Consider the following 57,671-nt stretch of genomic DNA (forward strand, 5'->3'; position numbering starts at 1 on the left):
GGTATTTGCCATTCTAGAAGCTCCAGAGGAAACTGCCCATGAATAAGCAACATCCATCCTCACCATCGCGGGGGCGCTTCGATGGGCAGACATGGCTGCTGCTCATCGTGAACGCGCTGTTCGCGACGGCCCACGCGCTGTCCGGCACTTTTCTCGGCGTCTACCTGTGGAAGTCCAGCGGCAACTTCGCGCTGCTCGGCTGTTTCGCGCTGATCAACCATATTTGCATGGCGCTGACGTTCTGGCTCGCGGGCCACGAAGTGAAGCAAGGCCGCAAGATGACGGTGCTGCGGCTCGGAATCGCCGCTTCCGCCGTGTTCTACTCGCTGGTGCTTCTGTTCGGTTCCGGAGCGATTCGCTATATCTGGCTGCTCGGAATCGTGCAGGGCCTGGCCGCCGGGCTGTTCTGGCTGGCGTTCAACACCCTTTACTTCGAAGTGACAGATGCCGACAACCGGGACCGGTTCAACGGATTCTCGGGAGTGACCGGCGCGCTGGCCGGCATGATCGCCCCTTGGTGCTCCGGCTTCGTGATCTCCCGAATGCAGGCGGAGAGCGGGTACCGTCTCATCTTTATGATCTCCCTGGGGATTTTTATCGCCGGAGCCGTCATCAGCTTTTTCCTGCGCAACCGGAAGACGGAGGGGAGCTACGAATGGCTTCTTGCGCCGAGGGTCCTCCGGGAGGCGCACAACCCGTGGAGGCGCGTCGTCCTTGCCTTGGCGTCCCAAGGGCTTCGGGAGAGCGTCTTCGGCCTTATGATCGGCCTGCTCATTTATATCCAGACGAAGAGCGAGATGCAACTGGGCAACTTCACGCTGCTCACCTCCGGCATCAGCTTCGTCAGCTTCTACGTGGTGGGACGATGGCTGAAGCCGGCCTGGCGCGAAAAAGGATTGCTGGCGGGAGCGCTCGTCATGTCGGCGGTGGTGGCGCCCTTCTTCCTCGGCATCAAGCTCGGCGTCATGCTGACGTTCGGAATCGGCATCGGGCTGTTCATGCCGTTCTATTCGATCCCGATGACGTCCTCGGTCTTCGATCTGATCGGCCGCAATGAAGACAGCGCGAAGCAGAGGGTCGAATACATCGTGATGCGCGAGCTTGCCCTGAATGCGGGGCGAATTCTCGGGATGCTTGCCTTCATCGTTACCGTCAGCCTAAGCAAGTCTCCGTCGACGCTTACCGCGTTCCTGTTCGTCATCGGCTGTTCTCCGCTCCTAAGCTGGTTCTTTATGAGGCCGCTTCTGGCTCGCCACGCATCCGGAAGAGCGTCCGCCGATCCGGAGCCGGCCTAGAAACCGTATTCATCTCCCCCTTCTCTCTGATACAATGGATAAGATTGGAGGGGAGCTGCCCATGGGCACCTCGATTCAAGAACATCCTGAGGAGAGACGCAACCTGGAGCCGTCAACTTATTCGGAGCGACTCATCGCCAAGGTCTGCATGCTGGCCGGCAAAATCATGATGGAGAACGGAGCCGAAACCTACCGGGTCGAGGATACGATGACGCGCATCGCCGATTCGTTCGGGATGCCCCGTTCGCAGAGCTTCGTGACGCCGACGGGGATTATTTTCTCCATGGAAGGAATCGCGCCGGACACCCGGCTGACCCGAATCTCCGCGAGATCGACCGATCTGCGCAAAGTTACCGAAGTCAACGCGATATCGAGACGAATCAGCGCCGGCGAGCTTGCCCCCGAGAAGGCGCTGGAGCTGCTTCATGAGGTCGAGTCCTCCCGCGCGAGCATCGCCCCTTGGCTGCGGACGGTCGCGGCCGCGCTTAGCAGCGGATGCTTTCTTATCATGTACCAAGGACAATGGGGCGATTTTATCCCGGCGCTCGTGACGGGCGGGCTTGGTTATCTGGCCGTGACGACGCTCGACCGGATCTTCTCGGTCAAGCTGTTCGCGGAGTTCATGGCTTCCGTCGTCGTCGGGATCCTGGCTTGCCTGTTCGTGGCGACCGGTCTGGGACGGGAGTTGAACACGCTGATCGTCGGATCCGTCATGCCGCTCGTGCCCGGAGTTCTGATCACGAACGCCGTTCGCGATCTTATGGCGGGGCATTACGTGTCCGGGCTGTCGAAGGGGGCGGAAGCCTTCCTCACCGCGCTTGCCATCGGCACGGGGATCGCCGTCGTGCTTTCCTTCTATAAAGGGGAGGGGCTCGGCTTATGATGATCGGGGAGCAGATAGCGACCAGCTTCATCGCTTCGGCCGGCTTCGCCATCCTGTTTAACGTTCCGGCGAAGAACATTCTCTATTGCGGGGTCGCCGGCATGATCAGCTGGATGACGTACCGCTTCCTGCTGGAGGGCGGCGTCGATCCGATCGCGGCCACGCTGGTCGCTTCCTTCGTCGTGTCGGCGCTCAGCCAGATATTCGCCAGATCGTTCAAGACTCCCGTCATCGTCTTTCTGATCTCGGGAATCGTGCCGCTCGTGCCGGGGGGAGTGGCTTACGACGCGATGCGGAACGTCGTGCAGCACCAGTACGACGTCGCGGTTCAGCTGGCTTTTCAGGCGTTTATGCTGTCGGGCTCCATCGCTTTCGGCATTATGTTCTCGGAAGTGTTCAACCAAGTAATTCGCAAGCTGAGAGCTCCGTAAGAGAGGCTTTCTGCGATCTATAATCGGACAAGGGAGAGGAAAAATGGCATGACAGTGGGGATATTGGCGCATTTGGCAGGAAGCCGTCCATACCGGGAGCTGGCGAAGGAGATTGCCGCTCGCGGGTTTCCGTACGTTCAATTGGCTCTGTCCAAGGCGATCACCGACGTGGATTTCTCGCTGGGGAGACTAAGCCCGGGACTTGGCAACGAAGTGGGAGGCGCGCTGGCGGACGAAGGCGTGCGAATCGCGGTGCTCGGCTGCTATGCCAGCTTGATCGATCTGGACGATGAAATCTATCGGCACAACGTCGAGAGATTCAAAGAGCATCTTCGCAACGCCCGCCATTTCGGGGCTCCTACCGTCGCCACCGAGGTCGGGGTTCCTCCGGCGAAGGACCCGGCCTTGCTGGAGAAGCACTGGGACCGCCTGCATGCGGCGATGGACGAGCTGGTCGAGGAGGCGGAGCGCTGGGGAGTGACGATCGGGCTGGAGGCGGCGCAAAACCACCTGATCGATTCGCCGGAGACGATGGCGAGGACGATCGAGAGATATCCTTCCTCCTGCGTCGGAGTCGTGCTCGACCCTTGCAACTTGCTGGGGCGGCACAATATCGACCGCCAGGACGAAGTGATCCGCGAGGCGTTCCGCTTGCTGGGTCCTCGCATCGTCAGCGCTCACGCGAAGGATCTGAAGCGGGATGCGGACGGAGTGCCTCGCGAGACGGCGGCGGGAAGCGGGGAGCTCAACTACGGGCTCTTCCTAGATCTGCTGGAGAAGCAGAAGCCTCGCGGCTTCGTCACGCTGGAAGCGGTGACGGACGGGAACATGCAGGAAGCGGCAAGGTTTATCCGCGAAGGCAGGGCTGCGGCTCGCCGATAAAGCAATGAGGGGCTGTCCGAGGGGACAGCCCCTCAGGCTGTCGAGAAAGCCGGCCTTATGGGGAGATGGAGCAAGCTGCGGACTCCCTATCCCTTATCCATTCGCTTCGGACTGCCGGTATATAAAAGCCGTAGCATCCGGAACAGGATCAGGTTCAATCCATACACCAACGCGTATACCGGGATGGAATAAAGATGCCGCCAGCCCGAGAATTCAAATACATGGCAAAGCTCCGCTATCTCCTCCAGGCCGGTTGTCGCCAAAGCCCAACCTCCAAGGTACAGCGCGGCTTTGACGCCCATCGGTCTCCAGCGGTCGAACAAGTAGATAACCAAATAGGCGGTCGGGGCATACAGCATCACATAGATCAGCAGATCGAAGAGCTCGTAGTCCGGCCCGTCGTTGACTTGATATAAATCAAGCGGTTCGGTGGCGATCATAAAATCCACGAAGTTAGCGGTATACAGGTTGAACAGCCAAATGAAGATGCTTTGCGAGATAGGGAAGCGTTTGGGCAGAAAGAAGATCAGGGTATAGAGGAGGACGCTGGCAATGAGGATGAACCATTCGTTGACGTCGAACCGATGCGGTAAATTCATCGTAAATATCCTTCTTTGCTCAGCAGATTGCGATACAAATAAGCAAAGGCCAGCGCGACGATCAGCCTCGAGCCTACATCGGCCAACATCATCCCCTGGTTCCACCCGACATTCGTCGTCAGCCCTAGCGCATGGAGGGCATACTTCGCCCCCGACGCCAGAATGAACCACCAGGCCATCGCGATCGCCTTTTGGTATGCGCTTAGGCCGGGATGGAACCAGCCGAACAGCGCCCATACGAATAAACCGGGGAGCAGGACGACTTCCGTTAGAATAATATTCGACATGATGATCAGATTTTTATCGTAATAAATCCGTTTCCAGAGCAGCGCGATGACATAAAACCAGTGCTCGGACACGGCTCCGAACATAAGCCAATTGACGACGATCTCGGCGGGATGCAGGACGGTACGGGCATAACGCAGCGAATACAGCAACAGAGCGCAAATCAGGGCGACGGAGATCAGGATGGAGATCGGGTACAATCGCATATCAGTCCATTCTGCAAAACTTTGTGTTGCTATACTATGTAACAAATTGTCCCGTTTCATTCAGGGCTAATACATAAAGCGAAGCTTAGCGGATGCCAGACGGCAGCCGGGCAGAACATGAAAAACGGGGTTTCCCGACAAGCTGAAGGGGCTGTCCCATATGGACAGCCCCTTCTAGTCGCTACAGCACGCGGCGCGCCGTAACGTAACGCTTGGAGTAGTTGGCGGAATTGATGTCGCTCACGAGCAGGCCGTTCCAGTGCGGGCCGATCGTGTTGTGGATGAACTTGCCATTGCCGATGTAAATGCCGACATGGTTGATGGCTTTGGAAGAGCCGACGGTCAAGAAGATGAGGTCGCCCTTCTTCAGGTTGCTCTTCGAGACGTATTTGCCTTGAAGGCCTTGCTTCTTGGAGCTCCATGGAAGGCTGACTCCGTACTTGCCGAACACGTACTTCGTGAACGAGGAGCAGTCGAAGACCAGCTTGCTCGGATTGTTGACGTTGAATTTATAAGTGACCTTCCCGCGAAGGGATTGGGCTAACGCGATGATCTTGTCCGCTTTCTGGCTAGCCGTCAAAGCGGAAGTCGAAACGGCGGTTGCCGATACTGTCTTGGTTGCGGCGGAAGCTTGGTGGACTCCCGTTCCGGCAAGTCCGGAACCCGCGAATACCGCGAGGCAGGCAAAGGCGACGATCGATTTCTTCATTGCGTTCGGTTTATTCATGCAGTCCTCCTGGTGAAGTTAGATTTCGTTGACATCCAGGAGTATAGCATGGGGCTTGTCCCGGCATTGCGACTATGAGCCTATCTTAATTTTGCTAAATTTAGGACTATAGACTCACTTTAGGACAATTACACCTCCGGATAATGGGCCCGAATGAACTCGTCGCGGCCGGACTTCTCCCTATCTTCCTTGTAATGCTTAGGATTCTTCTTATGATAATCCTGGTGATACTCCTCCGCCGGATAGAAGACGCTTGCGGGTTCGACCGCGGTCACGATGGGCTTGTCGAACCGGCCGCTCCGGCCGAGCTGCCGCAAGTATTCTTCGGCCAGCTGTTTTTGCTTCTCGTTATGATAGAAGATCGCGGTCCGGTATTGGGAGCCCCGATCGTGGAATTGTCCGTCCGGATCGGTCGGATCGATCTGGACTCCGTACAGCTCCAGAAGCCGCTCGTAAGGGAACGTCTCCGGATCGAAGTCGATCTGAACGACCTCCGCGTGCCCTGTCGTTCCCGTCTTGACCTGCTCGTACGTCGGATTCGGGACGGTTCCCCCCATATAGCCGGACACGATGCCTCCGATGCCGGGCAATTCCTCGAACGGGGTGACCATGCACCAGAAGCAGCCTCCCGCGAACGTCGCTTTTTCCATAACAAAACCCCCTATTAAACTTAATATCTATGAAACAAAGTATCCTTAATATTTGTTTGTGTCCAGTAAACTTCCGTCGACAAAAGAGGTGGTTGTGGATTTTTATGGTGCGAGTTATATTAAAATTGTTAACTTGGCATAAAAATCTAAAAATTCCATGACAGTATTTAGGAGCCTATGTTATATTGTTTTACATTAAATCTCAAAAAAGAAAAGTGGAGGGGTTTACAAATGTTCAGCAAATTGTCCAAGTGGGCAGTACCCGCAGTCGCGTTGCTTATGCTCGCAACCGCATGCGGCAACAACAACAATAATAATGCGTCCCAAGGCTCTTCGGAAGCTCCGTCCAGCAGCCCGGCTGCTACGGAATCCGCATCGCCGAGCCCGAGCGAGAGCGCGAGCCCGGAAGCGACCGGCTACGTTCCGGAGAAGTTGACCGTTCAATTCGTTCCTTCCCAGAACGCGGACACGCTCGAAGCGAAGGCTAAGCCGCTGGAAGAGCTCCTTAGCGCGCGCATCGGCATTCCTGTCGAAGTCAGCGTATCGACCGACTACAACACGATTATCGAAGCCATGGCTTCCAAGAAAGTAGACGTAGGCTTCCTGCCTCCGACGGCTTACGTTCTTGCCAAGGAGAAGGGCGCCGCAGAGGTTATCCTGCAAGCTCAACGCTTCGGCGTCGACGACGCGACCGGCGCTCCGACGGAAGAGCTGGTCGACGGCTACAAGTCGATGATCATCGTTAAGAAGGATTCCCCGATCCAGAAGGTAGAAGACCTGAAGGGCAAGAAGATCGCTTACCAGAACGTGACTTCCTCCGCCGGCTTCGTATGGCCGGCCGCTACCCTGATGGAAGCGGGCCTGGATCCGCTGAAGGACGTCGAGCCGATTACGGTCAAGGGTCACGACCAAGGCGTTCTCGCCGTTCTGAACGGCGACACGGACGCGGCCGCTATCTTCCAAGACGCTCGCAACACGGTAGCGAAGGATTACCCGACGGTATTCGAAGATACCCGCGTTCTGGCGTTCACGGACTTCATTCCTAACGACACGATCTCCGTTCGTTCCGACATGAACGCGGAATGGATCAAGAAGCTGCAGGATGCGTTCATCGATATCGGCAAGAGCGAAGACGGACATGCGATCATCAAGGACATTTACACGCATGAAGGCTATGTCGTCTCCGACGACAGCAAGTTCGAAATCGTTCGCGAATACGGCGAGAAGGTCAAGACGGAGTAATCCGCGCCCTTCATTGCCCGATAACGCCACACAGCGCATTTCCGCTTCGCGGCGCGAGGCGGCCTGAATAGAACAGCCAGCCGAATGATTCGTTATTCGCTGGCTGTGCTTTTTATTAACTACGCCAAAGGACGGATGGACCGTGATCGAACTCCGCAACGTATCCAAGACTTACCCGAACGGGACCAAAGGTCTTAACCGGATCAACCTGACGATAGGCAAGGGAGAATTCGTCGTCATCGTCGGCCTGTCCGGCGCGGGCAAATCCACCATGCTTCGTTCTATTAACCGCCTTCACGAGATCACCGACGGAGAAATCCTGATCGAAGGCAAGTCGATTACCAAGGCGTCCGGAGCCGGGCTCCGCCGCATTCGCAGAGATATCGGAATGGTGTTCCAGAGCTTCAATCTCGTCAAGCGGTCCTCGGTCATGCGCAACGTGCTGGCCGGACGAGTGGGGTATCACTCTACCCTGAGGACGGTGCTCGGCTTGTTCCCTAAAGAGGATATCAACCTGGCTCTGAACGCGTTGGAGCGGGTTAACATATTGGAGAAAGCGTATATCAGGGCGGACCAGCTGTCCGGCGGCCAGCAGCAGCGGGTCGCGATCGCGCGCGTTCTGGCCCAGGAAGCGAAGATCATTCTGGCGGACGAACCGGTCGCCTCGCTCGATCCGCTTACGACGAAGCAGGTCATGGACGACCTGAAGAAAATCAACCAAGAGCTCGGCATCACGACGATCGTCAACCTTCACTATATCGACCTGGCGCGGGAGTACGCCACCCGCATCATCGGCCTGCGCGCGGGCGAGGTCGTGTTCGACGGTCCGGTCGCGGAGGCGACGGACGAGGTGTTCGCCGAAATTTACGGCCGTCCGATCAAGAAGGACGAGCTGCTCGGAGAGGCTGCGCTATGAACGGCACGGGAACCAACGGATTAAGCCGTTTGCCGAAGAAGCCGAGCCGAATCAAGCACTACTTGACCTTCGTTATCGTCCTGTGGATGGTATGGGGCAGCGCCGTTCAGACGGATTCCACCTTCAAGGAGCTCTTCACCGGCCTTCCGGAGATGTGGAAGCTGATCGAAGAGATGTTCCCGCCGAACTGGCAATACTTCGATAATATCGTTCCCGCCATGCTGGAGACGATCCGGATGGCCATCGCGGGTACGACCTTCGGAGCCATCATCGCCATTCCGTTCGCCGTCATCTCCGCGAGCAACATCGTGAAGACGCCTTGGATCATCTATCCGGCGCGATTCATTTTGAACCTGATCCGCACGATTCCGGACCTGCTGTTGGCCGCCCTCTTCGTCGCGATCTTCGGCCTGGGGCTCGTGCCCGGCATTCTGGCGCTCGCGGTGTTCTCCGTGGGGCTGATCGCCAAGCTGACCTACGAGGCCGCGGAGACGATCGATCCGGGTCCGCTGGAGGCGATGACGTCCGTCGGCGCGAACAAGATTCAATGGATCGTGTTCGGGGTCGTTCCGCAAGTGGCGGCTCACTACGTGTCCTACGTGCTTTATACGTTCGAGATCAATGTCCGCGCGGCGGCGGTGCTCGGTCTGGTCGGCGCTGGCGGGATCGGCCTGTATTACGAGAAGACGCTGGGCTTCCTTGAGTACGACAAGACGAACAGCATCATCCTGTTTACTCTCGCGGTCGTTCTCGTTATCGATTTTATCAGCACTAAGCTAAGGGAGAAGCTGCTATGAAGAGGCGCATCTGGCTTAGGTGGACGATCGTTGTCGCCCTCGTTCTTATTTATGTTTGGACGTTCGCGGGAATCGAATTTAACGGAATTAAACCGACCGCGGGGAAAATCACCCGTTCCATCTTCGAAGGGATTTTCTCGCCGGATTGGGATTACGTTTATTTGCCCGATGGGGAAGATCTGCTGAGAGGCCTGCTGGAGACGCTTCAGATCTCGATCCTGGGCTCCGTCATCTCCGCTATCGTCTGTATTCCGTTCGCTTTCTGGTCGGCTTCGCGCAAGGGCAAATCCAAAGCCGCGTCCGGGTCGGGCAAATTCGTGCTCAGCTTTATCCGCACGTTCCCCGAGCTCGTCATGGCCATCCTGTTCACGAAGGCCGTCGGCCCCGGCTCGTTCGCCGGCGCTCTCGCGCTCGGCCTGCACTCGATCGGGATGCTGGGCAAGCTCTTCGCCGAGGAAGTCGAGAACATGGATTCCGGGCCTACGGAAGCGTTGGTCGCGACGGGAGCCAATCGGCTCCAGGTGCTCTGGTTCGCGGTTATCCCTCAGGTTCTTCCCGGGTTCCTGTCGTACTCCTTGTATCGGTTCGAGATCAATGTCCGATCGGCCACCATCCTCGGCTTCGTCGGGGCGGGAGGCATCGGCACTCCGCTTATCTTTGCGTTGAGCTCCCGCAGCTGGGATCGCGTCGGCATTATTCTTCTGGGCATCATCGTCATGGTCACGATCATCGATTTGATCTCGGGTTATCTTCGCAGGAAATTGGCCTGATTCGAGTTTAGATATTCGAGATAGAGAGGTTATCCGATGCGGCTGCCGCCGCGGAGGATAGCCTCTTCTTTGCATACAGCGGCTTAGTATCGAGTTCGAACCGCGGGAAATAGTAAGAAGGAACGAGAGAAGACGCTAAGGTGGAAGGATGCGCCATAAATTTTTTTCCAAATAAACAGTCCTTGAGTGAAATGTGCAAGAAATCACAAAATTAAAGGCTCAAGACCGTATTTTACGGAGAAATACCCTTCATGTTTGGATTAAATGGGTGTAGAATAGACAAGAAAGGTTTAGTTTCGACCTGCTTATGCGGACGAGCTGGAACGATAACGGGCATGATGCTGACGTCTTTTATGTGAAGACCTTCTAGCGGTTTTTATGTGAAAAATGTTACAATGTATCCTGACGCGGTGTCGTGATGATTCGCTGCCTTCGCGGGCCGAACAACGTAACCGATTAGGATATTCACGCAAAGGAGGATGCAACTGCATGTCACAAGTGTCGCAAGAGACCATTGCAGCTGAGAAGCCACAGATCGACGTTCTCGATCAACTGATGAAGCCTGAAGTTCAGGAATCCCTTACCGTCCTGGTGGAGAACCTGCCCAAGCTGGCGGAGATGGTAACGTTCCTGACGAAGGCGTACGATTTCGCTCAGAACGTTGCAACGGACAAGGTGCTGATCAACGATTTCGCGAACGGGATTGGGGAAGTCGTTAAGCCTGTCGTGGAGAAGACGAAGGGCATCGCGGCCGCGGCTATCGAAGCCGGAGACCGCGCTCAAGCCGATACGGCGACGGTCGGCCTGTTCGGCCTGCTCAAGCTTCTGAAGGACCCGCAGCTGCAGAAGACGCTTCGTTTCACTCAAGCGTTCCTGACGGTGCTGGGCGAGAAACAGCAAGCTAAATAACGATTCGCGAAGAACGGAGGATGGAAAATGTCTAAACATATTCTAATTCTGGGCGGCGGATACGGCGGCTTGCTGTCCGCGCTGACGGCTCGCAAGCACCTGAACGCCAACGAAGCCCAGATTACGTTGATTAACCGTTACCCGACTCACCAAATCATTACGGAGCTTCACCGTCTGGCCGGCGGCACGATTAAGGAAGGCGCGGTAGCTCTTCCTCTGAACAAGCTGCTGAAGGGCAAGAACGTAAACCTGGTCGTCGATACGGTATCGGAGATCAAGCCTGACGACAAGAAGGTTCTTACGTCCAGCGGCACTTCCTATACCTACGATGCGCTCGTAGTCGCGTTGGGCAGCGAGACGGCGTTCTTCGGCATTCCGGGACTGCAAGAGAACAGCTTCACGCTGAAGTCCGCGGAAGAAGCCAACCGCATTCGCACCCACGTGCTCGCTCGCCTGGACGCTTACAAGCAATCCGGCGACAAGAAGGACGCGACGATCGTCGTCGGCGGCGGCGGCCTGACGGGCATCGAGCTCGTCGGCGAATTCGTCGACAAGCTTCCCGAGATCTGCAAGGAGAAGGGCATCGACTTCGGCGACATCAAGCTGTATGTCGTTGAAGCGGGTCCGAACATCCTTCCGATCTTCCCGCAAGAGCTTATCGACCGCGCGGTAGCTTCCCTCGAGAAGCGCGGCGTCGAAGTCATCACGGGCGTTGCGATCACGGAAGCGACGAAGGACACGGTTGCCCTCAAGGACGGCCGCGTGCTCGAGTCCAACACGATCATCTGGACCGGCGGCGTTCAAGGCCACCCTGTCGTCGCGAACTCCGGCATCGAAGTCAACCGCGGACGCGCTTCCGTGACGGACTTCCTGCAATCGACTTCGCATCCGGAAGTGTTCCTCGCGGGCGACTGCGCGGTCGTCATTCCGGGCGAAGGCGCTCGTCCTTATCCGCCGACCGCTCAATTGGCTTGGCAGATGGGCGAGACGGTCGGCGCTAACCTGGCTGTCTTCTTCAAGGGCGGCAAGATGGAGAAGTTCGAGCCTGTCTTCTCCGGCACGCTCGGAAGCCTGGGCCGCAAGGACGCGGTCGGCACGATCGGCGGCAACGGCACCCGCCTGAAGGGTACTGCCGCAACGCTGATGAAGGAAGCGAGCAACATCCGCTACCTGTCCCACATCCACGGCCTGTTCGCTCTGACTCACTGATTATCCGAATCATAAGCAATCGAGGAAGAATCCTCGCTCCGGCGCCTTGTTGGAGCGGGGGTTCTTTTTTGCGTAGTCGAAAAAGAAAGGCTTGATAAACGCCCGGCATCGCTTGACAAAACTAATATCATTAGCTAAATTGAAACTAATGTAATTAGTTAACAAGGAGGCGGCAAGATGGTCGTTTTGCAGGGAGTGATCCTGGCGGTGCTTTTTCTGGTGGAATTGGCCGCGTTGGCGGGCTTCGGCTATTGGGGATTCCAGGTTGGCCCCAACGCGGCTTTTGGCTGGTTGCTAGGGATCGGGACGCCGCTTGCAGCCGCTGTCTTCTGGGGGCTCTTCGTCGCTCCCAAGGCGAATTTTCCCGTGTCTATCCCGGTCAGGACTCTTCTTCAGGCGCTCGTATTCGCGTTGTCGGGATGGTCCCTGCATGCGGCGGGCAAATCCAATCTGGCCTTGATCTTTTTGATCGTCGCCTTCGTTGACCTCGTTCTTGTCCGAACCATGAAGCTTTGATAAAGGTGCAGACGTTAAATAAACGAAATCGCATCAAACGAAATCACATAAGGGGATAAGGTATCTTCGAGAGAAGATCGGCCTTATTCCTTGTGTGATTTTTTTTTGCGTTTCGGTTCGAAATGATGATGTTAGACAACATTACATGAATCTTTGCCCAGAGAAACGAAAGCGGGCGAGTGCAGACAGAGTGACCGAAAATGAGGGGCTCGATTTTACTATTTGTCTAATGCCTTAGGAAGGGTGGGGATGTAACATGTAAATAAATACGACATTAAAACTTGAAAAAGATAACATTTACATGACATTTATGTTGTGTAGGTTTAGAACAGCGGCAATGACCAAACCCGGGGAGGAATGAGCATGACGACGGCTGCCGAAGCTGCGGCGATGATGCCAGAGATCCAGATGGACCAGGTTAGCATGCGTTATCGGGCGAATTCCAACGAAGTGCTTGCGCTGCAGCAGGTCAGCCTGACTATCGGCAAGGGAGAGTTCGTCTCTCTGCTCGGCCCTTCCGGCTGCGGCAAGACGACGCTCCTTCGCATCATGGCCGACCTTCTGGAGCCGACGGGCGGGACGGTCACGGTGGCGGGGAAGACGGCCAAGGAGGCGCGGCTTGCGCAGAAGTACGGAATCGTCTTTCAGAGCCCGGTTCTCTACGATTGGCGCAAGGTGAAGGCGAATATCGCGATGCCTCTCGAGCTCATGGGACTCAAGAAGGCCGAACGCGAGAAGAAGGCGATGGAACTGCTCGAGCTGGTCGGGCTTCAAGCCTTCAAGGATAAGTATCCTTGGCAGCTGAGCGGCGGGATGCAGCAGCGGGTGGCCATCGCCAGGGCGCTGGCGATGGAGCCGGAGATCTTGCTCATGGACGAACCGTTCTCCGCGCTGGACGAATTCTCGCGCGAACGGTTAAACGAGGAGCTGCTATCGATCTGGAGCGCGGTTCGGAACACGGTCGTGTTCGTCACGCACAGCATTCCGGAGGCGATTTTTCTCTCCGATAGGGTATTTGTTCTCTCTCCTCATCCGGGCAGGCTGTCGGCCGTCGTCGAGATCGACCTCCCGCGGCCGCGAACGAAGGAGATGCGCAACAGCCCCGAGTTTTTCCGATTGATCGGGCGGATTCGAGACAGCTTCGAAGGGGTGTAGCCGATGAAGGGACGCAGCTTCCTCGCGAACGGGCGCTGGCAACCTGCGCTCGTGTGGGCGATTGCCCTTGTTGCTCTGTGGGAGGCATTCTCCTGGTACCTCCTGGAGGTCAGGGAAGTGCCGCTCGCTCAATCCAAGCTCCCTTATGTCCACGAAATTATCCAAACATTCGGAAATTACGGGGATACCCTATTCAAGGAAGGCAAAGTAACCTTCGGCAACGCGGGCCTGGGCTTCTTGCTTGGCGCCGCCGCGGGCGTGGTCCTCGCGATTCTGATGAGCGTATCGAAGCCGGTGGAGCAATTGACCTTCCCGTATGCGATCGCCTCGCAGATGATTCCGATTCTGGGGCTTGCCCCCATCATCTACGGGATCGTCCATGACGAGAAGCTCTCCCGTATTCTGATCGCGGGCTACATCACGTTCTTCCCGGTCTCGCTCAACATGCTTCGCGGCCTTCGAAGCGTGCAGCCGATCGCCTTGGAGCTGATGCGCTCCTACGCAGCCAAGCCGTGGAGCGTCTATTGGAAGCTTCGCTTTCCGGCGTCGCTGCCGAGCTTGTTCAGCGGACTCAAGATCGCCGCTCCGCTCGCGGTGACGGGCGCGATCCTCGTCGAACTGATGGGCGCGCAGCATGGAGTGGGCGTCATCATGCTCCGCAACTTGTATTATGGACCTTCCCATACCTATATGTTCTGGTCGACGGTCATCGTCGGCGCCGTACTGGGCGTTCTGAGCTACCTCTTGATCAGCGTCATCGAACGGATCGCGGCTCCTTGGCAGCCGGACCTCCGCGCGAAGCAAGGAGGCGAACGCTAATGGAAGGAGATTCTCTCGCGACGGGCGCGGCTCCGGCACTCGGAGCATCCGCAGGAACGCAGGTCGATCCGGCGCCTTCCAAACGGAAGTTCCCGATGGACAAAGCGAGGAAGACGGTTCTACCGCTTGCGGCCGGGCTCCTGTTCCTTCTCCTTTGGCAGAATCAAGTTTTCCACAAGCTGTTTAACCTTCAAGTGTACCAGCTGCCGCTTCCCTCGAAGATCTGGGAGGCGATCCGCCTCAACGTCGACCTGCTGCTGGAATACACGCGTTATACGATGACGGAGGCCGTTCTCGGCATGTTGGCCGGCTCGGCGGCCGGCTTCCTGATCGCGGTTGTCGCGACGCTATGGCCCAGATGGGGCTCGGGAGGCATCCTTCTCGTCGCCGCCTTGAACGCCGTTCCGATCGTGGCGCTCGCTCCGATCATGAATCTGTGGTTCGGCGACGGGATCGGCTCCCGCGTCGCGATCGTCATGGCGACCACCATGGCCGCGATGGCGATGAACGCTCATAAGGGCCTGAATAACGTGGATCCCTTGGCCCTCGATCTAATGCGCTCCTACGCGGCGAAGAAACGCGAAGTATTCATCTACCTGCGAATCGCGAACAGTCTTCCCTATGCGTTCACGGCTCTTAAGATCAACACGACGGCGAGCATGATCGGGGCGATCGTCGGCGAATTTTTCTTCTCCTCCCGGGGCCTCGGTTATCTGCTCTCGAATTCCATCAAGGTCGCGAAAATGCCGCTGGGCTGGGCATGCATCGTTCTCGCGGCCGTCGCCGGAGTGATCTTCTATCTCGCGATAGAGAGGCTCGAGAAGCTCTTCATTCGCTGGCATCCTTCTCAGAGAACGTAACGCTCCATTGCCGCACAGCCGGCGACCGCCTAGCCGCTGGCTAAGCTGGTTGCCGATCGCATATAACCCGCACCTTGCAGAACCATGCTGTGTTCCAATTACTCAAAAAACAAAGGGAGAGAGAACCGAATGAAAAGGAAAAGAGGGTTTTATCGCCGTTCCGGGGTCATGGCTTTCCTTCTGCTGTTCGCGATGACGGCGGCGGCTTGCGGCAACAACAACAATAACGATCCGGCGGCATCTCCGTCCGGGTCGGAATCCGCGTCGCCGTCCGCTTCCGCCCCGGCTTCGAGCCCGGCAGCCGGCGAAACGCCCGCCGCCGATCCGGTGAAGGTGAAGCTGCAGCTGAAGTGGGTGCCGCAAGCTCAGTTCGCCGGCTACTTCGTCGCCCAGGAGAAGGGCTATTACGCGGAAGAGGGACTTGAAGTCGAGATCCTTCCGGGCGGACCGGACATCGTCCCCGAACAGCAGGTCGCGAACGGCGCGGCCGACATCGGCATCGACTGGGTAGCGAGCTTGCTGGCCCATCAAGAGCAAGGCCTTCCCCTCGTCGAGATTTCCCAGATCTATCAGAAGAGCGGTCTCGTGCTCGTCTCCAAGAAGTCCGCCGGCATCGCCGGCCCGGCCGACCTGAAGGGCAAGAAGGTCGGCAACTGGATGGGCGGCAACGAATTCGAGCTGCTCGCCTTGTTCGACAAGTATAAGCTCGATCCGAACAAGGACCTGAGCTTCGCGAAGCAGGGCTTCACGATGGACCAATTCCTGTCGGGCGAGCTCGATGCGGCATCGGCGATGACGTACAACGAATACCAAGTCGTGCTGGAGCAAGGCATTCCGGCAACCGACCTGAACGTCATCGACATGAACGCGGAAGGCGTGGCCATGCTCGAAGACAATCTGTTCGCGAACAAGGATTGGCTGGCCAAGAACAAAGAGACGGCGGCCAAGTTCGTTCGGGCTTCGTTGAAGGGCTGGAAGGATGCGATCGCCGATCCGGCCGGCGCCGTCGACATCGTCATGAAGAGCGCGGAAGAAGGGAGCACGTCGAAGGATCACCAGCTGAAGATGATGGAGGAGGTCGCCAAGCTGGTCGCTCCGGAGGGCTTCGATCTCGCCAAGCTCGGCTATATCGACGAAGCGGCCTTTAAGCAGACGGCCGACATCGCGCTTCAATTCGGCGTTATTGCGAAGGCGGCCGATCTGACGACGGCGTATACGAACGAGATCGTGGAGATGGCTTCGAAATAACCTCAGGCAAGCAAGAACGGATGGCACCCGAACCGGGGCCATCCGTTCCCGCAAGCAGAATCGGCGAGAATGGCAGGAATGTCGGGACGAACCTTGAATATGGTAATAAAATATAGGATTCGCAGAGCTATGCTTCATTCCGCCGCGGCCCGTTTCTCCGCCAACTTGTCCGGATGAAGGAGTTGATAGGCTCTAAGCGCCACTTGAATGGAGATTCGATTCTCGGGAGACATGAAGTCTTCGCCCAGCAGCTCGGAAATTTTCTCAAGACGGTAGTACAGGGATTGGCGGACGATGAACAGCTTCTGAGCCGCGATTTGCTTGGAGCCATCGTGATCCAGATAGACTTTCAGAGTGAGCAGCAGCTCGCTGCCCTTCGCCTCGTCGTAGTCGAGAATGGGCCCCAGGTAGTTGCGAACGAAGCCCTGAAGCGTAGTGCCGTCATTCAGATTCAGCAGCAGTTGGAACACCCCGAGCTCCTCATAGAAGAGAACCGTTTTTTGGCAACAGGTATGAAGAGACAACGCTTGAATCGCTTCCTGGTAACCGGAGAAAGCATGCTTGAGATTCGAATGGGCTTTGCCGACCCCAACGATCAGCTTCAGGTCCTTCCGTTTATCGTCCGCCTGCAGGCTCCGGAGGGAATCGAGCGCTTGCTGCAGCCTTCTGTTCGCGGGAGCTTTGGCTTTCCGGTCCAGGGCGATGACGGCGAGCCGATTGTTCTTCAGCGTGATCAGAGGCCGGAAGGAGAATCTCTCGAAAGCGGATCTTAGGAGGAGCGACAGGTGAAATCGAAGCGCGTCCAGCTCGTTCTCCGAAGGATTCAGGTGCAGGTCGTACAGGTTCTCGATCTCGATCAGGCAGACCCGGTAGCTCATCTCGTTTAACGTTTTGAAGTCGGGACCGATCAACGCCTTTAACTTCTGCTCGTCCTCGTGCCGGCCGCTTAACAGCTCGTCGACCCAGATGTTCTCGGAGAACTGCTTGCGCTCCTCCATGTACCGGGTGCGAAGCAGTTCCTGCGCGATGGACATGGACGCCGAATCCAGCAGCAGGGTATCGAATTCCTCCGGTTTATGAAGGCAAATCAGGATGAGGAAAGCCCAGGTTTGATCCAGGGCTCCGACGGGCTTCAGAAGGAGGGTGCGATTCTCTTGCTCGAGAACGTAGGGGGCCGCATTCGGCTTCAGCTCCGCAAGCTCGTCCCAGTAGCCGTCGAGAAGGGTCAGCAGCCGCTCCTGTTCCTCGGGCGCCATGTTCGGGCAGAAGATCGCCTTGCCTTTAAGCGGACGGAAAACGATCTGGGAGGAAGTGCTGCGATGAAGCAGCCTGAGAACGCCGGGCGTCGCCTGAGAGGTGAGAGTCAGCCGCGAGAATTCCCGGGAGAGGCTCTCGAGCTCCTGCAGCATCCGATGGTGCCGATTGATGATCAGGGAATGAAGGTCTTGGGTGATGTCGACGAACCGTACCGTATGCGGAAACAGGACAAGCGGGAACGAATGGCGTTCGGCCAGCCGGATGAGCTCTTCGGGAACCGATTGAAAGTATTGGCCGAGTTCGATGCACAAGCAGGTTGCTTTCTGCCCGATGAGATTGCCCAGAAAGCTGACGGAGGATTGACTGTCCAGTTGGAAAGCCATTCCGGTCGTGAGAATCATCTCGTCGCCGTGAATGAGCATCTCGAAGTGGGGAGTCTCCAGGATATGCACCCATCGGATCGGACGGGCGAGGCCGTTCGCCCCGGCGACGACCTGAGCGTCGCGGAATAACGGACGTTGCAGCGCTTCTCTTACGGTTAGAAACCGTTCGGTGTCCATGCCAAGATCCTCCTCTTACCAAACAAATCGAGCTGTCTTGAATAAGATAATCCGATAAGACAGTCACGTTAATGTCACTTATCTTACCATATATTCCAGTTTGTTTTTCTGAAAATTTTAATAAATCTCGCTATTCATGCCAGAGAGAAAAACCAGGAGGGATGACAAGTGGAACGCACCCGATCGCTTAACACGCTGTCCGCCGAGAAGTTCGCGATTCAGTTCGCCGAAGCGGAGCCCGGTTTGACGTACAAGGCCGCATCCGAGGAAGCCAACCGCTGTTTGTATTGCTATGATGCGCCCTGCATCAAGGCTTGTCCGACGAGCATCAATATCCCGTCGTTCATCAAGAGAATCGCCACGGGCAACCTGAAGGGGGCCGCCGCGACGATCATGGATTCCAATCCGGTTGGGGCGAGCTGTTCGCGGGTATGTCCGACGGAGGAGCTGTGCGAAGGGGCTTGCGTCCTGAACCATGCCTCCGAGCCGATCCGAATCGGGCTGCTTCAGCGTTATGCGACCGACTGGGCAATTCAGAGGGGGAAGCCGTTGTTCCAAGCGGGTCCGTCCATCGGCAAAAAAGTCGCGGTGATCGGAGCGGGTCCGGCGGGGCTGTCGGCAGCGCGCGAGCTGGCGAGAGACGGCTTCAGCGTGGTGATTTACGAGGCTAGAGAGAAGGCGGGCGGGTTGGATACCTACGGGATCGTCTCCTTCCGGCTGCCGCAAGCGGTCTCGCTCTGGGAAGTCGAGCAAGTCGAGAAGCTGGGGGTCGAGATCAAGACGGGCGTGAAGGTCGGCGAGGACATTCCGGCCTCCGAGCTGCTGGAGCAGTACGACGCCGTCGTTCTGGCAGCCGGAATGGGCTACGTTCCTTCTCTCGGAATCGAAGGCGAGGAGCTGAGCGGCGTCTACGATGCCATCCGATTCGTCGAAGGAACGAAGGCGGGCGTTCCCGATCTCGCGCTCGAAGGGGCGAGAGTCGCCATCATCGGCGCCGGCAACACCGCGATCGACGCGGCGACCTGCTCGGTCCGGCTCGGCGCGGAGAACGTCAAGATGGTGTACCGCCGCACCAAGGACGAGATGACCGCTTACGATTTCGAGTACGAATTCGCGAAGCGGGAGGGCGTCGAGTTCAGCTGGCTGACCGCTCCGAAGCGGATCGTCGGCGACGAATCGGGCCGCGTCGCTTATCTCGAATGCGTAAGGATGGAGCTATCGGCGGAAAAGGGCAAGGACGGCAGAAGGGCGCCGGTTCCGGTTCCCGGATCGGAATTCTTGATGCCGGTCGATGCCGTCGTCGTCGCGATCGGGCAGAAACGCCATACCCCGCTCATTGAGCTGCTTGGCTTGGAGCACGACCGGGGCGTCGTGAAGATCGACGCGGGCACCCGGCTGACGTCGAATCCCAAGGTGTACGCGGCGGGCGATATTATTTTCGGCAATGGGCAAGGGGAAGTGATGGTCGTCTCCGCTGCCGAACAAGGCAAGCGAGCGGCTCATGCGATCAGCGAGCGGTTCTCGGTTAGAACGAACTCGGTGGCTATTTAATTTAGGAGGATGATGAAGATGGCAGACCTGAGCATCAATCTCGCGGGCATCAAGTCTCCGAATCCGTTCTGGCTGGCATCCGCGCCGCCTACGAATACGGGTTACCAGGTTCAGCGCGCTTTCGAGGCCGGCTGGGGCGGCGCCGTATGGAAGACGCTGGGGGACCCGATCATCAACACGTCCTCGCGGTTCGCCGCGGTCAACTTTAACGGGCAGCGGGTCGCCGGCTTCAACAACATCGAGCTGATTACCGACCGTCCGCTGGAAGTGAACCTGAAGGAGATCTACGAGACGAAGAAAAGATTCCCGGACCGCGCCGTCGTCGCCTCGCTCATGGTCGAGCCGAAGCGGGAGAAGTGGCACGAGATCGTGAAGCGCGTCGAAGCGATCGGAGTGGACGGCCTGGAGCTGAACTTCGGCTGTCCTCACGGGATGGCGGAGCGCGGCATGGGCGCGGCGTCCGGCCAGCAGCCCGATCTCGTCGAGATGCAGACGTACTTCGTCAAGGAAGTCGCCACGACGCCGGTCATCGTGAAGCTGACGCCGAACATCACGGACATTACCGTCGTCGCGCGGCATGCGGTCAAGGGCGGCGCCGACGCAATCAGCATGATCAACACGATCAACTCCCTCGCCGGAGTCGACATCTACTCCTGGAACACGATCCCTCATGTCGGGGGTAAGGGTGCTCACGGAGGCTATTGCGGCCCGGCCGTGAAGCCGATCGCGCTGAACATGGTGGCGGAGTGCGCGAGGAATGCGGAGGTCGGCGTTCCGATCTCGGGCATCGGCGGCATCTCGAACTGGCAGGACACGGTCGAGTTCCTGCTCATGGGAGCGACCGGCGTGCAGATCTGCACGGCCGCCATGCACCACGGCTTCCGCATCGTCGAGGACATGATCGACGGGCTGAACAATTACTTGGAAGAGATGGGCTTGTCGTCGGTGTCGGAGCTGGTGGGCAAGTCCGTCGCCAGATATTCGAACTGGGGCGATCTCGATCTGAACTACAAGGTCGTCGCCCGAATCGACACCGAGACTTGCATCAACTGCAACAAGTGCCACATCGCCTGCGAAGACACTTCCCACCAATGCATCGAGAGGAGGGTCGACGCTTCGGGCAAGGAGATCCTGGTCGTCCGCGAAGAGGATTGCGTCGGCTGCAACCTGTGCTCGATCGTCTGCCCGGTAGACGGCGCGATCGAGATGGTCGAGGTGGACGAAGGCCTGGCCCCGATGAGCTGGAACGATCGTCAGCGCGCGCTTTCTATTCTAAACACGGCAGAGATGGAGGTCGTATAAGATGAAGAAAATCATCAAGAACGGAACGATCGTCACGGCGGCGGACACCTTCTTCGGGGATGTGCTTATCGACGACGGCATCATCGTCATGATCGGCGTCGATCTGGAATCGGAGGGCGCGGAGCTCGTGGATGCGACGGGCTGTTATGTTTTCCCGGGCGGGATCGACCCACATACTCATCTCGACATGCCGTTCGGCGGCACGATGACGGCGGACGACTTCGAGACCGGAACGATCGCGGCGGCGTTCGGCGGCACGACGACGGTCATAGACTTCTGCATCACGAACAAGTCGAAGCCCCTCGGCGAATGGGTGAAGGTATGGCACGAGAAGGCAAAGGGCAAAGCGGTCATCGACTACGGCTTCCACCTGATGATCACGGACGCGAACGACGGCGTACTGGCGGAGCTCCCGGGCATTATCGAGAACGAAGGCATCACCTCTCTGAAGGTGTTTATGGCTTATAAGAATGTTTTCCAGGCGGATGACGGAACGTTGTTCAAGACTCTGCTTCTGGCGAAGGAGCAAGGCGCGCTCGTCATGGTTCACGCCGAGAACGGGGATGTCATCGATTATCTGGTGAACAAGGCGCTGGAGGAAGGCAATACCGATCCGATCTACCACGCGCTGACAAGACCGTCGGTGCTGGAAGGCGAGGCGACGGGAAGAGCGGCCGACCTGGCCGGCATGGCGGACTCCCAGCTGTACGTGGTGCACGTTACCTGCGAGGAAGCGGTGAACAAGATCGCCGAAGCGCGGAGCAAGGGGCTGAAGGTGTTCGGCGAGACCTGCCCGCAATATCTGGTGCTGGACGTGACGGAGCTGGAGAAGCCGAACTTCGAAGGCGCGAAGTACGTCTGGTCGCCGCCTCTTCGCGAGAAGCGCCACCAGCAGGCGCTGTGGGACGCGCTCTGGAACGGACAGCTGCAGACGGTCGGCTCCGACCAATGCTCCTTCAACTTCAAGGGGCAGAAGGACCTCGGGCTCGGCGACTTCTCGAAGATCCCGAACGGCGGGCCGACGATCGAGGATCGCTTCACGATTCTGTATTCCGAAGGGGTCGAGAAGGGCCGCCTCACTCTGAACAAGTTCGTGGACGTCATCTCCACGACGAGCGCGAAGCTGTTCGGCCTGTTCCCGCAGAAGGGCACGATCGCGATCGGCAGCGACGCGGACATCGTCATTTTCGACCCGTCCGTCGAGCGGACTTTGTCGGCGGAGACGCATCATATGAACGTCGACTACAACCCGTACGAAGGCATGAAAGTCAAAGGAGAGCCCGTCTCCGTGCTCGTTCGCGGCGAATTCGTCATCCGCGACAAGCAGTATGTCGGGGAAGCGGGCAGCGGCCAGTACTTGCAGCGCAAGCGGTTCGCGGCGGCGGACCGCATTCCGGTCAAGAAGCATCCGGTCGGAGGTGGTCTGGGGTGACGGCATACGACGAATATGCGGCGGAGAAGCAGACGATCGAGGGACTGGTGGCAAACGGCTATCTGATCGCCCGGGTGAACGAGCTGCTCGACGGCGCCGAGGCGATCTTCGTCAAGCAAGGAGCGGAGAAGGAGAAGGTCGTCCTGCGGACGGCCGATGCCCGGAAGCACTTGTCGTACTTGGTCATCGCTCAGCAGAACGCGGCTGGCAAGGCGCAATAGATTCGTTGAAGGCGAGGGGAGCTCCCTCGCTTTTTTTTGTTCTGGTTGTTGCGGATATAGGGCGATAACAGCCGCAGCGTCGGCCGGAAGAGCGTGGGAGATACACGGAAAAACCGTGTAACGGCGCCCATATGGAGCTGGAGGTGAAGGAGATACACGGAAAAACCGTGTAACGATGCCCTTATGGAGCTAGAGGCGAAGGAGATACACGGAAAAACCGTGTAACAGCACCCGTATGAAGAAGAAATCGCGGGAGATAAACGGAAAAACCGTGTAACGGCAGCCTATCCGGCTGCCGTTATCCGCTTATCTGGTTATCCCGTAGCGATTGCGAAGCATGGCGATCGTCTCCGTCAGTTCCGCCTCGCTCGGCATGCGCAGAGTAGCTGCGGCGGCTTGCATGCCGGCTTCCGTCTGGCGTTCGCGGATAATTCCCTTGATCTCCTCGGCGAATGCCTCGGCCGCTCCAATGCCAAGATCGATGATCTCGGCCAAGCTTGCGGTGCTGTCATCCGTAACGAGCGGGAAATTCGCCGGATCCGCCCCGGCCGCCGCGCGATCGTAGAACTGCCGCACTAACCGGGTGCGGGCTTGTCCGGAGCCTTCGACAATGACGAAGGCTTGAATGACGAATGCCTTCGTCTGGCGCCGTTGCGCGATCCCGCAGAACTTCAAGCCGTTGATGCTGAGGTCGAAGTCGCCGGGACAGTACGCTCCCTCGATCTCCCCTTTGTCTACCGCCCACCCCGTTCCGGCGACGGCCGTCGCGATGAGCGCGTACATTTTCTCGAAATCGCTATGAAAGTGGAAGGAATCGACCGAAGGCTTGGGCAGGATGAGCGAGACGTTCACCACGCCCGGGTCGAGCGGGACCGCCGCTCCGCCGGAGTTGCGAACCGCCACTTGGTAGCCTTTGGACTCCAGCCATCTGGCCGCGTCCGGAGCGCCCGGAAGCCGGCTGTCCCTCAGCCCCATGACGAACGATTGCGGCTGTCTCCACAGATGGCAGATGGCCGGTCCCCCTTCCCCCGTCCGGGCGCACAGCCATTCATCCAAGGCGAACGGCAGCAGCGGGTCCTCCTTTTCCAACCGGTTCATTCGATCCAGAATCACCATATTCTCCAGCCCGGCAAGCATATCTATGTTCACGATGGCATGTCCCCTTCCAATATACGATCATCATACCCTAGCGACGAGCGGAGGGGAAGGGCGGTGAAACGGAGCGTCGAAGGAGAGAGGCGGAGGCGAGATAGTCGAAAAAATCGACTAACGGAGCGTCGAAGGGGAGAGGCGAAGGCGAGATAGTCGAAAAAATCGACTAACGGAGCGTCGAAGGAGAGAGGCGGAGGCGAGATAGTCGAAAAAATCGACTAACGGAGCGTCGAAGGGGAGAGGCGGAGGCGAGATAGTCGAAAAAATCGACTAACGGAGCATCGAAAGGGAGTGGCGGAGGCGAGATAGTCGAAAAAATCGACTAACGGAGCGTCGAAGGAGAGAGGCGGAGGCGAGATAGTCGAAAAAATCGACTAACGGAGCATCGAAGGGGAGTGGCGGAGGCGAGATAGTCGAAAAAATCGACTAACGGAGCGTCGAAGGGGAGCGCTGAAGGCGAGATAGTCGAAAAAATCGACTAACGGAGCGTCGAAGAGGGGTCTTGTCGGGAGCCGCTGCCCCGTAACCAAATAACGCGAGAAGGCCGCCTCCCGAGGGAGACGGCCTTCTGAGCAATCGTTGCGATCAACCCTTAACGGCACCCGCAACAACGCCTTTGACGATGTACTTTTGCAAGAAGATAAACACGATGATCGATGGCAGAACGGCCAGCACCATGGCGGTCATCGCGTACTGCCAGTCGGACGTATACTGACCGACGAACGTGTAGGCGGCGAGCGTCAGCGTCTTGGTCGAAGGCGAGCCGTTGACCATAAGCAGCGGGAGCAGGAAGTCGTTCCAGATCCACATGACGTCGATGATGATGATCGTCGTCGTGACCGACTTCAGAAGCGGGAAGATGACGGAGAAGAACAGGCGGAAGCCGGAGGCTCCGTCGATCGTCGCGCTCTCGTCGATCTCGCGCGGGATGCCTTTCACGAAGCCGTGGTAGATGAACACCGCGAGCGGAGCGCCGAAGCCCCAGTAGAGCAGGCCGAGTCCCCACGTGCTGTCGGACAGGTGCAGGAAGCTTGCCGTCTTCATCACCGTCAGCATGATCGACTGGAACGGGATAAGCATCGGCATGATGCAGAGGAAATAGATGATCGCGCTAGCGCGGGACTTCGTTCTCGACAGCTTGTACGCGGCGATCGACGAGACCAGGATGATGCCGGCCAGGCCGAGAACCGTCACGACGAAGTTGTTGAGGAACAGGCGCGGATAATCGATGTATTTCCAGACGTACTCGTAGTTCGCGAAGCTCCAGCTTTTCGGAAGGGCGATGACGTCGGTCATGACCTCCTGGAAGCTTTTGAACGAGTTGATGATCATCAGGAACAGCGGGTACAGGAACAGCAGCGCGATCAGGATCAGGACGATTTCGCCGATCACTCGGGCAACGGGATTACTGCGCATTAGCTCTCAACCTCCCTGCGCTTGAAGATGGTCAATTGAATGACCGTAATGATCAGGACGGCGACGAACAGAACGAGCGCCTTGGCGGTGCCGTAGCCGTACAGGTTGTTCTGGAACGTATCGCGGTAGATGTCGTAAGCGACCGAATAAGTCGTTCCGCCGGGACCGCCTCCGGTCAGCGACAGGATCACGTCGAACACCTTGATCGAGTTGGTCAATGCCATGAACACCGAGATCGTGATCGAAGGCGCGAGCAGCGGAAGCGTGATGCTGAAGAACCGGCGGAAAGGACCGGCCCCGTCCATGACGGCGGCTTCTTTCATGTCGTCCGGAATCGATTGAAGACCGGCGATGTAGATGACCAGGTAGAACCCGACCGACTGCCAGATGGACACGAACAAGACGGAGATGAACGCGAGCCCCGGCTCGCCCAGCCAGCTTTTGCCGAAGAAGGCCCAGCCCGTGCTGTTGCCCAGCGATTCGAACCCTTGCATGAAAATAAATTTCCAGATAAAGCCGACAATAACCAAGCTGAGAATGTAAGGGATAAAGAACGCCGCCCGGAGGAACGACTTCGACTTCAGCTTGGAATCGAGGATGACCGCCAGGACGATCGCGATCACGTTGACCAGAATGATGTACAGGATCGCGTATTTGACGGTGAACCAAGAAGCGGCCGAGAAGTTGGCGTCACCCGTAAAGATCTGTTTAAAGTTATCGAGACCGATAAATTCCGGGTTCTTGGAGATCCCGTTCCACTTCGTAAGGGAATACCGGACCGTAAGTACGAACGGAATGTAGAAGGCAACGGCTACGCAAATCAGAACCGGCAGGGTGAAGAGGCCGAATTCGAATTTTTCGCTTAGCTTTCTGCTCCTGTTTTTCATATTCACACCTCTTTCTAGGGGTCGAAACCTGTCGACGGGGACGATTTATTCGCTGTACATCCCGACTTCGCTTAGGCTATATTGCATTATAAACAGGACACCGAGCCTCGAAAAATGGATTTAAGCAAACAGTTAAGGGTAAAAAGGTGAACGGTGTTCGCCCGAAGGAGGAACGATGCAGGTGCCGACGGATTGGTTCCGCAGATCGATACGAAGGCTTAGGGACGCGACGACCCGAAGGCTGGTAAACAAGCTTATTTTGCTCTTCAGTACCATTCTCATTCTGGTCGTCGCCTCGCTCACGCTGATCTCTTACCGCATTATCGAGAGGGAATCGGTCCAGCACAGCATATCCAGCAACTCGAACAACCTGCTCCTTGTGAACAAGAACTTCGAGAAGTATTTCGCGGAGATCGAGCAGTTCTCGCTGCCCCAGATCCGGTACGACGATATCATCAGAGCCATCGGCCGCGAAGCGACGGACTACTCTTCCAGGCAGTATCTGGAGAATTACTTGCGGGAGTTGTTCTACTCGCGCAGCGACATCGATCAGATCTACCTCTACCTGATCGACGAGGGCAAGTATCTTTATATCGCCAAAGAGAACTTTAACGTTCCCGTGCGGGCGGCCATGGACGCCGAGATCCCTCGGCAGGCTTGGTACCAAAGCGTTATGCAAAGCCCCAAGAATGCCGTGCTGCAGTCCTTGGTTCTGGACCGGGAGACCGGCTACCCCTCCGTGCCGGAGAGCAGCTTCATGGCCTACCACCGGGTTATTCGTTCCCTTGCGGACCGCGAGCCGAGGGCCGTGCTAAGCTTCTTTTTCAACGATTCGGAGAAGCAGAACATCATGAAGGACATCCCCTTCAACGAAGGGGAGCACCTGCTATTCCTGAATTCCCAAGGCGTTCCCTTCCATATCGACGACCCCGTTTTCTACGAACGGACGGCAGCGACCGGATTCCTGGACAAGCTTGAGAACGGCTCGGCCAGGTCTCGCTTCACCTGGAAGGAGGAAGACACCTCTTACCTGGTGATGTTCGATACGAGCGAGACCGACGGCTGGAAGCTGGTCAAGTCCGTGCCGTACGACCAGATCTACGAGACCGCGCAGCAAACCCGGAGAATCGGACTCCTTATCGGCCTAGGCTTCCTGCTTCTCTCCATCGTGCTGATCTCGTTGACCTCGAACGCGATTACGAGGCCGCTCAAGCGATTGTCGACGCAGATGAGGCGCTTCAGCGCCGGAGAATTCGACTCCGTCGTCGAGGTGAAGGGACGTGACGAGATCGCCTACCTGTCCAGGCACTTCAATCTCATGGTCAGCCGTACGAACGAGCTGATCAACGAGCGCTACAAGATGAAGCTGGTGGAGAAAAACGCGATTCTCAAAGCGCTCGAGGCGGAGATCAATCCGCACTTCCTGTATAACGCGCTGCAAGCTATCTCGACGAAAGCGCTCAAGAGCGGGGAAGAGGAGATTGCCGACATGGTGGACGCGCTGGCCATGACGCTAAGATATTGCATAAGCGGCAAAGACATGGTGCACGCTAGGGACGAATTGAAGCACATCGAGCGCTACATGGTGCTGCAAAAAGCGAGATTCGGAGAGCGGCTCCGGGTCGTGTACGACATCGAGGACTCCTTGATGCAGCTGCCGATCCCGAAGCTGTCGATCCAATCGCTCGTCGAGAATTCGATCAAGCACGCGCTCGAGCAGGTGTCCAGCTCCATTACGATCGTCATTCGAATCCGTTTGGAAGCTTCGTACGCGGTCCTCTCCGTCCGCGACAACGGTCCGGGAATCGCGCCGGACAGGCTGGAAGCGATCCTGGAGTCCTTCGAGAAGGAATGGGAGGAACGGGAGGGCGACAGCATCGGGCTTCGCAATCTTCATACTCGGCTCCAGCTTCTTTTTGGAGACAAGGCGGGTCTGGAGATCGAGACGGACGAGACGGGGACGGAGCTTCGAATGATGATTCCTCAGGGGGGAGATGACACTCATGCTTAAAGTGCTGATTATCGACGATGAAGAGCCGTCCCGCGAAGCCATCCGGATCCTCGGCGATTGGAAGGCGATCGAGGCGGGCGAGGTGCTCGAGGCGGGCAACGGCAAAGAAGGGCTGGACCTGCTGGAGCGGGAAAAGCCGGACCTGGTGCTCGTGGACATGAAAATGCCGGAAATGGACGGATTGGAGTTTCTGCGCCATGTCGAGCGAGACCATCCGAATCTGTTCACGATCGTCATCAGCGGCTACAACGACTTCGACTATACGAGGCAGGCGATTCGGTCCAGGGTGGTCGATTATCTGCTGAAGCCGATCAACCGCCAGGATCTTAACCAAGCGCTTCGCAACGCGGCCGAGGTGCTGAAGGCGCGCAAGCAGACGGAGAGCGAATTCATCGATCGCAACATCACGCTGAATTTGTCGGTGCCCAAGCTTAAAGAGAATATCTACCTGTCGATCATAGAGAGAAACGTGAAGGTCAAGAACAATGAAGCGTATCTTCGGCTGATCGGGGCGGACGACCCGGATAAGCGCTATTGCGCGACGGCCGTCCGAATCCTGAACATGGAGAGAATTACGGAGGCGCGCTTCAAGCAGGAGAGCGATCTTCTCCGGTTCGCCGTCACGAACGTGATCAACGAGTTCGCGGAAGAAGGCTTCCAGAGCTTCAGCTTCTCCAATCCGAAGATAGAAAAGGAGATTATCGTCGTCCATACCCTGTCGGGAGGGATCGTCGGAGACATCGGCTTCCGTTCGGTTCACTTCATGAAGAAGGTCGTGTCCGTCCTGAAGGATCTGTTCGGCATCCTGGCCGTCTCCGGCACCGGGATGCCCGTCCAGGAGATCTCGAAGCTGTCGGAGTCCTATGAAGAAGCGGAGAAGGTCGTGGATTCGATCGATCTTCTGAAGCTGGACGGAGTCAGCGGATTCGTAGCCGATGCTCGGGTCGACGGCCCGAAGGAGGAGCTCTCCTCGCCGAGCCGGTTCTCCCAGCTTCGCGCGGCGATCGAGGCGGGCAACGCGAACCAGGCCCGCGGCGTCGTCCAGGACTTCGCGAATACGCTGAGGGGATTGCCGTCGCTTCGCTTGAAGGACGCGAACCTGATCGCGAAGAAGCTGGTTCGCGAGCTGGGGGAGCTGGCGCAGGGGGGCGGCGATTCGAACGCGCCGCTTCTGCCGGAAGGAAGTCTCCGGGAGCTGGGAATCCGCGAGGAGTACGCTTCCTTCGAAGAATTCGAAGCTCTTCTTCTTAAGGCGGTCGATGCTTGCTTCCACCGGATCCGGTCTTCCGTTCAGGCGGACAAGTCGGTCGCGATCGGCGAGATCAAAGATTATATCGACCGGAATTACTTCGAGGATATCAAGGTTTCGATGTTTACCGAGAAGTATTTTCTCAGCCGCGAGTACCTGATGAAGCTGTTTAAGCAGCAGTATGGCTACGGAATTCACGAGTACGTGCAGAAAATCCGGATGGACAAGGCCAAGGAGCTGCTGGAGAATTCGGAGCTGAAGATCCAGGAGATCTCCGAGATGCTCGGCTACAAGGACAAGAACTATTTTAGCAAGGCGTTCAGGAATTATTTCTCCCTCTCTCCCACAGAATACCGAATGAAGCGATCGGATGGATAAAAGTGAACGGAGGGAGAACTACACTTTTTTACCCTCAAGTGATCACGAATCTACATTTTTATCGATTTCCGATTTCTTTAGAATGAACTTCGAAGATCAATCAACTTACCACGGAGTGGGGGCGTAGCAATGCTAAAGAGAATGACGGCGCTGTCCATGAGCGCGGTGCTGATGGTAGGCGCTCTGGCGGCATGCGGCAACAACAATAATAATGCGGGCAATACGGCTTCCCCGACGGCAAGCGGCGCGGCGAGCGGCGCAGCCAGCGACAAGCCGGTCACGATCAACATGTTTACGGCATCTCCGGAATATACCGACGCGTTCAATGCTTATATCGAGGAATACAAGAAGGTTAAGCCGAACGTCACGATCAACCTGGAGATCATGCAAGCCGACTATAACACGGTGCTCAAGTCCCGCATCGCTTCCGGCAACACGCCGGACGTATTCCAGACGACGGCGGGCGGAGACATCGACACGTTCGCGGAGTACAGCTACGACCTGACGAACGAGCCGCTCGCGGCGGCGATGACGGATGCGGTTCGCGCGAACATGACGTCCACGGACGGCAAGGTGCTCGGACTTCCGGTCAAGGGCAACCTGTTTACCCTGATCTACAACAAAAAGCTGTTCGCCGACGCGGGCATCACGGAAGTGCCTAAGACGACGGCTCAACTGGACGACGCGATCGCGAAGCTCGAAGCCAAGGGCATCACGCCGTTCGCGAACGCCTACAAGGAATGGTGGACCTGGAAGCACGTCTTCCAGCACTTCGTTGACGCGGCCGCGGAAGATGCGGGAACGGATGCGAAGACGCTGGTCGGCCAATTCATCAAGGGCGAGACGACGTTCGCGGATCATCCGGTCCTGAAGGACAACTTCTTCAACTTCGTCGACACGACCGTCAAGCACGGCACCGACAAGCCGCTCGAACGCGACAGCAACGCCGAAGTCAGCGACTTCGCTTCCGGCAAGGCGGCCATCATGACCGGCAAGGGCGCGTGGGACGAAGAAGCGATCAAGAAGATCTCCCCGGACATCGAGATCGGCATCATGGGTTACCCGGTCAGCGACAAGGCCGAGCAATCGGTTATCATCACCGGCGCCGACCAAGCTCTCCGCATCAACAAGGATTCCAAGAACGTAGCGGCGGTCGTCGAGTTCTTCAACTGGCTGTACACGTCCGACTACGGCAAGCAATGGTTCTCCAACGTAGCGAAGGTCATTCCTCCGATCAAGGACGCTCCGCTTCCGGATCTGGATATGCCTAAGCAAATGGACGAACTTCTGAAGACGGAGAAGTCCGGCGACCTGGCCGTCAACTACTCGCTCGACACGTTCCATCAGAAGTTCGGCGAGATCATGCAGGCTTATATCGGCGGCAGCAAGAAGAAGGACGCCGCGATCAAGGAGATCGAGCAAGCTTGGCAGCAGCTGGGCGCTTCCTAATCGGGCGTTACGGGCGGCAATTCGCATAACTGAGCTAAATAGGACAAGAACTGACAACTCAGCGCCTGTGGGCGCTGAGTTGAATGCTTTATAATTTCGGTAATGGCATGGAAGGAGGATGTTCTATCCCAATGGCACAAACGATCCAGCTTGAAGAGAATGGCCTATATCTGGTACTGAAAGTAACCGACGAACAGGACGTGCGCCTGCTCCACTTCGGCACGAGCCCTTTGGATGTTAAGGCGATTGGAGAGAAGCAGGAGGAAGGCTTCCGCTTGCTCGAGCTTCAGCTGTCGGGCGACGATCGCGCGGAATATCACGGGCGGACGCACCGGGCGACGTTCCCGGGTTTGCGGATGAGGTATGCCGGGCATACGGACACGCGCAACGGAATCGGGCGCAAGCTCGAGATCGCGATGACCGATCCGGAGACGAAGCTGAAGTCCGTCTCCCATCTTCAATTCTATACCGGGACTTCGGTCGTCCGCGCTTGGACCGTTCTTGTTAATGAAGGGGAAGAATCGGTCGGAGTCGAGTACGTCAGCTCGTTCGCGCTGACCGGCATCGACAAGGAGGGGAAGCTCGACCGGGACGAGAAGCTTCGCCTGTCCATCCCTCATACCGGATGGCAGAGCGAAATCCAGTGGCGGACGAACACGATTCCGGAGCTCGGCTTGTCCCACATGACGGACCGGAGCTCCAAGCGGATCTCCTGCAGCAACACCGGCTCCTGGGCGGCGGCGGAGCATATTCCGATGGCCGTCCTGGAGAATGCCGAAGCCGGGACGAGCCTGGTCTGGCAGATCGAGCACAACGGCTCCTGGCACTGGGAGATCATCGATCAATTCGATTATTTGACGCTGCTGATCAGCGGGCCGACCGAGCATGACAACCATTGGTGGAAGGAGCTTGCGCCCGGCGAGGAGTTCGTCTCGGTTCCGGTCGCCGTCGGGGCGGCGAAGGGCGGCTTCGAGGAAGCGATCGGCGAGTTGACGAAGTACCGTCGGCTGATCCGCCGCCCGAACGACGACAATCGCTTGCTGCGAGTCATCTTCAACGACTACATGAACTGTCTTTGGGGCAGCCCGACGACGGAGAAGCTTCTGCCTCTCATCGACGCGGCCGCCGAGATCGGCAGCGAATACTTCTGCATCGACGCCGGCTGGTACGCTCCGGGAGCCTGGTGGGACGGCGTCGGCGAATGGCTTCCTTCTCGCGAGCGATTCCCGGAAGGGATCGAATACGTGCTGGGCTACATTCGCGAGAAAGGCATGATCCCCGGCCTCTGGCTGGAGCTTGAGGTCATGGGCATTCGCAGTCCGAAGCTCGCCGAGGCGGACGACAGCTGGTTCTTCATGCGGCACGGCAAGCGCGTCAAGGACCGCAGCCGTTACCAGCTCGATTACCGGAACCCGGCGGTCATCGCCCACGCGAACGAGGTCATCCGCCGCCTGGTCGAGGACTACGGCGTCGGCTACATCAAGATGGACTACAACATCAATGCCGGCATCGGAACCGAGACCGATGCGGACAGCTTCGGCGACGGGCTGCTCCAGCACAACCGCGCTTACCTCGCTTGGCTGGACGGCATCTTCGCCAAGTATCCGGATCTCGTCATCGAGAACTGCTCCAGCGGCGGCATGCGCATGGACTACGCGATGCTGAGCCGCCACAGCATCCAGTCGACGAGCGACCAGGAGGATTACGTGAAGTACGCGCAGATCGCGGCCAGCTCCCCGTCCGCGCTCACTCCGGAGCAATCGGCGATCTGGTCGTATCCGCTGCGCGAGGGCGACGACGAAGAGGTCGTCTTCAACATGGTGAACGCGCTGCTGCTGCGGGTCCATCAGAGCGGCCACGTCGCCGAGCTGAGCCCTCGCCGGAGAGCGCTCGTCAAGGAAGCGCTCGACTACTACAAGACGATCCGCGACGACATCCGCGTATCGCTTCCGTTCTGGCCGATCGGCCTGCCGAAGTCGGAGGACGACTGGGTCAGCTTCGGGCTGCGCGCCGGAGACCGCTTGTACGTCGCGGTATGGCGTCTGGGCGGCGATGCGTCCGAGATCGCGCTGCCGCTTCCGAAGCTCGCGGGCAAGGAGCTGTCAGCGCGAATCACCTATCCGGCGGAGAACGACAGCGCGATCGCGTGGAGCCGCGAGACCGGCGAGCTCAAGGTGACGCTTCCTCGCGAGAAGACGGCTAGATTGATCGAGCTTCAGGTACGATAAGAAGCGGAATTTTGCCCCCGGACCGAATTGGGTCCGGGGGTTTTTGGGGTTTGGGGGCCGCTAGGGGCCTGAGGGGCGTGTAAGCCTGCGTTGTAGGCCCTGTAAGCCGACATTGTCGGGTTACAGCACCGAAAGTAGGCGCCAAGGGCCGTGTAAGCCGACATTGTCGGCTTACAGCTCTGAAAGCAGGCGCCGAAGGCCGTGCAAGCCGACATTATCGGCTTACAGCTCTGAAAGCGAGGCTCGGGGGCCCTGTAAGCCGACGTTGTCGGCTTACAGCCCCGAAAGCGGGTGCGAGGGCTGTGTAACCCGACATTATCGGGTTACGTTTCTGGTTCGGCTAACGGACACCAACGACTCTTAAACGCAGATTAATCGTCTTCTTGAACTATAACGGACATACAGTCCGTTAGGATTCCTTTTACGTTCCGAAATGGCATTTTAACGCTTCTAAGCGTTTCTTATGTCCGTTAGAATTCGAAAGAGACTATTTAGCCGATTTAACGGACTGTATGTCCTTTACAATTGCATAAGATCTGATACCTCCGAACGCATGCGGAATAATGGAGTACCTTAGAGCGGCGAATAGTCGGGGCAAAGTGCGAATGTATGGTATGGAGTACCATAGATCGGCGGACGGTCGGGGCAACGTGCGAATGTGCGGTATGGAGTGCCATAGATAGACGGACGGTTGGGACAACGTGCGAATGTGCGGTATGGAGTACCATAGATCGGCGGGCAGTCGGGACAACGTGCGAATGTATGGTATGGAGTACCATAGAACGGCGGGCAGCCGGGGCAGCGTGCGAGATCTTTTCATTCCCGTAAACTCGACGCTAGTCCCGAAAAATTACCTTTAGCTAATATCCAACTCTCTCGAACCAACGATATAATAGAAACATTCTTGTTAGGGATTGGATGAGGTTGCGGAGCCATGGATCTGAGTCGGATTGAGATGTTCAACGGATTGTCGAAGGTGGAGCTGGCCCGCATTCTCGGCATGATGGATCGGCAGGAGGAGCCGGCGGGTACGGTCCTGTTCCGGCAGGGGGATCCCGGCGACAGCATGTTCCTGATCGAGCAAGGGAAGGTGCAGCTCTATTCGGAGACGCCGGATGGGGACAGCCAGCCTCTTGCGCTGCTAAGCGAAGGCATCGCGTTCGGCGAGATGGCGCTTCTCACGGGAGAGCCCCGTTCGGCGACGGCGGTCGCCGCGAGCGACACCGTCCTCTATCGGATCGACTCGGAGATTTTCGGCAGGCTTATCGGCGAGAACGGCGCGCTATCGGCATACTTTATTCGGCTGCTCTCGCAGAGGCTTGTCCAGACGAACGACCGGCTCCAAGCCTCCAAGGAAGCGAAAGCCCGTCTCGTTCGGGAGTCGCTCGACCGGCTTCCCGAGCCGCTTCCCGAAGCGCTGTCCGCGTGCGCCATGCTGCCTTGTTTCGACGGAAGGCTGATGGAAGCTCTGTTCTCTATCGACTGGAGCGGGTTATGGGAGAAGCATCGCGAGACGCTGTCCGAATTCGTTCGCCCCATCGAGGCGTACGGGGAAGAAGGAGGCTTCGAGCTGCACGCTTCCGTGAAGCCGGTCCTGGCGGAACGGTATTTGGAGCGCCACTCGGAGAGGGAGGCGGCGCACTGGCTTCGCAAAGCCGCCGAGTATTGGATGGGGCAGGGCAGATGGGATGCCGCGGCGGCCGTCTACGCGGAGCGGGACGACTGGGACTCGGCGTTGAATATCGCCGAATGGAAGCTGCGGGCAGAGCGGGAAGCGCAGGAGCCGGAGATTGCGGCGACGGGGAGCGAGGCCGGCCCAATCCTTGCCGGACCCGCCGGCTCGGCGGGTTATGCCATGTTCGATCGCTGCCCGGCCGAGCGCTTGACATCCCGATTCGACGTGCTGAAGGCTTACCTCTCGCATTGCGCGGAACGGAGGCGGGAGGCGGGACTGCTCAAGCTCGAAGAGCTGTTGGACGATGGCGTCGCCTTCTCGACGGAGGAGACGATCGAGCTCTGCGAGCTTGGAGCGGAATTGTGCCGAGCTCTCGGCCACAAGCAGAAGGCGCTCGATTATCTTCAGCGCGCGGAGAGATTGGCGATGCATGCCGCTCAATCGGGCGGCGAAGGCGAGCTCTCCGAGAGGAGCTATCGCCTGGCGGAACAGAAGCTGAGACAGGAGAAGTCGAAGGAGCTGGCCGCGAAGGCGGGAAGCCTCTGGAAGAAGAGAGGCTGGAGCGGGGCGATCGCCGCCTGCGTGGCGCTCGGCAGCATGACCTTCTTCCACTTCGCGGACCCGATCGCGGGCTTGTCGCGGGACGGGATGGACTTCATCGGCATCGGGCTTGCGGCGGTCATTTTCTGGATGGTGAACGTCGTCGCCGACTACCTGGTCGCTCTGGTCATGGCGATGCTGTGGGTATTGGGAGGCTTGATGACGCCGGAGACCGCGCTGTCCGGCTTCGCTTCGACGACCTGGCTCTACATGCTGTTTATCCTGGCGGTCGGCGCGGCCATTACGAAGTCGGGCATTCTCTACCGATTGTCCCTTCACGCCTTGCGCAGATTCCCCTCGCATTACCGGGGGCAGCTATGGGGGCTGATCGCGGGCGGGATCGCGCTCAATCCTCTGATTCCGTCCTCGTCGGCCAAGGTGACGCTCGGCGTTCCGATCGCGAGAACGCTGTCCGAGTCGATGGGCTTCCGCGACCGCAGCGCCGGAACCGCGGGCTTAAGTCTCGCCGCGATGGTGTTCTACGGCTTCACGGCGCCGTTTATTCTGAGCGGCTCCTATACGAACGCGATGGCGTTCGGACTGGTTCCCGGCGCGAAGCTTCCGAGCTGGTTCCAATGGTTTCTTTATGCGTTGCCGGCATTCCTGATCTTCGCTTGCCTCATGCTGCTCCTGCTCAACCGAATGTTCCGCAACCCGCCGGCTTCGAGGCCGATCGTCAAGGAGACGGTGGACGAGCAGCTTCATCTTCTCGGCCGGTGGACGAAGGAGGAGCGCTGGACCGTCGGGACGGTCGTCGGCTGCATGATCCTTCTTATTCTTCAGCCTCTCCATGGCTTGGATAACGCTTGGGTCATGCTTCTCGGCTTCGGCGTCCTGCTCGTCGCGGGAGCGCTCGATACGCAAACCCTCAAGACGAGCGTGGACTGGCCGTTCCTGCTCTTCATCGGAATCGCCTTCAGCTTCGCGCAGGGGGCGGAGCAGTTGGGGATCGTCGAGGCGATGTCATCCGTATTAAGCGAGAAAATGGAGGTTTTCCTCTCTTCGCCGATGCTGTTCCTCGCGGCGGCGATGGCGCTCTCCTTCCTCGTCACCTTGGTCGTACGGGACGATCCGGCCGTCATTCTCCTCGTGATCGCTCTGCTTCCGCTTGCCGATCAGGCGGGAGTCCACCCTTGGGTGCTCATCTTCGCCATCCTGCTGGCGACCGATCCGTTCTTCTTTACCTTCCAATCGCCGACGTATCTATTGGCGTACTACAGCGCGGAGGGGAAGTCGTTCAGCCATCGCCAAGGGCAGAAGGTCGCGATCGGGTATGCCGCGGCCGTTATTGTCGCGGTTCTCGCGAGCGTTCCTTACTGGCGGTGGATCGGGTTGATTCAATAAAACGGCGCGCCTTCACGCAGCCAAAGCCGAGTCGTTCCTTCGCATAAAGGAGAGACTCGGCTTATTTTATTTCTTCGAATACGCCTTCCGCTGATGGAACGACAACGACCGATACTTGGCGGCATACTTCTTCAATTCCGGAGCGGTCAGGGACCGATAGCCGCGGTGAACGTGCTTGTTCCTGGCGGGCCGGAGCAGGCAGCTGTCCGGGTCGGCCGAATAGACATAGTTGCCGTACGTCTCGAATTCGGAGAAGGCGAACGAGCGCTTCTTGTCCATGGAGTTCAGGATCGCCGCATACCACTTGGAGCCGTGCTTGTTCTCGATCGTCCTTTTTAACCCGGCCAGCTTCTTCTTATTAAAGAGCATGTAGTGGGTGACGAAGGAAGCGGGGGCGGAGGCGCGGCGGCCGAGCAGCTTCTTGTAGGTGCGGAAGTATTCGGGCTGGCTCCAGTTGCGGGTGTAGAAAATCGTCCGTCCCCCCTTCAGGAAGCGGTGAGGGCGGATCAGGACGGTATCGGCATCGACCGTGAGGAAGTAAGCCTTCTTGCCGATCTTGTCTCCGCTCAGCTTCAGCAGCTGCTGGTACAGCCAGCCGGAGCGCTCCCAGGCGCTCGTTCCGTAACGGATATTGCTTTTCTTCAGTTTCAGCAGCGAGCTTTCCTCGATAAAAGAACAGTTTTTGCTCTTCGCGAGATTGCGGATTCTCCGGCTGTTGGGGGAAACGATGTAGATTCTTCCGATCGGGTGAGAGACGTGCTTGCGGACGCTGTCTATCGCGTGGGGCAAGGTCGCAAGGTCTTTCTCGATTGCGGGGATCAGCACGTCGATCGGGACGGCCGACCGATTCGATTCGATCCCTAGCACCGCCGGTTTGCTGGTCTCGGCCATGATAGAATCACTCTCTCCCTGGGAATAGCGTGTCGTTGGCTCATCCTATGTACCGACCGAATGGAAGGTGAGCGGAACGGGCAGGATACCTAGGAAACGAATGACAACCGGATACGCGGCGGGAGAGAGGGTGAACCTGGTGAATCCAGAGGAGCATAAGACCGAATCCGGTCCAAAAGGCGGCAAGGCGGAGCGTTTCACCAAGAGCGGCTTCATTCTATCGGCGATAGGAAGTTCGGTAGGCCTCGGCAACATGTGGAAGTTTCCTTACATAACCGGCAAACACGGAGGCGCGGCCTTCTTCGTTCTCTTCATCGGGTGTCTCCTTGTGGTGGGGCTGCCGCTGCTGCTTGCCGAGATGGCGATCGGACGGGGAGGCCGGGGAGACGCGGCAACGGCGTTCGTCCGGCTGAGCGGCAGCCGCTATTGGGCGGGGATGGGGCTGTTCACGGTCGTGACGGCTTTTGCGATCATGGCCTATTACGCCGTCGTGGCCGGGTGGACGATTCACTACACGATCGCCTCCTTCACCGGTTCGTTGTACCGCGGAGCCCCGAATTACGAGATCGTGTTCAACGACTTCGCGGGCGGTTATTGGCCGCTGTTCTGGCAAGCCGTCGTCATGCTGCTCTGCGGAGCGGTGATCGCCAGAGGGGTGTCCGGCGGGATCGAGAAGTTCAACAAAATCCTCATTCCCGGCTTTCTTATCCTGCTCCTCATCCTCATGCTCCGGTCGCTGTCCCTCTCGGGCTCATCCGCCGGAGTGAGCTTTTTCCTGGAGCCGGACTTCTCCAAGGTGGACGCCGAATCGGTGCTTATCGCGCTCGGCCATGCGTTCTTCTCGTTGTCGCTCGGAATGGGCTGCATGCTGACTTACGGTTCCTACGTGGAAAAAGAGCAATCGCTGGGGGGAGCGACGATGGCGATAGGAGGGGGAGACCTTCTGTACGCGTTCATCGCGGGACTCGTCATTTTCCCGACCGTGTTCTCCTTCGGGCTAGAGCCGGACGAAGGCGTCGGGCTTGCCTTCATGGCGCTGCCGGCGGCCTTCTCCAAGATGCCCGCGGGCTTCCTGTTCGGCGGCTTGTTCTTCCTGCTGCTCGCGATCGCGGCCCTCACGTCGGCAATCTCCATTCTGGAGGTGCCCGTCGCCTACGCGATGAACAAGTGGCGCTGGTCCCGGAGAAAGGCGGCGGTCGTCGTCTCCGTGTTGTGCTTCCTGGTCGGCATTCCGGCCGCTCTCTCCGTAGGCGGGCCGTTGACCGATGTCTCCCTGTTCGGCCGGTCCTTCTTCGATCTGTTCGATTTCGCGACGGCTTACATCATGATGCCGTTCGGGGGACTCATCGTGACGCTGTTCACGGGCTACGTGTGGAAATCCGTCGGGGAAGAGGCCGGCCTGCGAGGAGCTTTGTTCTCCGCGTGGCTTTTTCTCTTGCGGGTCGTTATCCCGGTCGTGATCGTGCTTATTTTCCTCTATTCGACGGGTCTGCTTAACCTATGATGCATGGAGGATCCGCGGGACGGACGGCGGTCGAATTCAAGCCTATTTGGCGGAACGGGCTCGAATTATGGTATGTTAGGATAAGAGTAGAGCTTATCCAAAGCCGGGGAGGAATCATGCTTGACTGTTAAACCGATTATTCTGGACGTAGATACCGGCGTGGACGACGCGCTCGCCATCGCATACGCGGTTCGATCTCCCGAGATCGAGGTGCTTGGCTTAACGACGACTTTCGGCAATATCACCGTGGAGGAAGCGACCCGCAACTCTCTTGTGGTGCTGGAGAAGCTCGGCCGCTCCGACGTTCCGGTGTACGAAGGCTCCAAGCAGCCGCTTAAACGTACGAAAAATGAATATCCGCGGCAAATCCACGGGGAGCACGGACTGGGAGAAGCCGTTTTCTCCGCGCCCGTTGCGAGCAAAGGGAACGCGCACGCCGTCGACTTCATTATCGAGACGGTCCGCGCCCGCAAGAACAAAGTGACGCTGGTGTTCGTGGGGCCGCTTACCAATCTGGCTCATGCCGTGCGGAAGGATCCCGAGATTGCCGGCCTGGTCGATCGCGTCGTCATCATGGGCGGCGCCGCCAGACGCCGGGGCAACGTGAGCGAATATGCGGAAGCGAACATCTACAGCGATCCGGAGGCGGCGGACGTCGTGTTCCGCTCCGGCCTGCCGATCACGCTGGTCGGGCTGGACGTCACGATGCAGACGCTGCTGCCGATGTCCCAGATGCCGGTATGGCGGGCCAAGGATGCCGAGCTCGGCGGCTTCTTCGCGGACATGACGGAATTCTATATTCGTTTCTACGAGTCGGCCTATCCGGGAATCGGCGGCTGCGGCCTGCACGATCCGCTGGCGATCGGCGCCGTCGTGAAGCCGGAGCTTCTGGAGACCGAGCCGATGCGGCTGGTCGTGGAGCTCTCCGGCGAGGAGCTGGCGAGAACGCGCGAGGTGCCGGGCGAGCACCCGAACGTCGACGTTTGCGTGAAGGTGGACGCGGAAGGCTTCCTGAAGCACTTTCTTAGTCGGGTAATCTAATCGAAGACAGAACCGGGGCGACCCGGTTCTGTTTTTTTTGTACCCATGTCACGTAATATGACCGCCCTTGCCCGCCGGATCGATTGTACGCCATCCTCGGCGACTTTTTTAACGTATTGTCTAAATGAAGGCCGAAATGCCGGTGCTATAATGGTCATCAAATCTAACATTGCCTGACGGACGGGCAGGCTCCCGACCGGTCTGCCGACGCTAAGAACAAGGAGATGAGCATTCCCGATGTCGATATCCTTGCCGAACGAGACGAACGGGACGATCCCCGGCTTGAAAAATTACGTGAACGGAGAATGGGTGCCCTCTTCCGCCGAGCGCTGGGAGGACGTTCCGAACCCGGCCACGGGAGAGCTGCTCGCGCGGGTGCCGCTCTCGCCGAAGGCGGACGTGGAGGCGGCGGTAGCGGCCGCGGCGGCCGCGTTCCCCGAGTGGAGCAAGACGGCGGTTCCGCGCAGGGCGAGAATTCTGTTCCGCTATCAGCAGCTTCTGGTCGAGCACTGGGAGGAGCTGGCCCGCATCGTGACGCTGGAGAACGGCAAGAGCTACTCCGAGGCCTATGGAGAGGTGCAGAGAGGCATCGAATGCGTGGAATTCGCGGCCGGGGCGCCCACCCTGATGATGGGCGGCCAGCTTCCCGACATAGCGACGGGCATCGAGTCGGGCATGTACCGCTATCCGCTCGGCGTCGTCGGCGGAATTACGCCGTTCAACTTCCCGATGATGGTGCCCTGCTGGATGTTCCCGCTGGCCATCGCCTGCGGCAACGCGTTCGTGCTTAAGCCGTCGGAGAGAACGCCGCTTCTGGCGGGAAGGCTGGCGGAGCTGTTCGCGGAAGCGGGACTTCCCGCCGGCGTGCTGAACATCGTTCACGGAGCGAAGGACGTGGTGAACGGCCTGCTCGAGAGCCCCGGGGTGAAGGCGATCTCGTTCGTCGGCTCGCAGCCTGTGGCGGAGCATGTCTATAGAACGGCAGCCGCGAACGGCAAAAGGGTGCAGGCCCTCGCCGGAGCGAAGAATCATTCGATCGTCATGCCGGACGCCGATCTCGATAACGCGGTGACGAACATCGTCGCGGCGGCCTTCGGATCGGCCGGGGAGCGCTGCATGGCGGCTTCGGTCGTCGTGGCGGTAGGGGATATCGCGGACGAGCTGGTCGGCCGCCTCGCGAAGGCGGCGGACGGGATCAGGATCGGCAACGGCTTGGACGAAGGCGTATTTCTTGGCCCCGTTATCCGCGAAGAGAACAAGAACCGGACAATCGGGTATATCGAGATTGGGGAAGCGGAAGGCGCCAAGCTCGTCCGCGACGGGAGAAAGGATGCCGAAGCCGCTTCTCAAGCGGGCTATTTCGTCGGTCCTACCATTTTCGACGAGGTGAAGCCGGGAATGAAGATTTGGAAGGACGAGATCTTCGCTCCGGTGCTCTCCGTCGTCCGGGCCAAGGATCTGGCCGAGGCGATCGCCATTTCCAACGAATCGGATTTCGCGAACGGCGCTTGCCTTTATACGGACAGCGCGAAGGCGGTTAGGCAGTTCCGCGACGAGATCGATGCCGGGATGCTGGGGATCAATCTCGGGGTGCCGGCGCCGATGGCTTTTTTTCCGTTCTCGGGGTACAAGAAGTCGTTCTACGGGGATCTCCACGCGAACGGCAGGGACGGCGTCGAATTCTACACCCGCAAAAAAATGCTCACCGCCCGCTATTAAGCGAAGGCGTACCAATAGGAACCTGAAGGAGAGGGATCCCATGATTACCGATATCGAGAATCTTGCGGCGAAGGATCGTCAATACTTGTGGCATGCGATGACTCCGTATAACGAGCAGAATCCTCCCATGATAATCGAGGAGGGCAAGGGCTCCTGGATCGCGGACGCATCCGGGAACCGGTATCTGGACGGAATGTCGGCGCTGTGGTGCGTCAATATCGGGTACGGGCGCGAGGAGCTGGCTAAGGCGGCCTACGATCAGCTTAAGAAGCTCAGCTTCGGTTCCATGCTTCAGAGCCACGAGCCCGCCATTCGGCTGGCGGAGAAGCTGAACGAATGGCTGGAAGGCGATTATGTCGTCTTCTTCTCCAACAGCGGCTCCGACGCGAACGAAGTCGCCTTCAAGATCGCCCGCCAATATCATGAACAGAACGGAGAGGGCAATCGCTACAAGATCGTCTCCCGGTATCGGGCTTATCACGGCAACTCCATGGGGGCCCTGTCCGCCACCGGGCAATCGCAGCGCAAGTTCAAGTACGAGCCGCTGGCTGCGGGCTTCCTGCACGTTCCGCCTCCCTACGGCTATCGCCGGCCGGACGGGATGAGCGTGGAGCAGTTCAATCTGCAGTGCGCCAAGGACCTGGAGCAAACCATCGTCTGGGAAGGCAAGGAGACGATCGCGGCCGTCATCATGGAGCCGGCGATTACCGGCGGCGGGGTCATCGTTCCCCATCCGGTCTACATGGAAGAAGTCGAACGCATCTGCCGCAAGCATGGGGTGCTCCTGATCATCGACGAGGTCATCTGCGGCTTCGGACGCTCCGGACGCAAGTTCGGCCACATGAACTTCGGCATCAAGCCGGATATCGTCACGATGGCCAAGGGACTGACGAGCGCTTATCTGCCTCTGTCGGCGACGGCCGTCCGCAAGGAGATCTACGAGGCGTTCAAGGGCAAGGACGACTACAGCCACTTCCGGCACGTGAACACCTTCGGCGGCAATCCGGCTTCCTGCGCGGTCGCTCTGGCCAACCTGGATATCATCGAGCGCGAAGGGCTGGTGGAACGGTCCCGGGTGCTTGGGGAGAGATTGGCTGAGAGTGCGAGAGGATGGCTGAAGCACGCGAACGTCGGAGACGTCCGCAGCTTCGGTTTTATTCTGGGCATCGAGCTCGTGGCCGACCGACGGACGAAGGAGCCGCTTCCTCTGGCGCAGGTCGCGAAGATCATCTCCGCCTGCAAGGCCAAGGGGCTTATCATCGGCAAGAACGGAGACACCGTGGACGGATTCAACAACGTTCTCACCATCGCGCCTCCGCTATCCTCGACCGACGACGATCTGGCTTTTATCGTAAGCACCTTAAGCGAAGTATTGGCGAGCATGTAAGAAGCAAGGAGGAATGAACGATGCTCATCGGTGTTCCCAAGGAGATCAAGAACAACGAGAATCGGGTAGGAATGACGCCGGGAGCCGTCGTGTCCTATAGGCAGGCCGGACATCGGGTGCTCGTGGAGACGAACGCCGGCATCGGCATCGGCTTCTCCGATCAGGACTACCGGGATGTCGGCGCCGACGTCGTGGGAACGGCCGAGGAGGCGTGGGCGGCCGAGATGGTCGTCAAGGTGAAGGAGCCTCTTCCGGAGGAATACGGGTTTTTCCGGGAGGGACTTATCCTCTATACCTATCTTCATCTCGCGCCGGAGCCGGAGCTGACGAAGGCGCTCGCGGAACGCAAGGTGACCGCGATCGCCTACGAGACGATCCAGCTCGACAACGGCAGCCTGCCGCTGCTGACCCCGATGAGCGAGGTGGCCGGCCGGATGTCCATTCAGATCGGCGCTCACTTCCTGGAGAAATCCCACGGAGGCAAAGGAGTGCTCATGAGCGGAGTGCCCGGAGTCGCGCCGGCGAAGGTCGCCGTGATCGGCGGCGGCATCGTCGGCACGAACGCCGCGCGGATCGCCCTCGGGCTCGGAGCGGACGTTGGAATCCTGGACATCAACGCGGATCGCCTCCGTCAGCTGGACGACTTGTTCCAGGGGAGGGTGAAGACGCTTATGTCCAGTCCGCACAACATCGCCGAGGCGGTTCGCGCGGCCGATCTGGTCGTCGGCGCGGTGCTCATCCCCGGGGCCAGGGCCCCTCGCCTGGTGACCGAAGAAATGGTGCGAAGCATGTCGCCGGGCTCCGTCATCGTCGACGTCGCTATCGATCAGGGCGGGTCGATCGAGACGATCGACCGGATCACGACGCACGACAATCCGACCTACGTGAAGCACGGCGTCGTTCATTACGCCGTCGCGAATATGCCGGGCGCGGTCGCCCGCACGTCGACGATCGCCCTGACGAACGTGACGACGCCATATGGGCTGCAGATCGCGTCCAAAGGCTACCGCCAAGCGGCGTTGGACAACCGGGCGCTTGCCCGGGGGATCAATGCGGCCGAAGGGAAGATCACCTTCCGCGCGGTAGCGGAGGCGCACGGTTACGCGCATACGGACGTGCAGGAGATCCTGGAAGGCCGGGCGATCTCGAATTGAAGAGGAAGCTCGCAAAAAGACTGCCTTAAGGTCATGAAACCCTAAAGGCAGTCTTTGACGTTTGCGCCTGATTTTCCTTAAGCAGTGGAAGGCTTGCCGAGGTCCGGCTCCAACACGATGGAGGCTCCGGAAGCGGGGAGCGTCACCTCCGCGACCGTTCCGCGGCCGACCTGGCTCATGAACTTCATGTAGCCTTTGTGCGTGGCGATGATCTGCTGGCTCACCATGAGGCCGAGCCCGTTGCCGGACGGCTTGGTCGAATAGAAGGGCTCGCCCAATCGGCCAAGCGCTTCTTCCGGAATGCCCTCGCCCTGGTCGATGACGCGAATCGAGACTCCCCGGTCATCGGGCAGCGATTCTCCTTCGACGCGCAGCGTGCCGCCTCCCGGCATGGCTTCCATGGCGTTCTTGATCAGGTTGATGAACACCTGCTTCAACTGGTTAGGCTCGCAGCGAACCGGCGGAAGCGCGTCCGCGCAACGAACCGAAATGTCGATGTTGTTCAGCTTAGCCTGGGACTCCAGCAGCATCACGACATCGCCGACGATGTCGGGCACGGCGGCTTCCTGGAAGCGAACCGCTTGCGGCTTGGAGAAGATCAACAGCTCGCTGACGATATGGTTGATGCGATCAAGCTCGGACACCATGATCTGCAGATAGGAAGGCTGAAGCGAGCCTTGCTCCTGCTGCAGCTGGACGAACCCGCGCAGCGTCGTCAGCGGATTGCGGATCTCGTGCGCGAACCCGGCCGCGAGCTGGCCGGCGACGGCCAGCTTCTCGGATCGCCTCAGCAGCTCCTCGGTTTTTTTCCTCTCCGTAATATTCCGCGAGATCGTCGCGATGGCGATAATCCGGTCGGCCTCGTCGCGGATGGAGGAGACGGTCAGGCTCACGTCGAGCAGCGTTCCGTCCTTCGCGTACCGCGCCGTCTCGAAGTCGGCGACCGCTCCGCCTTGCAGGACGATCTGCCGGATCCGTTCGAAATCCCGGACATGGTCGGGCGGGACGTTGTCCAATTGCCGGAGCAGGATCTCCCGCTCCTTCCACCCGTACATCGTCTCGAACGCCTTGTTCGTCTGGGTCACGTTGCCTTCCAGATCCGAGACGTGGATCGCATCGGAGGTATGGTTGACGAACGACTCCAAATACTGCTTCATGCTGCGCAGCTCTTCCGCGGATTCCTTCAGCCTGGAGGTGTGATGCTCCAGACTGTCTCCCATCGCGTTGATTCGGGAGGACAGCATTCCGAGCTCGTCCATCTTCCGGACTTCGAGCCGGCTGTTCAGCCGGCCGCGGGCCATCTCGTTGACCGTCTCGAGAATCCGGTTGATCGGCCTAAGCAGGAAGCCGGCGAGGAAGTAGCTGGCGAACAGCGCGAATGCCGCGAGGATCAAGGAGATCACGATCTGAACGAGAAGCTGGTGGTTCAGCTCCTGGCGGATCGTTTCCCCGTCGGAGACGATGCCGACGACCAGATGGTTGGCCACGTCCATCGGAATGAAGCTCTTGATCAGGCGGACTCCGCGGTCCGTATCGTGAACGGTGACGATTTTCTTCGATTCGGAAGCCTCGAGAATATGCTCGGCATCGTCCTCGTCTTGATAGAAGTAGTCCCCGAATGCGATATCCCGAACGTCGAGATTATAGACCGGGCTGCCCTTCTTGTACTTGATGATCTTCTCCTTGCCGAAAAACTGCGGGTTGAAGCCGGTGATATCCAGAACGTCGGGGTTGTCGCGAAGAATCTTGAGAATGACGGCTTCCGTGCCCGAGGAACGTTCGAAATCGAGAAACTGCTCGGCGTTGATAAAAGGATTGATAAGATAATTCGTCGTCCCGTCGTAGTAGTAGCCCCACTTGTCCACACGGTCCGGGTTCGTCGTCGAGAAGTTGATCGGGCCCGTCCAGTAATTTTTCAGCTTCTCCCCTTGCGGGATCGTCACTTCCCGATTCTCGAACAACTGGGTGAAGGCGGTGAACCAGTAGTCCCACGTCTTCGAGCTTTGCCCCAGCTCGTCCGGATCGGAGGAGCGGGCAACGACGATATCGCCGTCATCCTCGCGAACCCACAGGGTCAGATTGTCGATTCCGAGTTCCGCGCTAAGCTCGACGAGCTCTTCGTTCGTCACGCCCGCAATGTCCGGATCGAGCCTCTCCTTGGCGGCCAGTGCCGCATTCCGGAGCATGACGCCCGCGGAATCCTCCATATACTTGCGGGATTTCTGCGTCGCCTCCACGGTAGCGCTGATCTGCTTGGCGATGATGCCCATCTGATTCTCGGTGCGCCGCTCCAGATCGTTCTTCGTCGAATAATAATAGATCGATATATTAAGGATTAAGATGATCGCAACAAGCGCGCTGATGAAGGCTGCGATCTTCGCTTTAATGGTCAATGGGATGTGCCTCCGGCTGTGTGTACTATTATTCATTAGACAACGGCCGCTAAACAGCTGTCAATTAGAAGGATTTGAGCGCAAACCCAATAAACGAGGGCTAGGCAGGGGGAGTTTGTCTTTCTTCACGGGTAGACATAGGCCGGATGGGACAGCCTAAGACGATGGATTGACAATGCGATAAAATGTAACTATTATAGTTACAGGTAAATGCTAAAAATTCAGAGTGAATCGGGAGGAACCATAAATGGCTAAAATCGGAGTAATCGGCGCAAACGGCAAAGCGGGCAGCAACATCGTGAAGGAAGCGGCAAGCCGCGGGCATGAGGTGACGGCGATCGTCCGCGACGCCTCCAAGGCGCCGGCGGAAGCCGGGAACGTTCTCGCGAAGGAACTGTTCGAGCTGACGGCGGCCGATCTGAAGGCGTTCGACGTCGTCGTCAACGCGGTCGGCTTCTTCGAGAAGCCGGAGCTGAACGTGACGGGCGGCAAGCACCTGATCGACATCCTCGGCGGCAGCGACACGAGATTGATCGTCGTCGGCGGCGCGGGCAGCCTGTACGTCGATCCGGAAGAGAAGGTTCAGTTGTTCACGACGCCGGGATTCCCGGAGATGTTCCGCCCGCTAGCGACGAGCCAAGGGCAGAACCTGGCGGACCTGCAGGCCTCCAGCGGCGTGAAATGGACCTTCGTCAGCCCGTCCGCGGAATTCGCGCTGGGCCGCAGAACCGGTTCGTACAAGAAAGGCAAAAATCGCCTGCTCGTGAACTCCAAGGGCGACAGCTACGTCAGCTACGAGGACTATGCGATCGCCATCGTCGACGAGATCGAGAAGGCGGAGCACGTGAACGAACGGTTCACGGTCGTCTCGGAACGCTAAGTTCGGCAGTTCGCAATAGCTTAGGAATAGGGGCAGTCCCGCGGTCGGTTTTGGCCGTCGGACTGCCCTTTCTTTTCGCTTAAATTCGCCATTATTCGTCATCAACCGCTAGAAACGACTATTTTTCAACAGAAAATGGATTCATTAACCCTCGTTAATCGTCTATAATCGTTCCTATAGAGGATTATTATGGAATGGGGGTTCGTGATGGATCGAGAATGGAGAGCTAGCGCAAAGTTCCTGATTGTCGACGATCAAGAATACAACATCAGTCTGCTCAATCGGATATTGCGCCGCGCCCAGTACGAGCATCTTCATAGCACGACGAACCCCGGAGAGCTGATGTCGCTGTTCCAAGAGATTCAGCCGGATATTATTCTGCTGGACCTGCATATGCCGGAGGTTGACGGCTTTACTCTTCTCAAGCAGCTAAGCGAACGGATCGGCGACGGGGAGTATTTGCCCATCATCGTGCTGACGGCCGACGCCACTCCGGAGGCGAGGGCGGAGGCTCTTCGCCTGGGAGCGAACGATTTCGTCACGAAGCCGCTCGATAGGCTGGAAGTCGTGCTGCGAATCAACAATCTGCTTAAGACGAGGTTCTACCATCTTCAGCTGCAGGATCAGAATCAGCGGCTGGAAGACCGGATCAGCGAGCGGACCAAGGCGCTGGAGCACGCGAAGCACGAGATTCTGGAGCTGCTCGGCCGTACGTCCGAGTACAGGGACGACGAGACGGGCCAGCATACGCAGCGCGTCGGCCAGATGGCGTTCGAGATCGCGGCGGAGCTCGGGCTGCCCGAGGAGGAGGCGCAGCTGATCCGACAGGCGACGCCCCTGCACGACATCGGCAAGATCGGCATCCCGGACAGCATCCTGCTGAAGCCGGGGCGATTCACTCCGGAAGAGATGGAGCAGATGAAGAAGCACACCTTGATCGGCGCGAGCATTCTGGAAGGAAGCGTGTTCCCCGCCCTTCAGCTTGCCGGAACGATCGCGGAGACACACCATGAGAAATGGAACGGAATGGGCTACCCGAAGGGGCTGAAGCAAGAGGAGATTCCGCTTGCCGGAAGGATCGTCGCGCTTGCCGATTTCTACGATGCGCTGACGAACGAACGGCCCTATAAGAGAGCATGGACCCACGAGGAAGCTATGGCGGAGATCGAGAACCAGAGAGGCCAGCATTTCGATCCGGAGGTCGTCGAGGCGTTCATGCGGGTCATGCGTCGGAAGGAGAACAATCGGGGCGTCTCCTAGGCGACATTGAGGAGGGAAGCGGATGGAGAGCATGCATGCGGAGCTTGCCGCCTTGCGAGGCGAGCTGGAGCGGGAGAGGAACGAACGCATTAAGGCGGAACGGCTGGCGGAGCGGAAGGAGGAAGAGAACGGCAGGCTGACTAACGAGCTCCGGCTGCTGAACGATCGGCTGGAAGCTATGGTCAGCGAACGGACGGCGGAGCTGGAGAAGGCCAGGGACGAAGCCGTCGAAGCCAACCGGACGAAGAGCCAATTCCTTGCGAACATGAGCCATGAGCTGCGCACGCCGCTGAACGCCATTATCGGATACAGCGAGATGCTAAGGGAGGAAGCGGAGGAAGCCGACGTTCTGGGCATCGCGGAGGATCTGGGGAAGATCCATCAGGCGGGCAAGCATCTGTTAACGCTCATTAACGATATTCTGGATCTATCCAAGATCGAAGCGGGGAAGATGGACCTGTATCTGGAGACGTGCGATTTGCCGAGCCTGATTCAAGACGTCGTCACGACGGTAACCCCCCTGATCGAGCAGAAAGGCAATCGTCTGACGGTGGAGGTTCAGCCCGGTGAGCTGCGGACGGACGTCACGAAGCTGAGGCAGATCCTGTTCAACCTGCTCAGCAACGCGGGCAAGTTCACGAGCGAGGGGAGCATCTCGCTTACCGCGGCGTTCGGGGAGGAGCTGGGCAAGCCGGGCGTGCTTTTCCGCGTGAAGGATACGGGGATCGGAATGACGGAGGAACAGATGGATCATCTGTTCCAAGCCTTTAGGCAGGCGGATTCCTCCACGACGAAGAAATACGGGGGAACGGGGCTCGGGCTCGCGATCAGCCAGAAGCTCTGTCATATGCTGGAGGGACGGATCGAAGCGGCCAGCGTATTCGGGCAAGGCAGCACGTTCTCGGTATATCTCCCTCTTCTTCGCGAGGAAGAGCAAGAGGCAGGCCTCCCCTCCGCGCCGTTCGGCGCCAAGGCGGCCGCGGACACGGTGCTCGTCATCGACGACGACCCGACGGCTCTCCATCTGATGCAGAGACTGCTGGGCAAGGAAGGCTGCTCGGTGGCGCTGGCCCGAAGCGGCCAGGAGGGAATTCGCTTGGCCAGAGAGCTGCAGCCGAAGCTAATCTCGCTGGACGTGCTGATGCCGGGCATGGACGGCTGGAGCGTGCTCGCCGAGCTGAAGAACGATCCGCAGACCGCGTCTATCCCGGTCATCATGATCTCGATGACGGACGAGAAGAGCTTGGGCTATGCTCTGGGCGCGTCGGAATTTCTGACGAAGCCGGTTTACAAGGAGAGACTGATTGCCGCGCTGGACAAGTACGTACCCAAACGCCAGGTGGATCCGATTCTGATCATCGAGGACGATGCGACGACCAGCCAGATGATGACCTACATGCTGGAGCGCGAGGGGTATCGGGTTCATCGCGCGGAGGACGGGCAGAAGGCTCTGGATCTCCTGGAGAAGCTGGAGCCGAAGCTGATCCTTCTGGATCTTATGATGCCGAACATGGACGGCTTCGAGTTCGTGGAGAAGCTTCGCGAGCGAAGAGCGGGGACGAGCGGAAGCTTGCCGATTATCGTCCTGACGGCCAAGGATATCACCGAGGAAGATCGGCGGCGCTTGAACGGGTTCGCGGAGAAAATCGTCCAGAAGGGGAGCTTCCGCCGCGAGCGGCTGCTGGAGGAAATCCGCTTCTTGCTTAACGGAGCCGGACGGGAGTCATCCCGGCCGGCGGAGAAAGGCGACTAATCGATCGGAGGCGCGAGGAAGATGGCCAAGATTCTGCTAGTGGAAGATAACGAGTTGAACCGGGACATGCTGTCGCGCCGGCTGCAGAGAAAGGGCTTCGAGGTCGTCATGGCCATCGACGGGGAGAAGGGAGTGGAAGCCGCCCGGACGGAATCTCCCGATCTTATCCTGATGGACATGAGCCTTCCCGTTCTGGACGGCTGGTCGGCCACCCGCGCGTTGAAGGCGGAGGAGAGGACGAGGTCGATCCCGATTATCGCCCTGACCGCGCACGCGATGGCAAGCGACCGGGAGAAAGCGCTTGATGCCGGCTGCGACGACTTCGACACGAAGCCGGTGGAATGGCTGCGGCTGCTTGGCAAGATCGAACGGCATTTGAACCTCTCGGGCAGCAGAGCGTAGGAGAAGCCGCCGCCGCTTCGGAGAACCCTCGCCGCCGCATATTCGGATCGCTTCGGGGAACAATCAAAGGAAGCGTAAGATTCCGATGCCCGAAGGAGCGATGCGAACATGTCGAGGAGAAGAAACAAGCGTCCGGCCGTGGACGGGGCGGAGCAGGCGCTTCGGACGCTGAAGGCGGACGTCATGCGCAAGGAGGGCTTCGCCGTCGATCCCGCGAGGCCGGACGACGTGAAGTATGAGGTCGCGGAGTCTCTCGGCGTGCCGTTGAGCCCCGGAGACAACGGCAGGCTGACGACCGAGTCGGTCGGCCATGTCGGAGGCCGGATCGGCGGCAGCATGGTGCGCGAGATGATCCGGATGGCGCAGGAGAAGCTGTCCAGGCAGCAGGGAGACAGCTAACCAAAACAAATCCCTTTAGAAAGCAGCGCGCGGCGAAAGGGCCGTCGACGCTTTCTAAAGGGATTTTTCGCGTTCGGGTTAGAAATCGAAGTGATCCGGATCCGGCCCGACGCGACGATTCTCGTTAAGGGCATCGATCGCCTTCATCTCTTCCGGCGACAGCTCGAAATCGTACACGGAGGCGTTCTCCACGATGCGGGGCTCGCGGATCGACTTCGGAATCGTCACGATGCCGTGCTGCAGATCCCAGCGGAGGATGACCTGGGCGACCGACTTGCCGTGCTTCTCGGCGATCGCTTTAAGGTCGGGCTGATCCAGAAGTTGGCCTTGCATAAGAGGGGACCATGCCTCGACTTGAATTCCTTGCTCCTTGCAGAACGCCCGAAGCTCTTCTTGGGTCAGCCGCGGATGGAGCTCCACTTGGTTGATCGCCGGCTTCGTCTCCGCGTTCCGCATCAAGTCCTGCAGATGGTGAACCTGGAAGTTGCTGACGCCGATCGCCAGGACGCGGCCGTTCTTGTACAGCGTCTCCAGAGCTCTCCAGGCCTCCTTGTACTTGCCTTGAACCGGCCAGTGGATCAAATACAGGTCCAAGTAATCGAGGCCAAGCCGCTTAAGGCTGGCTTCATATGCGGCGAGCGTCGCTTCGTAGCCGAGGTCGCTGTTCCACACCTTCGAGGTAATGAAGAGGTCCTCGCGCTTCAAGCCGGATTCCGCCAACGCTTCGCGGATTCCCTGTCCGACGCTGGTCTCGTTCTGATAGATGGCCGCGGTGTCGATGCTGCGGTAGCCGTGACGAACGGCCGCCTTCAGCGCTTCGACCAGATCGCGGCCCTCCTCCACCTGGAAAACCCCGATGCCGAGGCGAGGCATGGAGACTCCGTTGATGAGCGTCACGGTATCTTGAATGGTAAGTTGACTCATGGTTAAATTCCTCCATATGAATGATTGGTCGAGCCCTCTTGAACGGCATCGTTCCCGGACTTCGCCTTAGGATGGCCTTCCAGCTTGCGGCTCCATGCGGTCAGGGCGACGGCAATCGCCACCATGATCGAGCCGACCCAAGCCGTATGGACGAGCCCGAGGGAGTCCGTGACCAGCCCGCCTACGTAGGCGCCGATCGCGATGCCCGCGTTGAACGCGGCAATATTAAAGGCGGAAGCGACATCCACCGCTTTCGGCGCGTACTTTTCCGCCAGAATAACGACATACACCTGCAAGCCCGGCACGTTCATGAACGCGAGCAGCCCCATGAAGAAGACGGTCGCGAGGCCGGCGGCCGGAAGCGGCGCGGTAAACGTCAGGACCAGAAGCACGACGGCCTGAACGATAAACATGTAGAGCAAGGCTTGAAGCGGATTGCGGTTCGCCAGCCTGCCTCCGACGACGTTGCCGATCGCGATGGCGATGCCGTACAGGAGGAGAATCGCCGCGACCGTGCTCTCCGCGAAGCCCGTCACCTCATGCAGCAGAGGGGACAGGTAGGTGAACACGACGAACGTGCCCCCGTATCCGAGCGCGGTGATGGCGAAGACGAGCAGGATCCTCACGTTGGAGAGAAGCTTGGCTTGTTCGCGGAACGGGGTTCTCGCGCTTTGCCTTAAGCCGCGGGGCACCAGCAGGACGTTCGCGATCAAAGCGGCGATGCCGATCGCGGCGATCGCCCAGAAGGAGACTCGCCAGCCCCAGTGCTGGCCGAGATACGTTCCGAGCGGAACGCCGGTTACCGTCGCGATCGTCAGTCCCGAGAACATGATCGAGATCGCGCTCGCCCGGCGATCGGACGGAACCAGATCCGCCGCTATCGTCGACCCGATGGACATGAAGATCCCGTGGGCGAAGGCGGACAGCACCCTGGCGACGAACAGAAGCAATGCGCTCGTTGCGGCGGCCGCAAGGCTATTGCCCGCGATGAAGACGAGCATGATTCCGATTAGCAGCGTTTTGCGCGGTACCCGGGACGTCAGCGAGGTGAGCACCGGGGCTCCGAACGTGACGCCCAGCGCGTAGAGCGTTACCGTCAATCCCGCCGTCGCGACGGAGATTCGAAGATCGTCCGAGATGAGCGGAAGCAAGCCGACGCTGATGAATTCGGTCGTTCCTATGGCGAACGCGCTGACCGCGAGGGCCAGAAGCGCTAATGTGCTATTTCGTTTGTCGAGCATAATCTATGCCTCCTTACAGCTTGGCGTTGCCGGCCGGCAAGTGCTAGTATGGAGGATAGGGAACGGGATGAACAGTACGTACTTTGAAGTGCCATAGTCACCGAAAAGTAATAATTGAAAGGGGTAATGAGCCGTGCTCACGACTAAAAAATACAACATCTCGGTGGAAGCGACGCTGGAGGTTATCGGCGGCAAGTGGAAGTGCGTCATTCTCTGCCACCTTACCCACGGCAAGAAGAGAACCAGCGACCTGAAGCGAATCATGCCCCAGATCACCCAGAAAATGCTGATCCAGCAGCTCCGGGAGCTGGAGACGGACGGAATCGTCAACCGCATCGTCTACAACGAGGTACCGCCGCGGGTCGAGTACGAGCTGACCGAATACGGCTGGAGTCTGAAGCCGATCCTGGATTCTCTGTGCTCCTGGGGAGAGCGGCACATTATCAAGGAGCACGGGCAATTGTGCGGAATCCTCGAGGACAACGGCTTGAACAAGTTCTAAATCCGGGCATGCGCGAGCGTATCGCCGATGGTATGATAGAACCTATAAAGGAAACGTAAAAGGAGCCGCGCATGAGATTCTCCATTCAATATTTGTCGTTCTTCGTCATTCAATCCGACAGCTCCGAGCAGGACCCGGCCAAGAGGTACAAGCACTATCAGACGCTCGACCACTTCGGTTACGAGGACAGCGAGATCAGCTCGTTTCTCGACAGCGAATTCACCCGGATCGGCAAACGCAAAGCCGAGGTGAACGCGAACTCGGAGAACGCTCCGACGAAGATCGGACGCTTCCTGGTCGAGCCCGGCTACGAGCTGGACACCAACCCGAACTACAATCTGTTCCAGAAGCTCCGCACCGCGAAGGACAAGAACCAGTTCCATTACGCTTGCGACGATATCCTGCGGACGTACATGGACACCAGCTCCGTGCGGGGAGGAGCCTTCATCGTGGCGCTGGCCAAGCTGAACGAGCTGTTCGACGACCCGTTCGTGTTCCTGCTCAAGTGCGACTTCGAATCGAAGATCGCCCGCATCTCGGACGAGAAGAGCCTGATCTCGAAGGTCGAGATGGCGATCAGCGCCCGGAACATCAAGTCCATCCAGTACCCGCACATGCCGGAAGAAGGAATGCTGGAGCCCTACGAGTTGAAAATCCACCAAGCGTCCCACGCCCGGTATTTCGAGGATTTCCTTAAGTACGTATCCTACGAGAAATCGAAGCCGGAGATCGTGACCGACCAGGTGATCGAGCTCGTCCAGCAGTATATGGACAACAAGTGGCAGGGAGGCGCGGTCCGGGAGCAGGCATCGGTCGCGATTTCTTCCGCCGAGGAGGAGCTGACGGCCGACGCGGCGGCGGAGGATCCGCTCGCGACGGCGGTCGAGGCGCCGATTCGGGCGGAAGAAGAGTGGACGCCCGTCGGCCGTCACGACGAGGCGACTCCCGGCTGGCAGCAAAACCGGCATCGGGAGGAATCCCAGCTGGAGGTGTGGGCGGCGGCGGACAAACGACAGCTTCAGGAGAAATGGACGCACGAGGACGTCGTCCAAGCGACCTCCCACCTGCTCGAATTCCAGCCGGAGCTGGATCTGAAGTTCAAATTGGACGACGTCTCCGTCAAAGCGAAGATGGCGGAGTACGGCGAGAATATCCATATCGCCCGCATGAACGGCCGCTACGTCGTGCTGATCGAGGGAGACTCCTTCCAATTCGACAAGGGCATCTCCCCGATCGAGCTTCTGTATCCGGACGAGATCGAGAACGTGCTGGAGAGAATGCATTATCGGCATACCGCCCGCCGGATGGAGACGGAGAGATAGAAGGCGGAACGTTTATGAGAATGCTAGCTTTGCAAATTTCAGCCTGAGGAGGAGCCGGCAACCGGCGATTCCCTTCGGGTTGTTTTTTTATGCTTGAAGGCAGGACACCCATGATTTAAAACTGGGAGTCGGCAGGTAGAAGGTTTATAATTCGAATAAGCCGGATTCCGGCCGAATGCCGTCCGGCAACCTATTATTCTAGTCATACGGCATTCTAGCAACTTAGGCGGTTCTAAAGGGATCGCTCTTACGACATTAACGAGGCGATTGCGCAATGAATATAGAGATGGAACGCGTTCGGACAACAAGATTGCGAGAGAAACGCGGCTTCTTGGGGCTGCGGTTCGAAGAAGGACTGTGGAGATCGGCGGCGGGCGGCATCTGGGTCGCGAGCACGTCGACGGTCGCGCTAAGCGCCTTGGGAGCTCCGACCGGCTTCGGAACGGGCTTCGACCTCGCCGCGGCGATCGTGCTTAACGTGCTGGCGCTTGCGTTGTCGGGTATTGTCGTCGCATGGCTGTTGAGCGGGGTGCGCCGCGAGGTGCCGGCCCTCGCCATCGGCGCGGCGCTCTATACGATCGCGGCGCTGTCCGTCATCTTCGTCTTCGCGGAGATACAAACCGGCTTCGCGATAGGGCTGGCGGCGCTGCTTACGGGCATCGGCGGGGGCGGGGGTTGGGTTGCCGGCGTACTCGCGCGGAGAGGGCCGTGGCGCACGAAGCTGGCGGCCGTTCTCTCCGCGTTGCTTGCGGCCGGTTTCATCGGCCTGCTCACCGTGGATTCCCGCCTGTTCGGCGCGGAGGAGAACCAAGGCGTCGCGCTCGCCGATGCCGGGGAGGCGATCGAAGCGCTGGCGGAGGCGGATCCGTCGCAGGCCGGGGATTACGCTTACCGTGCTTTTACCTACGGAAGCGGGGAAGACAAGCATCGGCCGGAATTCGGAGAGAGCGTGGGCCTGATCTCCGAGCCGGCTGACGCTTCCGGCTACACGAGCGATTGGCCTTGGCCGCGCAAGCGATTCTGGGGCTTCGACGAGAGCGAGCTGCCGCTGAACGGCCGGGTTTGGATGCCGGAAGGGGATGGCCCTTGGCCGCTGGTGCTCATGGTGCACGGCAATCATCTGATGGAGGATTACTCCGACGAAGGCTACGGCTACCTCGGGGAACTTTTGGCGAGCCGCGGCTTCCTCGCCATCTCGGTGGACGAGAACTACTTGAATTACTCGGTCTGGAGAGGCATTCCGGACGAAGACATGAAGCTGAGGGCGTGGATCCTGCTGAAGCATATCGGTCAGCTGGAGCGGTTCGCCAACGACCCGTCGACTCCGTTCTACGAAGCCGTCGATTTCGATCGCGTCGCCCTGCTCGGCCATTCCCGGGGCGGACAGGCGGTCGCGATGGCCGCGGACCGGGAAGCTTGGTTCGCGGCGGATAACGCGCTGCCGGATCGCGAATCCTATCGTATAAGGGCGGTTATCGCGATCGCCCCGACGGACACGACGGTGGACGGCAAGACGGCCAACCTGAAGGATGTCGCCTACATGACCCTGCAAGGGTCTGAGGACGCGGACGTCAACAACTTCTACGGAGAGAGGCAATACCAGCGGACCTCCTTCGCGCCGGGCTCGGACGCCTTTAAAACTTCGCTCTACATCGCCGGAGCGAACCATGGGCAATTCAATACGACCTGGGGAGCGCGGGATGAATCGATGCCGGCGGGCCTCTTCCTTAAGAAGCCGGATTTGTCCGGCGAACAGCAGAGGAAGATCGCCAAGGTTTACGTGTCCGC

At 58.7% G+C, this 57,671-nt stretch carries 49 protein-coding genes (1 of these 49 cut by a window edge); 37 read left to right on the forward strand and 12 right to left on the reverse strand.

The annotated features are described in order from the left end of the window. Positions 1-38: 38 nt before the first annotated feature. The 4 genes from H7B67_RS09520 (at position 39) to H7B67_RS09535 (ending at position 3,491) form a co-directional block, all read left to right on the forward strand. Positions 39-1,295, forward strand: a complete 1,257-nt coding sequence (locus H7B67_RS09520; RefSeq protein WP_185119563.1) for an MFS transporter — start codon at positions 39-41, stop codon at positions 1,293-1,295. A gap of 148 nt (positions 1,296-1,443) precedes the next feature. Continuing rightward, positions 1,444-2,178: a threonine/serine exporter family protein gene (locus H7B67_RS09525; protein WP_245363235.1), complete on the forward strand. Its 735-nt coding sequence runs from the start codon at positions 1,444-1,446 to the stop codon at positions 2,176-2,178. Further along, entirely contained in the window at positions 2,178-2,609 is a 432-nt protein-coding gene (locus H7B67_RS09530) for a threonine/serine exporter family protein (RefSeq protein ID WP_185119675.1), read from the forward strand. The genes H7B67_RS09525 and H7B67_RS09530 overlap by 1 nt, the downstream gene beginning before the upstream one ends. Positions 2,610-2,657: 48 nt before the next feature. Beyond that, positions 2,658-3,491 carry a sugar phosphate isomerase/epimerase family protein gene (locus tag H7B67_RS09535; protein WP_185119565.1) on the forward strand — a complete coding sequence of 278 codons (834 nt, stop codon included), beginning with the start codon at positions 2,658-2,660 and terminating at the stop codon, positions 3,489-3,491. Positions 3,492-3,577: 86 nt separating this feature from the next. Here the strand turns inward: H7B67_RS09535 and H7B67_RS09540 are convergent, their stop codons facing one another. The 4 genes from H7B67_RS09540 to msrA all read right to left on the reverse strand — a co-directional run bounded on the left by H7B67_RS09540 (position 3,578) and on the right by msrA (position 5,958). Then, on the reverse strand, positions 3,578-4,090 hold the full coding sequence (locus tag H7B67_RS09540; protein ID WP_185119566.1) for a hypothetical protein: 513 nt from the start codon (positions 4,088-4,090) through the stop codon (positions 3,578-3,580). Beyond that, a complete protein-coding gene (locus tag H7B67_RS09545; RefSeq protein WP_185119567.1) occupies positions 4,087-4,581 on the reverse strand; it encodes a hypothetical protein in 495 nt (164 codons plus the stop codon). The genes H7B67_RS09540 and H7B67_RS09545 overlap by 4 nt, the downstream gene beginning before the upstream one ends. 181 nt (positions 4,582-4,762) lie before the next feature. Beyond that, positions 4,763-5,308 (reverse strand): C40 family peptidase, encoded by a 546-nt coding sequence (locus tag H7B67_RS09550; RefSeq protein ID WP_245363156.1) that lies wholly within the window; start codon positions 5,306-5,308, stop codon positions 4,763-4,765. A gap of 128 nt (positions 5,309-5,436) precedes the next feature. Beyond that, on the reverse strand, positions 5,437-5,958 hold the full coding sequence (gene msrA, locus H7B67_RS09555) for a peptide-methionine (S)-S-oxide reductase MsrA (protein WP_185119568.1): 522 nt from the start codon (positions 5,956-5,958) through the stop codon (positions 5,437-5,439). A gap of 231 nt (positions 5,959-6,189) precedes the next feature. Between msrA and H7B67_RS09560 the strand changes: the two genes are divergently transcribed. The 11 genes from H7B67_RS09560 (at position 6,190) to H7B67_RS09610 (ending at position 16,399) form a co-directional block, all read left to right on the forward strand. Then, positions 6,190-7,200: a phosphate/phosphite/phosphonate ABC transporter substrate-binding protein gene (locus H7B67_RS09560; protein WP_245363153.1), complete on the forward strand. Its 1,011-nt coding sequence runs from the start codon at positions 6,190-6,192 to the stop codon at positions 7,198-7,200. 142 nt (positions 7,201-7,342) lie between these two features. After that, on the forward strand, positions 7,343-8,116 hold the full coding sequence (gene phnC, locus H7B67_RS09565) for a phosphonate ABC transporter ATP-binding protein (RefSeq protein ID WP_185119569.1): 774 nt from the start codon (positions 7,343-7,345) through the stop codon (positions 8,114-8,116). Further along, positions 8,113-8,913, forward strand: a complete 801-nt coding sequence (phnE, locus tag H7B67_RS09570; RefSeq protein WP_185119570.1) for a phosphonate ABC transporter, permease protein PhnE — start codon at positions 8,113-8,115, stop codon at positions 8,911-8,913. The genes phnC and phnE (H7B67_RS09570) overlap by 4 nt, the downstream gene beginning before the upstream one ends. Further along, entirely contained in the window at positions 8,910-9,683 is a 774-nt protein-coding gene (gene phnE / locus H7B67_RS09575) for a phosphonate ABC transporter, permease protein PhnE (RefSeq protein ID WP_185119571.1), read from the forward strand. The genes phnE (H7B67_RS09570) and phnE (H7B67_RS09575) overlap by 4 nt, the downstream gene beginning before the upstream one ends. Positions 9,684-10,172: 489 nt before the next feature. After that, positions 10,173-10,592 (forward strand): DUF1641 domain-containing protein, encoded by a 420-nt coding sequence (locus tag H7B67_RS09580; RefSeq protein ID WP_185119572.1) that lies wholly within the window; start codon positions 10,173-10,175, stop codon positions 10,590-10,592. 27 nt (positions 10,593-10,619) lie between these two features. Further along, positions 10,620-11,801: an NAD(P)/FAD-dependent oxidoreductase gene (locus H7B67_RS09585; RefSeq protein WP_185119573.1), complete on the forward strand. Its 1,182-nt coding sequence runs from the start codon at positions 10,620-10,622 to the stop codon at positions 11,799-11,801. Positions 11,802-11,978: 177 nt separating this feature from the next. Next, positions 11,979-12,317, forward strand: a complete 339-nt coding sequence (locus H7B67_RS09590; RefSeq protein WP_185119574.1) for a YrdB family protein — start codon at positions 11,979-11,981, stop codon at positions 12,315-12,317. A gap of 363 nt (positions 12,318-12,680) precedes the next feature. Continuing rightward, positions 12,681-13,472, forward strand: a complete 792-nt coding sequence (locus H7B67_RS09595) for an ABC transporter ATP-binding protein (protein WP_245363151.1) — start codon at positions 12,681-12,683, stop codon at positions 13,470-13,472. A 3-nt stretch (positions 13,473-13,475) separates the two neighbouring features. Further along, positions 13,476-14,291, forward strand: coding sequence for an ABC transporter permease (locus H7B67_RS09600; protein ID WP_185119575.1), 816 nt, complete (start codon positions 13,476-13,478; stop codon positions 14,289-14,291). After that, positions 14,291-15,151 (forward strand): ABC transporter permease, encoded by an 861-nt coding sequence (locus H7B67_RS09605; protein ID WP_185119576.1) that lies wholly within the window; start codon positions 14,291-14,293, stop codon positions 15,149-15,151. The genes H7B67_RS09600 and H7B67_RS09605 overlap by 1 nt, the downstream gene beginning before the upstream one ends. Before the next feature lie 129 nt (positions 15,152-15,280). Beyond that, positions 15,281-16,399, forward strand: a complete 1,119-nt coding sequence (locus H7B67_RS09610) for an ABC transporter substrate-binding protein (RefSeq protein WP_245363149.1) — start codon at positions 15,281-15,283, stop codon at positions 16,397-16,399. Positions 16,400-16,533: 134 nt separating this feature from the next. Here H7B67_RS09610 and H7B67_RS09615 read toward each other — a convergent pair whose 3' ends face one another. Then, positions 16,534-18,216 carry a PucR family transcriptional regulator gene (locus H7B67_RS09615; RefSeq protein WP_185119577.1) on the reverse strand — a complete coding sequence of 561 codons (1,683 nt, stop codon included), beginning with the start codon at positions 18,214-18,216 and terminating at the stop codon, positions 16,534-16,536. 168 nt (positions 18,217-18,384) lie between these two features. On the opposite strand from H7B67_RS09615, the gene H7B67_RS09620 reads away from it, so the two are divergent. Genes H7B67_RS09620 through H7B67_RS09635 form a run of 4 tightly spaced genes read left to right on the forward strand, consistent with a single transcriptional unit; the run spans position 18,385 to position 22,722 of the window. Continuing rightward, a complete protein-coding gene (locus H7B67_RS09620; protein ID WP_185119578.1) occupies positions 18,385-19,767 on the forward strand; it encodes an NAD(P)-dependent oxidoreductase in 1,383 nt (460 codons plus the stop codon). An 18-nt stretch (positions 19,768-19,785) separates the two neighbouring features. Further along, a complete protein-coding gene (preA, locus tag H7B67_RS09625) occupies positions 19,786-21,069 on the forward strand; it encodes an NAD-dependent dihydropyrimidine dehydrogenase subunit PreA (protein ID WP_185119579.1) in 1,284 nt (427 codons plus the stop codon). A 1-nt stretch (position 21,070) separates the two neighbouring features. Next, on the forward strand, positions 21,071-22,501 hold the full coding sequence (gene hydA, locus H7B67_RS09630; protein WP_185119580.1) for a dihydropyrimidinase: 1,431 nt from the start codon (positions 21,071-21,073) through the stop codon (positions 22,499-22,501). Continuing rightward, a complete protein-coding gene (locus H7B67_RS09635; RefSeq protein ID WP_185119581.1) occupies positions 22,498-22,722 on the forward strand; it encodes a hypothetical protein in 225 nt (74 codons plus the stop codon). The genes hydA and H7B67_RS09635 overlap by 4 nt, the downstream gene beginning before the upstream one ends. A 306-nt stretch (positions 22,723-23,028) precedes the next feature. Here the strand turns inward: H7B67_RS09635 and H7B67_RS09640 are convergent, their stop codons facing one another. The 3 genes from H7B67_RS09640 to H7B67_RS09650 form a co-directional block, all read right to left on the reverse strand. Further along, entirely contained in the window at positions 23,029-23,871 is an 843-nt protein-coding gene (locus H7B67_RS09640) for a lipoate--protein ligase family protein (protein WP_425353874.1), read from the reverse strand. A gap of 588 nt (positions 23,872-24,459) precedes the next feature. Beyond that, positions 24,460-25,290 carry a carbohydrate ABC transporter permease gene (locus H7B67_RS09645; protein WP_185119582.1) on the reverse strand — a complete coding sequence of 277 codons (831 nt, stop codon included), beginning with the start codon at positions 25,288-25,290 and terminating at the stop codon, positions 24,460-24,462. Next, positions 25,290-26,177 (reverse strand): carbohydrate ABC transporter permease, encoded by an 888-nt coding sequence (locus H7B67_RS09650; RefSeq protein ID WP_185119583.1) that lies wholly within the window; start codon positions 26,175-26,177, stop codon positions 25,290-25,292. The genes H7B67_RS09645 and H7B67_RS09650 overlap by 1 nt, the downstream gene beginning before the upstream one ends. A 181-nt stretch (positions 26,178-26,358) precedes the next feature. Between H7B67_RS09650 and H7B67_RS09655 the strand changes: the two genes are divergently transcribed. From H7B67_RS09655 to H7B67_RS09675, 5 genes are all read left to right on the forward strand, one after another. Continuing rightward, entirely contained in the window at positions 26,359-28,188 is a 1,830-nt protein-coding gene (locus tag H7B67_RS09655) for a sensor histidine kinase (protein ID WP_342592367.1), read from the forward strand. Beyond that, on the forward strand, positions 28,181-29,815 hold the full coding sequence (locus tag H7B67_RS09660; protein WP_185119585.1) for a response regulator transcription factor: 1,635 nt from the start codon (positions 28,181-28,183) through the stop codon (positions 29,813-29,815). Before H7B67_RS09655 ends, H7B67_RS09660 begins: the two co-directional genes overlap by 8 nt. A 129-nt stretch (positions 29,816-29,944) precedes the next feature. Then, a complete protein-coding gene (locus tag H7B67_RS09665) occupies positions 29,945-31,264 on the forward strand; it encodes an extracellular solute-binding protein (RefSeq protein ID WP_185119586.1) in 1,320 nt (439 codons plus the stop codon). Positions 31,265-31,395: 131 nt separating this feature from the next. Then, positions 31,396-33,492 (forward strand): glycoside hydrolase family 36 protein, encoded by a 2,097-nt coding sequence (locus H7B67_RS09670; RefSeq protein ID WP_185119587.1) that lies wholly within the window; start codon positions 31,396-31,398, stop codon positions 33,490-33,492. Between the two features lie 934 nt (positions 33,493-34,426). Beyond that, positions 34,427-37,111, forward strand: coding sequence for an SLC13 family permease (locus H7B67_RS09675; protein WP_185119588.1), 2,685 nt, complete (start codon positions 34,427-34,429; stop codon positions 37,109-37,111). Positions 37,112-37,177: 66 nt separating this feature from the next. On the opposite strand, the gene H7B67_RS09680 is transcribed toward H7B67_RS09675, so the two are convergent. Continuing rightward, positions 37,178-38,002 carry a DUF6492 family protein gene (locus tag H7B67_RS09680; RefSeq protein ID WP_185119589.1) on the reverse strand — a complete coding sequence of 275 codons (825 nt, stop codon included), beginning with the start codon at positions 38,000-38,002 and terminating at the stop codon, positions 37,178-37,180. Positions 38,003-38,102: 100 nt separating this feature from the next. On the opposite strand from H7B67_RS09680, the gene H7B67_RS09685 reads away from it, so the two are divergent. From H7B67_RS09685 to ald, 5 genes are all read left to right on the forward strand, one after another. Beyond that, positions 38,103-39,506, forward strand: coding sequence for a sodium-dependent transporter (locus H7B67_RS09685; protein ID WP_185119590.1), 1,404 nt, complete (start codon positions 38,103-38,105; stop codon positions 39,504-39,506). A 120-nt stretch (positions 39,507-39,626) separates the two neighbouring features. After that, positions 39,627-40,547 (forward strand): nucleoside hydrolase, encoded by a 921-nt coding sequence (locus H7B67_RS09690; RefSeq protein WP_185119591.1) that lies wholly within the window; start codon positions 39,627-39,629, stop codon positions 40,545-40,547. A 237-nt stretch (positions 40,548-40,784) separates the two neighbouring features. Next, complete coding sequence (locus tag H7B67_RS09695) at positions 40,785-42,266, forward strand: CoA-acylating methylmalonate-semialdehyde dehydrogenase (protein WP_185119592.1); 1,482 nt, start codon at positions 40,785-40,787, stop codon at positions 42,264-42,266. Between the two features lie 40 nt (positions 42,267-42,306). Then, positions 42,307-43,653, forward strand: a complete 1,347-nt coding sequence (locus H7B67_RS09700; RefSeq protein ID WP_185119593.1) for an aspartate aminotransferase family protein — start codon at positions 42,307-42,309, stop codon at positions 43,651-43,653. A 20-nt stretch (positions 43,654-43,673) separates the two neighbouring features. Further along, positions 43,674-44,807 (forward strand): alanine dehydrogenase, encoded by a 1,134-nt coding sequence (ald, locus tag H7B67_RS09705; RefSeq protein WP_185119594.1) that lies wholly within the window; start codon positions 43,674-43,676, stop codon positions 44,805-44,807. 77 nt (positions 44,808-44,884) lie between these two features. Here ald and H7B67_RS09710 read toward each other — a convergent pair whose 3' ends face one another. Next, positions 44,885-47,200 carry an ATP-binding protein gene (locus H7B67_RS09710; RefSeq protein WP_245363147.1) on the reverse strand — a complete coding sequence of 772 codons (2,316 nt, stop codon included), beginning with the start codon at positions 47,198-47,200 and terminating at the stop codon, positions 44,885-44,887. 247 nt (positions 47,201-47,447) lie between these two features. On the opposite strand from H7B67_RS09710, the gene H7B67_RS09715 reads away from it, so the two are divergent. The 5 genes from H7B67_RS09715 (at position 47,448) to H7B67_RS09735 (ending at position 51,894) form a co-directional block, all read left to right on the forward strand. Next, on the forward strand, positions 47,448-48,080 hold the full coding sequence (locus H7B67_RS09715; protein WP_185119595.1) for an NAD(P)-dependent oxidoreductase: 633 nt from the start codon (positions 47,448-47,450) through the stop codon (positions 48,078-48,080). A 207-nt stretch (positions 48,081-48,287) separates the two neighbouring features. Continuing rightward, positions 48,288-49,340, forward strand: coding sequence for an HD domain-containing phosphohydrolase (locus H7B67_RS09720; protein WP_185119596.1), 1,053 nt, complete (start codon positions 48,288-48,290; stop codon positions 49,338-49,340). Positions 49,341-49,362: 22 nt separating this feature from the next. After that, entirely contained in the window at positions 49,363-51,093 is a 1,731-nt protein-coding gene (locus tag H7B67_RS09725; protein ID WP_185119597.1) for a hybrid sensor histidine kinase/response regulator, read from the forward strand. A gap of 21 nt (positions 51,094-51,114) precedes the next feature. Next, a complete protein-coding gene (locus H7B67_RS09730) occupies positions 51,115-51,495 on the forward strand; it encodes a response regulator (RefSeq protein ID WP_185119598.1) in 381 nt (126 codons plus the stop codon). Between the two features lie 108 nt (positions 51,496-51,603). Then, positions 51,604-51,894: an alpha/beta-type small acid-soluble spore protein gene (locus H7B67_RS09735; protein WP_185119599.1), complete on the forward strand. Its 291-nt coding sequence runs from the start codon at positions 51,604-51,606 to the stop codon at positions 51,892-51,894. Positions 51,895-51,972: 78 nt separating this feature from the next. On the opposite strand, the gene H7B67_RS09740 is transcribed toward H7B67_RS09735, so the two are convergent. Continuing rightward, the gene (locus tag H7B67_RS09740; protein ID WP_185119600.1) at positions 51,973-52,818 is read right to left on the reverse strand and encodes an aldo/keto reductase; all 846 of its coding nucleotides are present in this window, start codon (positions 52,816-52,818) and stop codon (positions 51,973-51,975) included. Positions 52,819-52,820: 2 nt separating this feature from the next. Continuing rightward, a complete protein-coding gene (locus tag H7B67_RS09745; protein WP_185119682.1) occupies positions 52,821-54,062 on the reverse strand; it encodes an MFS transporter in 1,242 nt (413 codons plus the stop codon). A 130-nt stretch (positions 54,063-54,192) separates the two neighbouring features. On the opposite strand from H7B67_RS09745, the gene H7B67_RS09750 reads away from it, so the two are divergent. From H7B67_RS09750 to H7B67_RS09760, 3 genes are all read left to right on the forward strand, one after another. Further along, a complete protein-coding gene (locus H7B67_RS09750) occupies positions 54,193-54,561 on the forward strand; it encodes a winged helix-turn-helix transcriptional regulator (protein ID WP_185119601.1) in 369 nt (122 codons plus the stop codon). A 71-nt stretch (positions 54,562-54,632) separates the two neighbouring features. Then, entirely contained in the window at positions 54,633-55,883 is a 1,251-nt protein-coding gene (locus H7B67_RS09755; protein WP_185119602.1) for a DUF3900 domain-containing protein, read from the forward strand. Positions 55,884-56,157: 274 nt separating this feature from the next. Next, positions 56,158-57,671: the 5' portion of an alpha/beta hydrolase family protein gene (locus H7B67_RS09760; RefSeq protein ID WP_185119603.1), read on the forward strand. It continues 742 nt past the right edge of the window; the window shows 1,514 of its 2,256 coding nt (coding positions 1-1,514); its start codon is at positions 56,158-56,160; its stop codon lies off the right edge, out of view.

The organism is Cohnella thailandensis (genome assembly GCF_014212135.1).
Taxonomy (GTDB): Bacteria; Bacillota; Bacilli; order Paenibacillales; family Paenibacillaceae; genus Cohnella; species Cohnella thailandensis.

Bases quoted from the DNA above. Each gene is read 5' to 3' on its own strand.
- H7B67_RS09525 (WP_245363235.1), top strand. From the start codon at position 1,444: ATGCTGGCCGGCAAAATCATGATGGAGAACGGAGCCGAAACCTACCGG.
- msrA (WP_185119568.1), bottom strand. From the start codon at position 5,958: ATGGAAAAAGCGACGTTCGCGGGAGGCTGCTTCTGGTGCATGGTCACC.
- H7B67_RS09600 (WP_185119575.1), top strand. From the start codon at position 13,476: ATGAAGGGACGCAGCTTCCTCGCGAACGGGCGCTGGCAACCTGCGCTC.
- phnE (WP_185119571.1), top strand. From the start codon at position 8,910: ATGAAGAGGCGCATCTGGCTTAGGTGGACGATCGTTGTCGCCCTCGTT.
- H7B67_RS09545 (WP_185119567.1), bottom strand. From the start codon at position 4,581: ATGCGATTGTACCCGATCTCCATCCTGATCTCCGTCGCCCTGATTTGC.
- H7B67_RS09530 (WP_185119675.1), top strand. From the start codon at position 2,178: ATGATCGGGGAGCAGATAGCGACCAGCTTCATCGCTTCGGCCGGCTTC.
- H7B67_RS09605 (WP_185119576.1), top strand. From the start codon at position 14,291: ATGGAAGGAGATTCTCTCGCGACGGGCGCGGCTCCGGCACTCGGAGCA.
- H7B67_RS09550 (WP_245363156.1), bottom strand. From the start codon at position 5,308: ATGAATAAACCGAACGCAATGAAGAAATCGATCGTCGCCTTTGCCTGC.
- H7B67_RS09645 (WP_185119582.1), bottom strand. From the start codon at position 25,290: ATGCGCAGTAATCCCGTTGCCCGAGTGATCGGCGAAATCGTCCTGATC.
- hydA (WP_185119580.1), top strand. From the start codon at position 21,071: ATGAAGAAAATCATCAAGAACGGAACGATCGTCACGGCGGCGGACACC.
- H7B67_RS09735 (WP_185119599.1), top strand. From the start codon at position 51,604: ATGTCGAGGAGAAGAAACAAGCGTCCGGCCGTGGACGGGGCGGAGCAG.
- H7B67_RS09650 (WP_185119583.1), bottom strand. From the start codon at position 26,177: ATGAAAAACAGGAGCAGAAAGCTAAGCGAAAAATTCGAATTCGGCCTC.
- H7B67_RS09730 (WP_185119598.1), top strand. From the start codon at position 51,115: ATGGCCAAGATTCTGCTAGTGGAAGATAACGAGTTGAACCGGGACATG.
- H7B67_RS09615 (WP_185119577.1), bottom strand. From the start codon at position 18,216: ATGGACACCGAACGGTTTCTAACCGTAAGAGAAGCGCTGCAACGTCCG.
- H7B67_RS09660 (WP_185119585.1), top strand. From the start codon at position 28,181: ATGCTTAAAGTGCTGATTATCGACGATGAAGAGCCGTCCCGCGAAGCC.
- H7B67_RS09685 (WP_185119590.1), top strand. From the start codon at position 38,103: ATGACAACCGGATACGCGGCGGGAGAGAGGGTGAACCTGGTGAATCCA.
- H7B67_RS09665 (WP_185119586.1), top strand. From the start codon at position 29,945: ATGCTAAAGAGAATGACGGCGCTGTCCATGAGCGCGGTGCTGATGGTA.
- H7B67_RS09520 (WP_185119563.1), top strand. From the start codon at position 39: ATGAATAAGCAACATCCATCCTCACCATCGCGGGGGCGCTTCGATGGG.
- phnE (WP_185119570.1), top strand. From the start codon at position 8,113: ATGAACGGCACGGGAACCAACGGATTAAGCCGTTTGCCGAAGAAGCCG.
- ald (WP_185119594.1), top strand. From the start codon at position 43,674: ATGCTCATCGGTGTTCCCAAGGAGATCAAGAACAACGAGAATCGGGTA.
- H7B67_RS09715 (WP_185119595.1), top strand. From the start codon at position 47,448: ATGGCTAAAATCGGAGTAATCGGCGCAAACGGCAAAGCGGGCAGCAAC.
- H7B67_RS09595 (WP_245363151.1), top strand. From the start codon at position 12,681: ATGACGACGGCTGCCGAAGCTGCGGCGATGATGCCAGAGATCCAGATG.
- preA (WP_185119579.1), top strand. From the start codon at position 19,786: ATGGCAGACCTGAGCATCAATCTCGCGGGCATCAAGTCTCCGAATCCG.
- H7B67_RS09540 (WP_185119566.1), bottom strand. From the start codon at position 4,090: ATGAATTTACCGCATCGGTTCGACGTCAACGAATGGTTCATCCTCATT.
- H7B67_RS09590 (WP_185119574.1), top strand. From the start codon at position 11,979: ATGGTCGTTTTGCAGGGAGTGATCCTGGCGGTGCTTTTTCTGGTGGAA.
- H7B67_RS09585 (WP_185119573.1), top strand. From the start codon at position 10,620: ATGTCTAAACATATTCTAATTCTGGGCGGCGGATACGGCGGCTTGCTG.
- H7B67_RS09740 (WP_185119600.1), bottom strand. From the start codon at position 52,818: ATGAGTCAACTTACCATTCAAGATACCGTGACGCTCATCAACGGAGTC.
- H7B67_RS09725 (WP_185119597.1), top strand. From the start codon at position 49,363: ATGGAGAGCATGCATGCGGAGCTTGCCGCCTTGCGAGGCGAGCTGGAG.
- H7B67_RS09755 (WP_185119602.1), top strand. From the start codon at position 54,633: ATGAGATTCTCCATTCAATATTTGTCGTTCTTCGTCATTCAATCCGAC.
- H7B67_RS09580 (WP_185119572.1), top strand. From the start codon at position 10,173: ATGTCACAAGTGTCGCAAGAGACCATTGCAGCTGAGAAGCCACAGATC.
- H7B67_RS09695 (WP_185119592.1), top strand. From the start codon at position 40,785: ATGTCGATATCCTTGCCGAACGAGACGAACGGGACGATCCCCGGCTTG.
- H7B67_RS09680 (WP_185119589.1), bottom strand. From the start codon at position 38,002: ATGGCCGAGACCAGCAAACCGGCGGTGCTAGGGATCGAATCGAATCGG.
- H7B67_RS09560 (WP_245363153.1), top strand. From the start codon at position 6,190: ATGTTCAGCAAATTGTCCAAGTGGGCAGTACCCGCAGTCGCGTTGCTT.
- H7B67_RS09535 (WP_185119565.1), top strand. From the start codon at position 2,658: ATGACAGTGGGGATATTGGCGCATTTGGCAGGAAGCCGTCCATACCGG.
- H7B67_RS09675 (WP_185119588.1), top strand. From the start codon at position 34,427: ATGGATCTGAGTCGGATTGAGATGTTCAACGGATTGTCGAAGGTGGAG.
- H7B67_RS09700 (WP_185119593.1), top strand. From the start codon at position 42,307: ATGATTACCGATATCGAGAATCTTGCGGCGAAGGATCGTCAATACTTG.
- H7B67_RS09610 (WP_245363149.1), top strand. From the start codon at position 15,281: ATGAAAAGGAAAAGAGGGTTTTATCGCCGTTCCGGGGTCATGGCTTTC.
- H7B67_RS09670 (WP_185119587.1), top strand. From the start codon at position 31,396: ATGGCACAAACGATCCAGCTTGAAGAGAATGGCCTATATCTGGTACTG.
- H7B67_RS09720 (WP_185119596.1), top strand. From the start codon at position 48,288: ATGGATCGAGAATGGAGAGCTAGCGCAAAGTTCCTGATTGTCGACGAT.